This is a genomic window from Bradyrhizobium sp. UFLA03-84 (genome assembly GCF_002289535.1).
GTDB classification, from domain to species: domain Bacteria; phylum Pseudomonadota; class Alphaproteobacteria; order Rhizobiales; family Xanthobacteraceae; genus Bradyrhizobium; species Bradyrhizobium viridifuturi.
The window spans coordinates 791,861-847,734 of the sequence record NZ_NSJY01000005.1; the positions used below are offsets into that span (position 1 = coordinate 791,861).

At 65.4% G+C, this 55,874-nt stretch carries 53 protein-coding genes (2 of these 53 running past the window's edge); 24 read left to right on the forward strand and 29 right to left on the reverse strand.

What is annotated here, in order from left to right; translation table 11 throughout:
- Both ptsP and prfA read left to right on the forward strand, forming a co-directional pair.
- A protein-coding gene (gene ptsP / locus CK489_RS06480) for a phosphoenolpyruvate--protein phosphotransferase (RefSeq protein ID WP_095731682.1) crosses the window boundary here: on the forward strand, positions 1–1,077 show its final stretch. The gene continues 1,191 nt to the left of window position 1, outside the view; only the last 1,077 of its 2,268 coding nucleotides appear in the window; its start codon lies beyond the left edge, outside the window; the stop codon is at positions 1,075–1,077.
- Positions 1,078–1,144: 67 nt separating this feature from the next.
- The gene (gene prfA, locus CK489_RS06485) at positions 1,145–2,224 is read left to right on the forward strand and encodes a peptide chain release factor 1 (RefSeq protein ID WP_050630712.1); all 1,080 of its coding nucleotides are present in this window, start codon (positions 1,145–1,147) and stop codon (positions 2,222–2,224) included.
- Between the two features lie 115 nt (positions 2,225–2,339).
- Here prfA and CK489_RS06495 read toward each other — a convergent pair whose 3' ends face one another.
- Both CK489_RS06495 and CK489_RS06500 read right to left on the reverse strand, forming a co-directional pair.
- Positions 2,340–2,810: a MarR family winged helix-turn-helix transcriptional regulator gene (locus tag CK489_RS06495; protein ID WP_050630713.1), complete on the reverse strand. Its 471-nt coding sequence runs from the start codon at positions 2,808–2,810 to the stop codon at positions 2,340–2,342.
- Positions 2,811–2,956: 146 nt separating this feature from the next.
- The gene (locus tag CK489_RS06500; protein ID WP_095731683.1) at positions 2,957–3,445 is read right to left on the reverse strand and encodes a hypothetical protein; all 489 of its coding nucleotides are present in this window, start codon (positions 3,443–3,445) and stop codon (positions 2,957–2,959) included.
- A 244-nt stretch (positions 3,446–3,689) separates the two neighbouring features.
- Between CK489_RS06500 and CK489_RS06505 the strand changes: the two genes are divergently transcribed.
- From CK489_RS06505 to CK489_RS06520, 4 genes are all read left to right on the forward strand, one after another.
- The gene (locus tag CK489_RS06505) at positions 3,690–5,045 is read left to right on the forward strand and encodes a substrate-binding protein (protein ID WP_095731684.1); all 1,356 of its coding nucleotides are present in this window, start codon (positions 3,690–3,692) and stop codon (positions 5,043–5,045) included.
- A gap of 103 nt (positions 5,046–5,148) precedes the next feature.
- Positions 5,149–6,024: a branched-chain amino acid ABC transporter permease gene (locus CK489_RS06510; protein WP_050630714.1), complete on the forward strand. Its 876-nt coding sequence runs from the start codon at positions 5,149–5,151 to the stop codon at positions 6,022–6,024.
- Between the two features lie 13 nt (positions 6,025–6,037).
- Positions 6,038–7,897 (forward strand): branched-chain amino acid ABC transporter ATP-binding protein/permease, encoded by a 1,860-nt coding sequence (locus tag CK489_RS06515; protein WP_050630735.1) that lies wholly within the window; start codon positions 6,038–6,040, stop codon positions 7,895–7,897.
- Positions 7,894–8,592: an ABC transporter ATP-binding protein gene (locus CK489_RS06520; protein WP_095731685.1), complete on the forward strand. Its 699-nt coding sequence runs from the start codon at positions 7,894–7,896 to the stop codon at positions 8,590–8,592. Before CK489_RS06515 ends, CK489_RS06520 begins: the two co-directional genes overlap by 4 nt.
- On the opposite strand, the gene CK489_RS06525 is transcribed toward CK489_RS06520, so the two are convergent.
- A complete protein-coding gene (locus CK489_RS06525; protein WP_095731937.1) occupies positions 8,589–9,014 on the reverse strand; it encodes an HIT family protein in 426 nt (141 codons plus the stop codon). The two genes, CK489_RS06520 and CK489_RS06525, sit on opposite strands and share 4 nt — an antisense overlap.
- 104 nt (positions 9,015–9,118) lie before the next feature.
- On the opposite strand from CK489_RS06525, the gene prmC reads away from it, so the two are divergent.
- Both prmC and CK489_RS06535 read left to right on the forward strand, forming a co-directional pair.
- Entirely contained in the window at positions 9,119–10,009 is an 891-nt protein-coding gene (prmC, locus tag CK489_RS06530) for a peptide chain release factor N(5)-glutamine methyltransferase (protein ID WP_095731686.1), read from the forward strand.
- Between the two features lie 482 nt (positions 10,010–10,491).
- Complete coding sequence (locus CK489_RS06535; protein ID WP_095731687.1) at positions 10,492–11,274, forward strand: DUF4167 domain-containing protein; 783 nt, start codon at positions 10,492–10,494, stop codon at positions 11,272–11,274.
- 59 nt (positions 11,275–11,333) lie between these two features.
- Here CK489_RS06535 and CK489_RS06540 read toward each other — a convergent pair whose 3' ends face one another.
- Positions 11,334–12,086 (reverse strand): class I SAM-dependent methyltransferase, encoded by a 753-nt coding sequence (locus CK489_RS06540; RefSeq protein WP_095731688.1) that lies wholly within the window; start codon positions 12,084–12,086, stop codon positions 11,334–11,336.
- A gap of 183 nt (positions 12,087–12,269) precedes the next feature.
- On the opposite strand from CK489_RS06540, the gene gloB reads away from it, so the two are divergent.
- Complete coding sequence (gloB, locus tag CK489_RS06545; protein WP_095731689.1) at positions 12,270–13,037, forward strand: hydroxyacylglutathione hydrolase; 768 nt, start codon at positions 12,270–12,272, stop codon at positions 13,035–13,037.
- Positions 13,037–13,471: a cupin domain-containing protein gene (locus tag CK489_RS06550; RefSeq protein WP_095731690.1), complete on the forward strand. Its 435-nt coding sequence runs from the start codon at positions 13,037–13,039 to the stop codon at positions 13,469–13,471. Before gloB ends, CK489_RS06550 begins: the two co-directional genes overlap by 1 nt.
- A gap of 168 nt (positions 13,472–13,639) precedes the next feature.
- Here the strand turns inward: CK489_RS06550 and yddG are convergent, their stop codons facing one another.
- The 3 genes from yddG to CK489_RS06565 form a co-directional block, all read right to left on the reverse strand.
- Entirely contained in the window at positions 13,640–14,512 is an 873-nt protein-coding gene (gene yddG / locus CK489_RS06555; RefSeq protein WP_095731691.1) for an aromatic amino acid exporter YddG, read from the reverse strand.
- Positions 14,513–14,659: 147 nt separating this feature from the next.
- The gene (phbB, locus tag CK489_RS06560; protein WP_050630719.1) at positions 14,660–15,385 is read right to left on the reverse strand and encodes an acetoacetyl-CoA reductase; all 726 of its coding nucleotides are present in this window, start codon (positions 15,383–15,385) and stop codon (positions 14,660–14,662) included.
- Between the two features lie 250 nt (positions 15,386–15,635).
- The gene (locus CK489_RS06565; RefSeq protein ID WP_050630720.1) at positions 15,636–16,814 is read right to left on the reverse strand and encodes an acetyl-CoA C-acetyltransferase; all 1,179 of its coding nucleotides are present in this window, start codon (positions 16,812–16,814) and stop codon (positions 15,636–15,638) included.
- A gap of 313 nt (positions 16,815–17,127) precedes the next feature.
- On the opposite strand from CK489_RS06565, the gene phaR reads away from it, so the two are divergent.
- Positions 17,128–17,718, forward strand: a complete 591-nt coding sequence (gene phaR, locus CK489_RS06570) for a polyhydroxyalkanoate synthesis repressor PhaR (protein WP_050630721.1) — start codon at positions 17,128–17,130, stop codon at positions 17,716–17,718.
- Between the two features lie 72 nt (positions 17,719–17,790).
- On the opposite strand, the gene CK489_RS06575 is transcribed toward phaR, so the two are convergent.
- Complete coding sequence (locus CK489_RS06575; protein ID WP_095731692.1) at positions 17,791–20,157, reverse strand: acetamidase/formamidase family protein; 2,367 nt, start codon at positions 20,155–20,157, stop codon at positions 17,791–17,793.
- Positions 20,158–20,543: 386 nt separating this feature from the next.
- Between CK489_RS06575 and CK489_RS06580 the strand changes: the two genes are divergently transcribed.
- Entirely contained in the window at positions 20,544–21,998 is a 1,455-nt protein-coding gene (locus CK489_RS06580; RefSeq protein WP_095731693.1) for an acetamidase/formamidase family protein, read from the forward strand.
- Between the two features lie 43 nt (positions 21,999–22,041).
- On the opposite strand, the gene CK489_RS06585 is transcribed toward CK489_RS06580, so the two are convergent.
- On the reverse strand, positions 22,042–23,733 hold the full coding sequence (locus tag CK489_RS06585) for a putative bifunctional diguanylate cyclase/phosphodiesterase (protein ID WP_095731694.1): 1,692 nt from the start codon (positions 23,731–23,733) through the stop codon (positions 22,042–22,044).
- A gap of 219 nt (positions 23,734–23,952) precedes the next feature.
- Here CK489_RS06585 and CK489_RS06590 point away from each other — a divergent pair, with 219 nt between their 5' ends.
- Positions 23,953–24,237: a hypothetical protein gene (locus tag CK489_RS06590; RefSeq protein ID WP_050630724.1), complete on the forward strand. Its 285-nt coding sequence runs from the start codon at positions 23,953–23,955 to the stop codon at positions 24,235–24,237.
- 15 nt (positions 24,238–24,252) lie between these two features.
- Here the strand turns inward: CK489_RS06590 and CK489_RS42120 are convergent, their stop codons facing one another.
- From CK489_RS42120 to mtgA, 5 genes are all read right to left on the reverse strand, one after another.
- The gene (locus CK489_RS42120) at positions 24,253–24,534 is read right to left on the reverse strand and encodes a YybH family protein (protein ID WP_245350270.1); all 282 of its coding nucleotides are present in this window, start codon (positions 24,532–24,534) and stop codon (positions 24,253–24,255) included.
- A gap of 5 nt (positions 24,535–24,539) precedes the next feature.
- Positions 24,540–24,722 carry a hypothetical protein gene (locus CK489_RS42125; RefSeq protein WP_245350271.1) on the reverse strand — a complete coding sequence of 61 codons (183 nt, stop codon included), beginning with the start codon at positions 24,720–24,722 and terminating at the stop codon, positions 24,540–24,542.
- Positions 24,723–24,741: 19 nt separating this feature from the next.
- Entirely contained in the window at positions 24,742–25,380 is a 639-nt protein-coding gene (locus CK489_RS06600; RefSeq protein ID WP_095731695.1) for a hypothetical protein, read from the reverse strand.
- Between the two features lie 193 nt (positions 25,381–25,573).
- Positions 25,574–25,759 (reverse strand): 50S ribosomal protein L32, encoded by a 186-nt coding sequence (gene rpmF / locus CK489_RS06605; protein WP_021077536.1) that lies wholly within the window; start codon positions 25,757–25,759, stop codon positions 25,574–25,576.
- Between the two features lie 158 nt (positions 25,760–25,917).
- Positions 25,918–26,589: a monofunctional biosynthetic peptidoglycan transglycosylase gene (gene mtgA, locus CK489_RS06610; RefSeq protein WP_095731696.1), complete on the reverse strand. Its 672-nt coding sequence runs from the start codon at positions 26,587–26,589 to the stop codon at positions 25,918–25,920.
- Positions 26,590–26,789: 200 nt separating this feature from the next.
- Between mtgA and CK489_RS06615 the strand changes: the two genes are divergently transcribed.
- Together CK489_RS06615 and CK489_RS06620 are read left to right on the forward strand one after the other, a co-directional pair.
- A complete protein-coding gene (locus CK489_RS06615) occupies positions 26,790–27,710 on the forward strand; it encodes a polyprenyl synthetase family protein (RefSeq protein ID WP_050630738.1) in 921 nt (306 codons plus the stop codon).
- A gap of 16 nt (positions 27,711–27,726) precedes the next feature.
- Positions 27,727–28,407, forward strand: a complete 681-nt coding sequence (locus tag CK489_RS06620; protein ID WP_095731697.1) for a DUF1345 domain-containing protein — start codon at positions 27,727–27,729, stop codon at positions 28,405–28,407.
- 185 nt (positions 28,408–28,592) lie between these two features.
- Here the strand turns inward: CK489_RS06620 and CK489_RS06625 are convergent, their stop codons facing one another.
- Positions 28,593–30,488, reverse strand: coding sequence for a caspase family protein (locus CK489_RS06625; RefSeq protein WP_095731938.1), 1,896 nt, complete (start codon positions 30,486–30,488; stop codon positions 28,593–28,595).
- Positions 30,489–30,692: 204 nt separating this feature from the next.
- Here CK489_RS06625 and CK489_RS06630 point away from each other — a divergent pair, with 204 nt between their 5' ends.
- Entirely contained in the window at positions 30,693–31,121 is a 429-nt protein-coding gene (locus CK489_RS06630) for a hypothetical protein (RefSeq protein ID WP_244486343.1), read from the forward strand.
- 20 nt (positions 31,122–31,141) lie between these two features.
- Here CK489_RS06630 and CK489_RS06635 read toward each other — a convergent pair whose 3' ends face one another.
- Complete coding sequence (locus CK489_RS06635) at positions 31,142–31,624, reverse strand: GFA family protein (protein ID WP_095731698.1); 483 nt, start codon at positions 31,622–31,624, stop codon at positions 31,142–31,144.
- 167 nt (positions 31,625–31,791) lie between these two features.
- Between CK489_RS06635 and CK489_RS06640 the strand changes: the two genes are divergently transcribed.
- Complete coding sequence (locus CK489_RS06640; RefSeq protein WP_095731699.1) at positions 31,792–32,166, forward strand: nuclear transport factor 2 family protein; 375 nt, start codon at positions 31,792–31,794, stop codon at positions 32,164–32,166.
- Between the two features lie 233 nt (positions 32,167–32,399).
- Positions 32,400–34,007 carry a Na+/H+ antiporter gene (locus CK489_RS06645; protein WP_198960846.1) on the forward strand — a complete coding sequence of 536 codons (1,608 nt, stop codon included), beginning with the start codon at positions 32,400–32,402 and terminating at the stop codon, positions 34,005–34,007.
- A gap of 145 nt (positions 34,008–34,152) precedes the next feature.
- Here CK489_RS06645 and CK489_RS06650 read toward each other — a convergent pair whose 3' ends face one another.
- The 7 genes from CK489_RS06650 to ispG all read right to left on the reverse strand — a co-directional run bounded on the left by CK489_RS06650 (position 34,153) and on the right by ispG (position 43,822).
- A complete protein-coding gene (locus CK489_RS06650) occupies positions 34,153–35,493 on the reverse strand; it encodes a Rieske 2Fe-2S domain-containing protein (RefSeq protein ID WP_050630729.1) in 1,341 nt (446 codons plus the stop codon).
- Between the two features lie 178 nt (positions 35,494–35,671).
- Complete coding sequence (locus CK489_RS06655; RefSeq protein ID WP_050630730.1) at positions 35,672–36,271, reverse strand: DsrE family protein; 600 nt, start codon at positions 36,269–36,271, stop codon at positions 35,672–35,674.
- 39 nt (positions 36,272–36,310) lie between these two features.
- Positions 36,311–36,946: a hypothetical protein gene (locus CK489_RS06660; protein WP_095731701.1), complete on the reverse strand. Its 636-nt coding sequence runs from the start codon at positions 36,944–36,946 to the stop codon at positions 36,311–36,313.
- Positions 36,943–37,986, reverse strand: coding sequence for a TAXI family TRAP transporter solute-binding subunit (locus tag CK489_RS06665; protein ID WP_095731702.1), 1,044 nt, complete (start codon positions 37,984–37,986; stop codon positions 36,943–36,945). Before CK489_RS06665 ends, CK489_RS06660 begins: the two co-directional genes overlap by 4 nt.
- 58 nt (positions 37,987–38,044) lie before the next feature.
- Positions 38,045–41,251 carry a coiled-coil domain-containing protein gene (locus CK489_RS06670; RefSeq protein WP_095731703.1) on the reverse strand — a complete coding sequence of 1,069 codons (3,207 nt, stop codon included), beginning with the start codon at positions 41,249–41,251 and terminating at the stop codon, positions 38,045–38,047.
- 134 nt (positions 41,252–41,385) lie between these two features.
- Positions 41,386–42,279, reverse strand: coding sequence for a TauD/TfdA dioxygenase family protein (locus tag CK489_RS06675; protein WP_095731704.1), 894 nt, complete (start codon positions 42,277–42,279; stop codon positions 41,386–41,388).
- 253 nt (positions 42,280–42,532) lie between these two features.
- Positions 42,533–43,822, reverse strand: coding sequence for a flavodoxin-dependent (E)-4-hydroxy-3-methylbut-2-enyl-diphosphate synthase (gene ispG, locus CK489_RS06680; protein ID WP_095731705.1), 1,290 nt, complete (start codon positions 43,820–43,822; stop codon positions 42,533–42,535).
- A 261-nt stretch (positions 43,823–44,083) separates the two neighbouring features.
- Here ispG and CK489_RS06685 point away from each other — a divergent pair, with 261 nt between their 5' ends.
- A complete protein-coding gene (locus tag CK489_RS06685) occupies positions 44,084–44,959 on the forward strand; it encodes a sulfurtransferase (RefSeq protein ID WP_050631942.1) in 876 nt (291 codons plus the stop codon).
- Between the two features lie 276 nt (positions 44,960–45,235).
- Here the strand turns inward: CK489_RS06685 and CK489_RS06690 are convergent, their stop codons facing one another.
- Both CK489_RS06690 and CK489_RS06695 read right to left on the reverse strand, forming a co-directional pair.
- Positions 45,236–46,192 carry a DMT family transporter gene (locus tag CK489_RS06690; protein ID WP_050631941.1) on the reverse strand — a complete coding sequence of 319 codons (957 nt, stop codon included), beginning with the start codon at positions 46,190–46,192 and terminating at the stop codon, positions 45,236–45,238.
- A 199-nt stretch (positions 46,193–46,391) separates the two neighbouring features.
- Entirely contained in the window at positions 46,392–46,877 is a 486-nt protein-coding gene (locus CK489_RS06695; protein WP_050631940.1) for a Fur family transcriptional regulator, read from the reverse strand.
- A 157-nt stretch (positions 46,878–47,034) separates the two neighbouring features.
- Between CK489_RS06695 and CK489_RS06700 the strand changes: the two genes are divergently transcribed.
- The 4 genes from CK489_RS06700 to CK489_RS06715 all read left to right on the forward strand — a co-directional run bounded on the left by CK489_RS06700 (position 47,035) and on the right by CK489_RS06715 (position 51,865).
- The gene (locus CK489_RS06700) at positions 47,035–47,514 is read left to right on the forward strand and encodes a MarR family winged helix-turn-helix transcriptional regulator (RefSeq protein ID WP_050631939.1); all 480 of its coding nucleotides are present in this window, start codon (positions 47,035–47,037) and stop codon (positions 47,512–47,514) included.
- Positions 47,507–48,682 carry an HlyD family secretion protein gene (locus tag CK489_RS06705; protein ID WP_095731706.1) on the forward strand — a complete coding sequence of 392 codons (1,176 nt, stop codon included), beginning with the start codon at positions 47,507–47,509 and terminating at the stop codon, positions 48,680–48,682. Before CK489_RS06700 ends, CK489_RS06705 begins: the two co-directional genes overlap by 8 nt.
- A 66-nt stretch (positions 48,683–48,748) precedes the next feature.
- Positions 48,749–50,305: an MDR family MFS transporter gene (locus CK489_RS06710; protein ID WP_095731707.1), complete on the forward strand. Its 1,557-nt coding sequence runs from the start codon at positions 48,749–48,751 to the stop codon at positions 50,303–50,305.
- Positions 50,306–50,554: 249 nt separating this feature from the next.
- Positions 50,555–51,865 carry an ABC transporter substrate-binding protein gene (locus tag CK489_RS06715; protein ID WP_050631936.1) on the forward strand — a complete coding sequence of 437 codons (1,311 nt, stop codon included), beginning with the start codon at positions 50,555–50,557 and terminating at the stop codon, positions 51,863–51,865.
- Between the two features lie 287 nt (positions 51,866–52,152).
- Here the strand turns inward: CK489_RS06715 and CK489_RS06720 are convergent, their stop codons facing one another.
- From CK489_RS06720 to CK489_RS06735, 4 genes are all read right to left on the reverse strand, one after another.
- Complete coding sequence (locus tag CK489_RS06720) at positions 52,153–53,322, reverse strand: Gfo/Idh/MocA family protein (RefSeq protein ID WP_095731708.1); 1,170 nt, start codon at positions 53,320–53,322, stop codon at positions 52,153–52,155.
- A gap of 102 nt (positions 53,323–53,424) precedes the next feature.
- Complete coding sequence (locus CK489_RS06725; RefSeq protein WP_050631935.1) at positions 53,425–53,958, reverse strand: ester cyclase; 534 nt, start codon at positions 53,956–53,958, stop codon at positions 53,425–53,427.
- Complete coding sequence (locus CK489_RS06730) at positions 53,951–54,340, reverse strand: VOC family protein (protein ID WP_050631934.1); 390 nt, start codon at positions 54,338–54,340, stop codon at positions 53,951–53,953. The genes CK489_RS06725 and CK489_RS06730 overlap by 8 nt, the downstream gene beginning before the upstream one ends.
- A 15-nt stretch (positions 54,341–54,355) precedes the next feature.
- Complete coding sequence (locus CK489_RS06735; protein WP_095731709.1) at positions 54,356–55,384, reverse strand: polysaccharide deacetylase family protein; 1,029 nt, start codon at positions 55,382–55,384, stop codon at positions 54,356–54,358.
- Positions 55,385–55,484: 100 nt separating this feature from the next.
- Here CK489_RS06735 and CK489_RS06740 point away from each other — a divergent pair, with 100 nt between their 5' ends.
- Positions 55,485–55,874, forward strand: partial view of a LysR family transcriptional regulator gene (locus tag CK489_RS06740; RefSeq protein ID WP_095731710.1) — the 5' portion only. 519 nt of this gene lie beyond the right edge of the window; 390 of the gene's 909 nt are visible here — the first part of the coding sequence; it begins with the start codon at positions 55,485–55,487; its stop codon lies beyond the right edge, outside the window.

The window sequence follows — 55,874 nt, forward strand, 5'->3', positions numbered from 1 at the left end:
GTCGACGGCATCTCCGGCGAGATCTATGTCCGCCCCTCCACCGAGATCGAATCCGCCTATGCCGAGCGGGTCCGGTTCCGGGCGCGGCGGCAGGCGCAATATTCGGCGCTGCGCGACAAGGCCTGCGTGACCAGGGACGGCCAGCCGATCGAGCTTTTGATCAATGCCGGCCTGACCATCGACCTGCCGCATATCGACGACACCGGCAGCGCCGGCATCGGCCTGTTCCGCACCGAATTGCAGTTCATGGTGAGCCCGAACCTGCCGCGCTCGAGCGACCAGCTCGCGCTGTACCGCACCGTGCTCGATGCCGCGGGCTCAAAGCCCGTTACCTTCCGCACGCTCGACATCGGCGGCGACAAGGCGCTGCCGTATATGGAGACCGTGGTCGAGGAAAATCCCGCGCTCGGCTGGCGTGCGATCCGGCTCGGCCTCGACCGTCCCGGCCTGTTGCGCGGCCAGATCCGCGCGTTGCTGCGCGCCGGCGGCGGGCGCGCGCTGAAGATCATGTTCCCGATGATCTCCGACATCGCCGAGTTCGACCAGGCCAAGTCGATCGTCGAGCGCGAGCTGACCTATCTGCGCCAGCACGGCCATTCGCTGCCCGAGCGGATCGACATCGGCACCATGGTCGAGGTGCCGGCGCTGCTCTACCAGCTCGACGAGCTGCTGAAGAAGGTCGACTTCGTCTCGGTCGGCTCCAACGATTTGTTCCAGTTCCTGTTCGCGGTCGACCGCGGCAATGCCAAGGTCTCCGAGCGCTTCGACATCCTGTCGGCGCCGATCCTGCGCGCGCTGCGCGACATCGTGCGCAAGGCCAAGAGCGCGAAGAAGGCCGCCTCGCTGTGCGGCGAGATGGCCTCGAAGCCGATCGGCGCGCTGGCGCTGATCGCGCTCGGCTATCGCTCGCTGTCGCTGTCGGCGACCGCGCATGGCCCGGTCAAGGCGATGATCCTCGACCTCGACGCTGGGAAGGCCGAGGCGATGATCAATCCGCTGCTGGACGCGCCGGTCGGCAGCGTCTCGATCCGCGAGGCGCTGACGAAGTTTGCGGAAACCGAGGGGTTGGCCTTGTAGCGACGCTGCCGTCGCCGCTATCGCCCCTTTGCGCCCTTCGCGCCTTCAGCAAATTCGAGATACCGCCATGCTACCCGAAGCCAAACTCGACGTCCTGCTCGCCCATCACGCCTCGCTCGAGGCCGAGCTGCTCGGCGAGGTGAAGTCCGATCGCTATGTTGCGATCACCCGCGAGCTCGCCGAGCTCAATCCGCTGATCGACGCGGTGAAGCTCTATCGCTCTGCCCGCACTGAGCTCGCCGACACCGAGGCGATGCTGGCAGACGCGGGCACCGACGCCGAGATGCGCAGCATGGCGGAAGCCGAGCTCGAGACGCTGCAGGCGCGGATCGGCGAGCTCGAGCAGCAGATCCGGATCGCGCTGCTGCCGAAGGATGCGATGGACGATCGCAACGTGATGCTGGAAATCCGCGCCGGCACCGGCGGCGACGAGGCCTCGCTGTTCGCCGGCGACCTGTTCCGGATGTACGAGCGCTTCGCCGCCCTGCAGGGCTGGAAGGTCGAGGTGATCTCGGCGAGCGAGGGCACCGTCGGCGGCTACAAGGAAATCATCGCCGAGGTGCAGGGCCGCGGCGCCTTCGCCAAGCTGAAATTCGAATCCGGCGTCCACCGGGTGCAGCGCGTGCCCGACACCGAGACGCAGGGCCGCATTCACACCTCGGCTGCGACGGTCGCGGTGCTGCCAGAAGTCGAGGACGTCGACGTCGACATCAAGGACACCGATCTGAGGATCGAGACCATGCGCGCCGGCGGCGCCGGTGGTCAGCACGTCAACAAGACCGAGTCGGCGATCCGCATCACCCATCTGCCGACCGGCATCGTGGTGATGATGCAGGACAGCCGCTCGCAGCACAAAAACCGCGCATCGGCGATGAACATCCTGCGCTCGCGCATCTATGACGCCGAACGCCAGCGCGTCGAAGCCGCGCGCTCCGCCGACCGCAAGGAGAAGGTCGGCTCCGGCGACCGCTCCGAGCGCATCCGCACCTATAATTTCCCGCAAGGTCGCGTGACCGACCACCGCATCAATTTGACGCTCTACAAGCTGCCGCAGGTGATCGCAGGCGAGGCGCTCGGCGAACTGATCGATGCGCTGACCACCGAGCACCAGGCCGCGCAGCTCGCGGCACAGGGCGCGGCGGCCTAGAGCCTTTCCCGTTCCGATGAAATCGGAACGGGGCTCTAGGTTTTTGTCTTGACGCGTTTTCTTCACGCGAACCGGTATCCACTTCGCTCGAAAACGCTCTAACGCGCGACACCGCTTAGGGTTCGTCAGGCTGCGGTGAGGATCTCAGCAGGCGGCGCAAGGCCGGGCTCGCGGCGCGGCGCAGCTCCTCGATGTTCTTCTTCGAGATGGCCTGCAGCTTCTGCTCGCCCTTTGCCGTCAACTTGAGCTGAACCCGCCTGCCGTCCACGGGATCGGTGACCCGGCTGATCAGCCCGAGCTTGGCCATGCGATTCATCAGTTCGACGGCGGAGTGGTGCCGGATCAACAGGAAGCGGGCGATATCGCCGACGCTCGGAGGGCCGGGCTCGACGAAGCCCTTGATCCCGAGCAGCGCCTGATGCTGCTGCGGCGTCAGCCCGGCCTTGCGGGCCCCCTCCTCGCTGAACGCGAGAAACGTCCGCAGCTCGAAGCGAAACTGCGCTAGCGCCCGGTAGTCCACCGTCGCGGCCGCCGCCTTGCGTTTGGGGGCTGCGGCTGGCGTTCGTCGCTGCTTGGCCTGAGGCATTCCGTCGTCCCGTCGCTTGTTCGCTCCGCCGGACGGCAGAAGCCCATGCGACGCTAGCAAGCCCGCGCCGGCCGGACCATCCTACCGCCAGCCTTTGCACGCATGTTTTCAACGGTTTGACTGTCGCACCGCGCGGAGCGGCAGGATCACGGCTGCGGCCAGTGATCGTAGCTCGAGCTCAATATCTTCAAGAGCACGATCTGGAAGGCGACCGGAATCCGCGGGCTGCGGCGGCGGATCGACTTCTCCAGCGCCTCGGTGATCTCGCTCTTGGTGAGATGCCCGGCCGAGGCCCGTTCGACCAGGCCACCCCAGACTTCGGACAGTGACTTGCCGGTATGATGCGGCGCCGGGATCGAGATCCCGCGCGAGACGGCCCAATCGATGATCTCGCGCATGGTCTGCCGTCCGCAATTCCGCGCCGTCGCAAGGTGGCGAGCGGTGAGCAGGCGCAGCAGATCGTCCGGCGGCGTCCAGCCGACCTTCGGCGGCACGTCGTCGGTCAGCTCGACCGACAACTCCTTCAGGACGTTCATCGCGCGGATGCTCAGGCCGCCCGATGGCTCGGCGCCGCCTTCCGCGGTGACGGTGTGCTCCGCGTTATCGGCGCTGCGGCTTGAAGGCTCCTGGATCATCGCTCCCTCACTTACAGGACCCGCACCCGGGCGGTAAACCCTCGATACATCGCGGAACGACATTAATTCTATCGTAGGCCGATATGATTCGACGAAAGGTGACATTGACTAAATATCCCGGTGGGGAATTGTAGCCGTGACGGGCTGCTCCAACGCAGCCGGCGCATTCAGCCGCCGATCGATCCGATCGGGCGACCAATGAACATGCGCGCCAACAATCAATATAATCGGAGGATATCGAGCGATGAGCACCAAGGATTTTCGGCCGGGCAGCGCATTCAACGTCTCGCGTCGCAGCCTGCTGCAGGCCGGCGCCGGCCTGATCGGCGGCACCGTGTTGCCGGCCTCGATCGCATCGCGGGCATTCGCCGAGGACAAGCCGGCGATCGGGACCTTTCCCGCCGGCACGTCCGGCTCCTCCGCCTTCATCGGCATCTCGGTGCCGCGCACCGGCACCTACGCGGTGCAGGGCGAGGATGAACTGAAGGGCTACCAGCTCGCGATCGAGCACATCAACAGCGGCCACGAGCTGATCAAGAAGATCTCGCCGAAGACCAGCAAGGGCGTGCTCGGCAAGGAATTGAAGTTCGGCGTCGCCGATTCCGCGGCGAAGCCGAACGAGGCGGTGCAGGCGCAGCAGCGCTTCATCTCGGAGAACAAGGCGGTGATGATCACCGGCGGCACGTCGAGCGCGGTCGCGGTCGCGCTGAACAAGCTGGCGCAGCGCGAGAAGGTGATCTTCGTCTGCGGCATCTCCGGCTCCAACGACACCACCGGCAAGGATTGCGTGCGCTACGGCTTCCGCCAGAACTTCTTCGGCCAGACCGCGGCGGCGGCGATCGCGCCGGTGCTGATCAAGCAGTTCGGCAAGAACAAGAAGGCCGCCTACCTGACGCCCGACTACACCTACGGCCACACCGTGACCAAGTCGATGCAGGACTTCCTCGCCCAGGCGGGCTGGACCAGCGTCACCAACCAGGTCTCGCCGCTCGGCGCGCCGGATTACTCGTCATACCTGCTCAATGTCGCGAATTCCGGCGCCGACGTGCTGATCAACGTCAACTGGGGTCACGACGCCGTGCTGTCGACGCAGCAGGCCAAGCAGTTCGGCGTGCTCGACAAGATGAAGCTCGTGGTGCCCTACCAGGTGCCGTTCATCGCCCGCGAGACCGGCGGCCTGATGCAGGGCGTCTACGCCGCGACCGACTACTGGTGGACCATCGAGGACAAGTATCCGCTGGCCAAGATGTTCAACGAGAGCTTCGAGAAGAAGTTCGGCTACAAGCCCGAATGGGGCGCCGAGAACGCCTATGTGAGCTTCGCGCACTGGGCCCGCATGGTCGAGGAAGCAGGCAGCTTCTATCCGCCCGACGTCATCAAGGCCTATGAGAAGGGCGAGACCATCCCCTCGCTGGTCGGCGACGTGCATTACCGTCCCGAGGATCATCAGTGCGTCCGTCCCGTCATCATCGTCCGCGGCAAGATGGAAAAGGAGATGAAGAACAAGGAGGACTATTACGAGGTGGTCGAGATCGTCCCCGGCGACGGCCTCATGCAGAAGCCGGATGCGTTCGGCTGCCATCTCGGCGACTACACCTGATCGACGTGGGACGACTCGGCGCCGTGGGCGGGGCGACCCGATCCGCGGCGCCGCTTTGTGTCGGAACCTATCCTCCATTGACGGGGCCAACTGAACGCACGCCATGATCAACTGGCCAAATTTCGTCTCGCAACTTTTCAACGGGCTGGCGCTCGGCGCGCTGCTCGCGCTGATCAGCTCCGGACTGACGATCATCTACGGCACGCTCGGGGTGCTCAACCTCGCCCACGGCGCCATGTTCATGATCGGCGGCTACGCCGGATACGTGACCTATTCCTACACCGGCTCGTTCATTCTCGCGGTCATCGCGGGCTCGCTGTTCGTGATGGCGCTCGGGGTGGCGATGGAGCGAATCATCATCCGCCATTTCTATCATCGCCCGCATGAGGACCAGCTGCTGGTCACTTTCGGCCTCGGCATCTGCTTCGTCGAGATCGTGCGCCTGATCTTTACCAGCCAATCGCAGGTGGTGCCGCCGCCGGCGCTGCTGCAGGGCATCACCTCGCTCGGCTTCCTGTTCTACCCGACTTACCGGCTCGCCGTCGTCGGCATCGTCGCGGTCGCGCTCGGCGGATTGTTCCTGATACTCTATCGCACCCGGCTCGGCATGATCGTGCGCGCCGGCATCGAGGATTCGGTGATGGTCGATTCACTCGGCATCAACGTCTACCGCGTCTTCATGATCGTGTTCGGCATCGGCGCGATGGCCGCGGGCTTCGCCGGCATCATCAACGCGCCGGTGGTGTCGCTGACGCCCGGCGTCGGCGACGACATCCTGGTCGAGACCTTCGTGGTGGTGGTGATCGGCGGCGTCGGCTCGTTTCCCGGCGCGATCCTCGGCGGGCTGATCGCCGGCGAGATCATCAGCATCACCTCGATGTTCAACCCCGGCTACGCCTACGTCATGCTGTTCGCGGCGATGACGCTCGTGCTCGTGCTCCGACCGCATGGCCTGCTCGGCACGCAGGGCCGCGAATGACGACGGATCCCAAATGCTGAAGCAGCGCCCATACCTGATCGAATTCCTGACCGCCGCGGGCCTGATCCTCGCACCCTTCGTGCTGCCGTGGCTGGGCTTCGCGCCCAATACGGTGAACCGGATCCTGGTCTGGGGCCTGTTCGGCCTCGGCTTCGACATCCTGTTCGGTTTCACCGGCCTGCTGTCGTTCGGCCAGTCGGCGTTCTACGGCACCGGCGGCTTCGTCGCCGCCTATCTCTTGACCCGCGCCGGCTTCCCCAACGTCGTGCTCGCGCTCGTGATCGGCATGATCGCGGCGGCTGCCGCCGGCTATCTGATCGGCCTGATCGCGCTGCGCCGCACCGGCATCTACTTCGCGATGATCACGGTCGCGATCGCGGAGGTGTTCTTCTTCGTCGAGTTCAATCCGCTGTCGGACTTCACCGGCGGCGAGAACGGACTGCCGGGCGTGCCGACCCCGAGCTTCAATCTCGGCTTCACCACGCTGCACTTCACCACCGGCTGGTCGCTCTACCAGTTCCTGGCGCTGTGCTACTTCATCGGCGTCGTGATCGCGCTGCGCATCGTGCGCTCGCCGGTCGGAGCGGTGTTCAGCGCGATCCGCGACAACCCGCTGCGCGCGACCGCGGTCGGCCACAACATCCACGGCTACAAGCTGACCGCCTTCGTGATCGCCGCCGCCTATGCCGGCTTTGCTGGCGGCTTGCTCGGCGTGCTGCAGGCCTTCATGCCGCCCGACGCCTTCACCTTCGACACCTCGGGCCAGCTCGTGATGCAGACCGCGATCGGCGGCCGCGGCACGTTGTTCGGGCCGCTGGTCGGCGCTGCGGTGTGGCTGTCGTTGCAGGATTTCCTGCAGGCGGCGCTCGGGCTCGGCGCGGCCTGGAAGCTCGTGCTCGGCATCGTGTTCGTGCTGCTGGTGTGCTTCCTGCGCCGCGGCATCATCGGCGGGCTCGCCGACCTCTATGGTCTGCTGACCGGCCGGCGCAGCGCCCGGGAGCCGGACGAGAGCGCGCCGGAGGTGGTCGCCGTCGCAAGCACGCCGCACGCCGCGGCCGCTGCCGCTGCGCCGACGCCGGTGCGGCCGCGGCCCGAGGGCAGTCCTTCGGGTCCGATCCTCCAGGCCAAGGGCCTGACCAAGCGCTATGGCGGCCTGCTCGCCAACAGCGACATTGATTTCACGGTCAATCACGGCGAGCTGCGCGGCATCATCGGCCCCAACGGCGCCGGCAAGTCGACCTTCTTCAAGATGCTGACCTGCGAGGTGCACCCGACCTCGGGCACCATCGTGTTCGAGGGCCGCGACATCACCGGCATGAATGTCACCGACGTCTGCCAGCTCGGCCTGACTAAAAGCTACCAGGTCAACCAGCTGTTCACCGGCCTGACCGTGCGCGAGAACCTCGTGATCGCGGCGCTGTCCGGGCTGCGCGGCAAGTTCAAGCTCGACCTGTTCCGCAGCATCGACAGCATCCCCGGCCTGCCCGAGCGCGTGCAGCACACGCTCGAGTTGGTCAACCTCACCTCGCGGCCCGACACGCCGGTCTCCGAGCTCGCCTATGGCGAGAAGCGGCGGCTGGAGATCGGGCTGGCGCTCGCGACGTCGCCGAGCCTGTTGCTGCTCGACGAGCCGCTGGCCGGCATGAGCCCGCGCGAGCGCGTCGAGACCGTGAAGCTGCTGAAATCGATCAGCCAGGGCCGCACCATGATCATCATCGATCACGACATGGATGCTCTGTTCGAGCTCGCCGAGCGCGTCACCGTGCTGCAGGAAGGCCGCGTGCTGGTCGAGGGAACGCCGGAAGAGATCAAGAACAACTCGACCGTCCAGGAAGCCTATCTCGGCGGCGTGCATGGAGTGCTCGCCGCATGAGCCTGCTCGAAGTCAACGGACTGAACAGCTATTACGGGGATTCCCACATCCTGTTCGACGTCTCCTTGCGCGTCGAGCGCAACGAGGTGGTCGCACTGCTCGGCCGCAATGGCGCCGGCAAGAGCACGACGCTGAAGAGCCTGATGGGCGTCGTCACCCCGCGTCGCGGCTCGGTGAGGTTCGACGGCGTCGACATCGCCGGCAGGAAGAGCCACAAGATCGCGCAGGCCGGCATGCAGCTGGTCCACGAGGAGCGCCGCATCTTCGGCAGCCTGAGCGTCGAGGAGAACCTCGTGATCGCCGGCCTGACCGCCTCGCAGCGCTGGCCGCTGGGGCGCATCTACGAGATGTTTCCGCGGCTCCGCGAGCGGCGGAGCAATCGTGGCACCGACCTCTCGGGCGGCGAGCAGCAGATGCTGGCGATCGCACGCGCGCTGGTGCGCGATCCCAAGATCATCCTGCTCGACGAGCCGTTCGAGGGACTGGCACCGGTGATCGTGCGCGACCTGATGAAGGCGTGCCGCGATCTGGCCGAGGCCGGACAGACCATCGTGCTGGTGGAGCAGAACCTCGCCGCGACGCTCGCGCTGGCGCAGCGCATCTACATCATCAACAACGGACACATCGTCCATGAAGGGCCCGCCCAGGAGATCAAGGCGCAGCCCGAGGTGCTGCAGCGCTACCTCGGCGTCTAGTCCGCCAGCGCCGCGATCATGCGCCTGGCGTGATCGGCAAGCACATCCATCTCCGCCTTGACGGTCTGCGCCGGCAGCAGCGCGACACCGGCCTTCACCGGCATCACATGCATGTGCAGGTGAAACACCACCTGCCCGCTGGCAGGCTCGCTGAACTGCTGGATAATGATGCCATCAGCGGAGAACGCCTTCATCGCGGCGATGGCGACGCGCTTGGCCGACCGGGCCACCGCGGCAAGGTCGTCCTCCGCGATGTCGAGGATGCCGCGCGCGGGCGCCTTCGGAATCACCAGCGTATGCCCCGGCGACCGCGGCATGATGTCGAGAAAGGCATAGGTCCGGTCGGTTTCATGGACCTTGAAGCTCGGCACCTCGCCGCGGAGGATCTTGGCGAAGATGTTCTGGTCGTCATAGCCCGGCATGGTCGCGCATTCCGCATCGATATTCGAGGCTTCGACCGTGCGCGGCGGCGGCGACAGGCGCAAGCGATATCGACGCCGCTTCGACCATCGGCTAACAACGCGCGATGAGCATACCCGCCGAACATGGCAGCCAGACCGTCGAGAGCGTCCGGCGCGCGCTCGCCGCGCGTCTTGGGGACGTCAGCGGCGACGATGCCGAGCTCGACGCGCGGCTGCTGGTCGGCGCCGCGCTGGGGCTCGATCTGACCGGCATGGTGACCGGCGCCAGGCGCGCGCTGACGATGGACGAAGCGGACCGCGTTGAAGCCCTCGCGCAGCGCCGCCTTGCCGGCGAACCGGTCGCTCGCATTCTCGGCATCAAGGAGTTTTGGGGACTGCCGCTGCACCTCTCCGCCGCGACGCTGGTGCCGCGTCCCGACACCGAGACCGTGGTCGAGCGCGCGCTCGAACTGCTGCGGGCCGACAATGCGGCCGAGCGCGCACTGCGGATCGCCGATCTCGGCACCGGCTCCGGCGCGATCCTGCTGGCGCTGCTCTCGGAACTGCCCAACGCGCATGGCTTCGCCACCGACATTTCGGCGGAGGCGCTCGAGACCGCGCGCCGGAACGCCGCCGAGCTCGGGCTCGCGGGTCGCACCACGTGGGTCCAGTGCGACTATGCCAGCGGACTAACCGGCACGTTCGACCTGATCGTGTCCAATCCGCCCTACATCCCCTCGGCCGACATCGCCGGTCTCGACATTGAGGTGCGCGCACACGATCCGCGCACGGCGCTCGACGGCGGCGCCAACGGGCTCGACGCCTACCGCGCGCTGATTTCGCAATCTGCGGGTCTTTTGGCCTCGGGTGGATTTCTGGTTGTGGAAGTCGGGCAGGGCCAGAGCGGCGACGTTGAAGCGTTGATGACGGCGTCCGGGTTATCCCCAACGGGGCCGCCCAAGGCCGATCTGGGGGGCATTCCGAGGGCCGTTTCCGCCCGCCGGCCGCCCCGATAAAGTCCTATTGGAACGCAAAAAAACCTCTTGGAATATCCCCGGGGAACGACTACGTTCCGGGCACAACATCGGTGCTGGCCCCGTAAACCGTTACGGGTGATGACCAGGGTTCAGCAGAGCCCGCCGATCGAAAGGTTCCAGGAACGCAGGTCTCACAGAGCGCAATAGCCGAAGCTGTGCTGCTCTCGACCGCCAAGCGAACGAAAGCCTGTTATTGCGCTTGAAGACTTACGCACGAGAACTGGGCCTGTCTCGACGGGCGGAATGATTTGGTCGCTGGCGGGTTTTGCCGGCGGTTGGGGAACGCGTATTTGCTGAACGCGACTTTGCTGAACGAGATGGTCAGCGACATCGAAGCCACTTCGAACGGTATTGCGATTCCGTGCGCCTAGGCGCGCGCCGAATCGGACTTTGCAAATCGGACTTCTGAGAAATCGGACTGTGGACTGCAATAACTTCAGGGCTGGAATAAAAGGCGACAGATGAGAAACGGTCAGAACAACAAGCGGATGCGCAACCGGAATAACAACAATAATAACAACAACAATAACCGGCGCGGCCAGAATCCCCTGACACGGGTGTACGAATCGAACGGACCCGACATCAAGATCCGCGGCACGGCCTCCCACGTTGCCGAGAAATACGTCCAGCTCGCGCGCGATGCACGCTCCTCCGGCGATCCGGTAGCAGCCGAAAACTACTACCAGCACGCCGAGCACTATTACCGGATCATCGCGGCCGCACAGGAGCAGTTCCGGCAGAATCAGCAGCAGCCGCGCCCCGACGCCGAACCGGTCTCAACCGAAGACGGTGACGACGACAGCGACGGCTATTCGAGCTTCGGCCAGGAGCCGGGCTTCGTGCCGCAGCAGCCGCAACCCTTCATGCGGGACAACAGCCAGCAGCCGTACCAGCGCGAGCAGCAGCAGCAGCCGCGCGAGCACCGCGAGCGTGACCAGCAGCCGCGTGAGCACCGCGAGCGAGAGCACCGTCCGCAGCCGCAATATCAGCCGCAACCGCAGAACCAGCCGCAGCCCGCGATGGCCGATGCCGGCGGTGTCGATCGCCTGCCCTCGTTCATCACCGGCGGCGCACAGCCGCAGGTCAACGGTGGCACCTATGAAGGCAACAATGGCGGTGGTGCCGAACGCGGTGAGCGCAGCGAGCGTTTCCCGCGCCGCCGCCGTCGTCCGCACGGTCCGCGTCCCGACATGGCAGCGCAGCCCGCGCCGACCGGCGACGACTTCAATCCGGGCAACGAGTAACGCCTACGCGCAGCCACCCTCCGCTGGAGGGTGGCTGATCCGCGTCACGGCGCGTCGTTCTACGATTCCGAGTGAGTCGACTTCCGCGTCGCCGTCGAGGACGGCACCAGCACCGGCCGCAGCGACGGGATCAGCTGCGTCCGCTCGCGGCGCGCCGGGATCGCGCGATACACCTGCTTGCTGGCTTCCACGATATGCACGCCGGCGAACGGCATCGACAGCGCCGCGCCGACGCGCTCCCACGCCATTGCCGAGCGCAGGAACCAGCTGCCCTGCACCGGCGGCATGAACAGCGCCTCGCCCCATGACGCCGGCGTGAACCAGGTCTGCCGCAACAGCTGGGTGATCTGCGCCCGCGAATAGGGCCGGCCATGGCCGAACGGAGTCGCGTCGGTGCGCGTCCACACGCCGCGGCGGTTCGGGATGATCGCGATCAGCCGCCCCGACGGCGACAGCACCCTCCACACCTCGCGCAATAGCCGCTCGGGATCGTCGGACATCTCCAGCGCATGCACCAGCAGCACGCGGTCGACCGCGGCATCCGGCAACGGCATCGAGAACTCGTCGATCAGGGCCGCCAGCGCCGGCCGGCCGGTCGGCCATTTCAGCACGCCCTGGGCCGCCGGCATGAAGGCAATGCAGCGCTCGCAGGTATCACGGAACAGGCCGAGGTAAGGCGTCGGATAGCCGAGGCCGAGCACGCGCTGGCCCTCCGCGTTCGGCCACCGCGCGTGGATGCCGCGGTTGATCAGCTGCCGCGCCACGATGCCGAGGCGCTGCGAATAGAAATCGCGGAGGTCGATGACGTCCATGGTGCCAGCCTAACATGCCCCTTGCGGCCCGGGAGCGCGGAAATTTGCGTTGCCGCCGGAGCGTTAACGCCATATTTCACACCTATATTGGGCGCGTTAAGAGCCTGATCCGAAAAAGCGGGCACCGGTTTTTCGAAAAGATCATGCTCTGAAATGCCCGTCCCGTTTGTTCGTGGAGATATCATGACCGCCGAAATTCGCACCTTCAGCTGCCTCACCGACAATTTCGGGTACCTGATCCACGATCCCGTAACCAAGGCGACGGCGTCGATCGACGCGCCGGAGGCCGGCCCGATCATCAAGGCGCTGGAGCGCGAAGGCTGGACGCTGACCGACATCCTGATCACCCATCATCATGGCGACCATGTCGGCGGCGTCGCCGAGTTGAAGCAGAAATACGGCTGCCGCGTCGTCGCCCCGCACGACAAGTCGGCGAAGATCGCCAATGTCGACCTGCGCGCCGCCAATGCCGACGTCATCAAGGTCGGCAGTCTGTTGGCCCGCGTGGTCGAGACCCCCGGTCATACGCTCGACCACATCTCCTACGTGTTCGACGGCGAGAAGGCGGTGTTCGCTGCCGACACGCTGTTCTCGATCGGCTGCGGCCGGGTGTTCGAAGGCACCTATCCGATGATGTGGGATTCGCTTTTGAAGCTGCGTTCGCTGCCGGACGATTTCCGGCTGTATTGCGGCCATGAATACACCGCCTCCAACGTGAAGTTCGCGCTCACCATCGAGGCCGACAATCCGCATCTGCAGGCCCGCGCCGCGGAAGTGACGAAGCTGCGCGCCGAGAACAAGCCGACGATTCCCGTGCTGCTCGGCGACGAGAAGAAGGCCAATGTGTTCCTGCGCGCCGACGAGCCCGCGGTCGCGGCCAAGCTGCACATGAAGGGCGCCGATCCGGCGCTGGTGTTCGGCGAGCTCCGCGAGCGCAAGAACAAGTCCTGATGTCACAGCTCTCCGCTGCCGACATCATCGCGCGGCTCGCGCTGAAGCCGCATCCGGAAGGCGGACATTATCGCGAGACGTTTCGCGACGAGCGCGTTGACGCCAGTGGACGCGCGCATTCGACGGCGATCTATTTCCTGCTCGCGCGCGGCGAACGCTCGCACTGGCACCGCATCGACGCCGTCGAGATGTGGCACTATTACGCCGGCGCGCCGCTGACGCTGCGGATCGCGCGGGACGGCGGCTCGCAGCACGCGATCACGCTCGGCCCGGACATCGCGCACGGCGAGCAACCGCAGGCGATCGTGCCGGCGGGCGCCTGGCAGGCCGCGGAAAGCAGCGGCGACTGGACGCTGGTCGGCTGCACCGTCGCGCCGGGATTCGAGTTCGCGAAGTTCGAGCTGGCGCCGAAGGGCTGGGAGCCGGCCTCGTAAGATCGTTCTCCCGTCATCCCCGCGCAAAGGCTAAGCCTTTGTCGCTAGAGGTGCGAGCGAAGCGAGCCTCGAAGGATGAATCGGCCACACGCGGGCCGTCGACCCTTCGAGACGGCCGCGTTGCGGCCTCCTCAGGGTGACGGTCAAGCAGGCTGCGCTCTACCCATCCTACATTCTTTTCCGCAACACCATCTCCTTCGCCGCGATCAGCCCGCCGCCGGCGATCAGGATCGCGGCGATGGCGATGTTGGCGCTGGGCTTGGCAAAGCCTGCTGCAATCAGAAACGCGGTCGAGAGCAGCGGCGTGGCGTAGGACGCGGCGCCGAGCACGCGGATGTCACCGCGCTTCATGCCGATGTCCCAGGCGAAGAATGCCGCACCAACCGGCCCGATGCCGAGCGTGATAACCGCAAGCCATTGCAGCGATGTCACGGGCCACACCGTGGTCTCCACCATCATGTGCACGGCGGCTGCGAGCACCGCCGTCGCCAGGCAGAAGCCCGCGACCGCATCGGTCGGCACCGCCTTGAGCCGGCGCGACATCACCGAATAGGCCGCCCACACGAACGCTGCGACGAAGGCCGCCGCGAAGCCTGGAATCTGCTCTTTCGTAAACGCGCCGGTGTTGCCGGCGAACAGCAGCACGGTGCCGGCGAGCCCGAGCAGCGCGCCGATGATGTGATGGACCGCAAGCCGCTCACCCGGCAGCAGCGAGGAGAACAGCACGATCAGCAACGGCCAGAGATAATTGAGCAGGCCTGCCTCGGCCGGCGGCGCGAACCGCAGCGCCAGGAAATACAGCGCGTGATAGCCGAACAGCCCGCCGACGCCGACGACCCAGGCGACCAGCGGCTGCTTCAAGGCGCCGAACGCCGCCGGCCGCAGCAGGAAGCTTGCGAACGCGACCATCGCGCCTATCGCAAAGGTCATGGCGGCGAGTTGGAACGCCGGGATCGCCCCGGTCGCGACCGTCATGACCGACAGCAGCGACCACATCAGGATGGCGGTCAGTCCGACAAGGGTGGCAGTTCGGGTCGTCATCTGAATTCAATCCGTCGTGGCCGAGCAGATCGTGTGCAGCCACGTCCTTGCTTCGCGCCCCGCGGTTGTAGCGACGAAAATGCCCGGCACAAGGCCGGGCATCACGACTTGATCGAGGGCGCCTGCGACGCGACGACGCTTGCCGCGTCAGGCGTGATACTGGCCGCCGTTCACGGTCAGCGTCGAGCCGGTGATGAAGCCGGCATCGTCGGCGGCGAGGAACACCACGGCGCGCGCGATTTCCTCGGGCTCGCCGAGCCGGTTGACCGGAATCTGCGGGATCACGTTCTTCTCCAGCACGTCCTTCGGCACCGCCTGCACCATTTCGGTGTTGATGTAGCCGGGGCAGATCACGTTGACGGTGATACCGCCCTTGGCGTTCTCCAGCGCCAGCGCCTTGGTGAAGCCGATGTCGCCGGCCTTTGCCGCGGAGTAGTTGACCTGGCCGAACTGGCCCTTCTGGCCGTTGATCGAGGAGATCGAGATGACGCGGCCGAACTTGCGGGCCCGCATGCCCTCGATCACCTGGCGCGTCATGTTGAACAGCGAGCCGAGGTTGGTGTTGATCACGGCATTCCACTGCTCGACCGTCATCTTGTGGAAGGCGGTGTCCTTGGTGATGCCGGCATTGTTGACGAGCACGTCAACCGGGCCGAGATCGGCCTCGACCTGCTTCACGCCGGCCGCACAGGCGTCGAACGAGGCGACGTCCCACTTGTAGACGGGAATGCCGCTCTCCGCCTTGAACTTCTCCGCCGCGGCGTCATTGCCGGCGTAGCTCGCCGCCACCTTGTAGCCAGCCGCTTTCAGCGCCTTGCTGATCGCAGCTCCAATGCCCCGCGTTCCGCCCGTCACCAATGCAACACGTGCCATGTCCGTCTCCTCCTTGGCCGTCTTTTATAACCGGATAACTCCGGCCTACGCACTCACAACGAAGCGCGATGGGATCGTCGCGCTTCAGCTCCCTTTTGAGCATGATCTTTTCGGAGAACCGCTTCACACTTTCCGGATCATGCTCTCGAAACAAAAATGCCCGGCGCAAAGCCGGGCATCTTTTCTATCAGTTCGCGCCGTGGTTGACAGATGATCTTTTCATCACCTAGCCGGCCTCGCTGCCTTTTGTTCAGTCGCGTGCAACGCACATAGCGATGCCCATGCCGCCGCCGATGCACAGCGTCGCGAGGCCCTTCTTGGCGTCGCGCTTCTGCATCTCGTGCAGCAGCGTAACCAGCACGCGCGCACCCGACGCGCCGACCGGATGGCCGATCGCGATCGCGCCGCCATTGACGTTGACCTTGGCCGGATCCCAGCCGAGGTCCTTGTTGACGGCACAGGCCTGCGCCGCGAACGCCTCGTTGGCCTCGATCAGGTCGAGGTCGGCGATGTTCCAGCCGGCCTTCTTCAGCGCCGCGCGCGAAGCGGGGATCGGACCGGTACCCATGATCTTGGGGTCGACGCCGGCCTGGCCCCACGAGACGATGCGGGCGAGCACCTTCTTGCCCTGCTTGGCGGCTTCCTTGGCGGTCATCAGCACGACGGCGGCTGCGCCGTCATTGATGCCGGAGGCGTTGCCGGCGGTCACGGTGCCGTCCTTCTCGAAGGCGGCGCGGAGCTTGGCCATCGCATCGATCGTGGCGCCATGGCGCGGATACTCGTCGGCGTCGACCACGATGTCGCCCTTGCGGGACTTGATGGTGACCGGGACGATCTCGTCCTTGAACCTGCCGGCCTTCTGCGCCGCCTCGGCCTTGTTCTGCGAACCGACCGCGAACTCGTCCTGTTGCGAGCGGGTGATCTGGTACTGCTTGGCGACGTTCTCGGCGGTGTTGCCCATGTGGTAGCCGTTGAAGGCGTCCCACAGGCCGTCCTTGATCATGGTGTCGATCAGCTCGAGGCCGCCCATCTTGACGCCGCCACGCAGATATTGCGCGTGCGGGGCCATGCTCATGGATTCCTGGCCGCCCGCGACGACGATCGACGAATCGCCGTTGAGCAGGGCCTGGTAGCCGAGCGCCACGGTGCGCAGGCCGGAGCCGCAGAGCTGGTTGACGCCCCAGGCCGGGCTTTCCACCGGGATGCCGGCCGCGATTGAGGCCTGGCGGGCGGGGTTCTGGCCCTGTGCCGCGGTCAGGATCTGGCCCATGATGACTTCGGAGACCTGGCCGCCCTCGACGCCGGCACGCTCCAGCGCGGCCTTGATGGCGATCGCGCCGAGATCGTGAGCCGGGGTGGTCGCGAATGCGCCGTTGAAGCTGCCGACCGGGGTGCGGGCGGCGCTGACGATGACGACATCGTCTGACATGGACATCTCCTATGGGTTGTAGCTGGGTTTCTCGACGGCGGGCGGCCGGTTTGGCGGACCTGTCTCTTAATGACTATCCTGTAAATCTCATTGAGGCATGTCAATCGCGCTGACGCGCAAAACGCGCCGCGGCGCACTCAAAATGACGCCCTTGGCACATTCCTGAGCAAATCCTATGCTTTGGAATTAACCGCAAAGCACAAAACGGTAGCCGAACCGCTTTGAAAATGCTTACCTTTGCTGCGATGCGTTGCATTTTGCCCTGCGGCGATGCCGTGGGGTTCCAGGTTCTTCGGTGTTGAAGTGAGAGCCCATGGCAAAATCTGAACAACCGACCACGATCAAGAAATACGCGAACCGGCGGCTCTATAATACCGGTACGAGCACCTACGTGACGCTCGAGGATCTCGCGGCGATGGTGAAGGAAGGCGAGGATTTCCTCGTCTATGACGCCAAGACCGGCGACGACATTACCCGCTCCGTGCTGGCGCAAATCATCTTCGAACAGGAGAACAAGGCCGGGCAGAACCTGCTGCCGACGACCTTCCTGCGGCAGCTGATCCGCTTCTATGGCGACAGCATGCAGATGGTGGTGCCGAAATATCTCGAACAGTCGATCGAGACGCTGACCAAGGAGCAGGAGAAGTTCCGCAAGCAGATCGCGGGTGCCCTGAGCGGTACGCCGTTTGCTCCGCTGGAGGAGCAGGTCCGCCGCAACATGGAGCTGTTCCAGCAGACCTTCTCGATGTTCAAGCCGTTCGTGCCGCAGCGCGGCGGCGCTGAAGCCGAGAAGGTGCCGGAGCCCGCACCTGACGACGGCAACATCGACGATCTCCGCCGCCAGATGAAGGACATGCAGGAACGCCTCGAGCGCATGTCGCAACCGGCGAAGAAGGACGAGTAGGTCCTCCGCGATCGGCCGGGCCCGCCCGGCCGCCATCGGTTCGCAATTCCAACGCTGCCCTTCGAGCCGGCGTCAGGCGCTCGCGGCCTGATCGAACATGTCTTTGCGCACGATGGCGTGCACGCCCCAATTGCCGTCGGCAACCTGCGTGACGCCGAAATCGACGCCGAGCGAGATCAGCGCCAGCGCCTCATCCTCGCTGAGGCGATAGCACTCCATCAGGAATTTGCGCGTCGCCCGGAACGCGTTGCGCAATGCGAGATCGACCGACGATCGCTGGTAGATTTCCGACTGCGCGTTGCGCCCGAGCTCGCGCAGATAATTGCCGTAGCTGAAGCCGTGCAGGATCCACGCCTCCGGCGTTTCCAGCAGCGGGTGCACCAGTCCCTCGACATGCGGCTTGGTCGCCTTGCCGCTCTTGTGCACGATGAAGCGGAACTGGCCGGTGAGCGATAGCTCCAGCGCGGTGCCGTTGACCTCGCCGTCGCCCTGCGCGAAATGCGGATCGCCGATCGAGAACAGCGCGCCGGGCACGGCGACCGGCAGATAGAGTGTGGTGCCCTTGGTGGCGCGCCAATTGTCGACATTGCCGCCGAAATAGCCGGGCGGAATCGAATCGATGATGTCGGATTCGCGCGGCGCCACCGCCATGAAGCCGAAATGCAGCCGCGCCGGAATCCGTACACCGGCGAGCACGCTGGGCCGCTTCTCGACCGTGGTGTGATCGACCGGGACGCCGGGATAGTCCATCGTCTCGTGACGCACGCCGAATGGATCGGTTTGCGGCGTCCAGCGATAGGAATAGACCGCCTGCGCCCATTCGGCCTCGGCATCGGTCTCGAAGATCGTGATGGTCTCGCGCTTGGCCGGCGGATCGATCAGGTCATTGTACTGAAAGCCCCACCAGGCGGCGGCATTGCTGCCGAACGACTTGCCGGCGAAGGCCGGATTGGCCGAGGGCCGCGGCCAGATATCGAGGATCTGGACCTCGAGCACGTCGCCCGGCTCGGCACCGCAGACATGGATCGGACCGGTGCAGATGTGCACGCCGAAGCCTTCGCCGGCGCCGCGGCCGAAGATCGAGCCGTCCATCGGGCCCGCGCCGCGCCGTTCGACCGACTTGCCCTCGGCCGTCCAGTGAAACACGCTCTCGGCGCCGGGATCGCCCTTGATCATCCGCTCGTAGTCATCGAAGGCGTGCTGGGTCAGCGTCTCGATCGTCACCAGCGCACCCGATTGCACGCTCATGACCGGCGGGATGGCGCGGCTGAGATAGCCCCAATGCGCGGTCTCCCTCGACACCTTGAGATGGTGATTTGACGCGCCCCGCCCTTCCGGCGCCTCCGCGGGCAGTGCGATCGGCAGCGCCGGCTCCGGCTGCGCAAGTGTCTCGCGCGTTGCCGGACCTGGCGCGAGCCGCAGCACCGTCGCGGTGCCGCGCGCCAGCCGCGGCCGGCCGCGCGTACGCTCGGCCTCGGCTTCACGCGGCACGGCCTTGCGGAAGTCGCGCGGCGAAGTGCCGTAGGTCGCGCTGAACATGCGGCTGAAATGCGCCTGATCGGTGAAGCCCCAGCGATAGCTGATTTCGGCGATGCGCTGGTCGGCGTAGTTCGGATCGATCAGGTCGTTGCAGCAACGTTCCAGTCGCCGCTCGCGCACATAGGCCGAGAATGTGGTGCTCTGTCGCTCGAACAGCCGTTGCAAATAACGCTGCGACAATCCCTCCTGCCGCGCGATGTCGGCGATGGTCAGGTTGGCATTGCCAAGCTGGGCCTCGATCGCGGCATCGACCCGCCTCAAATGACCAGCCTGCACCTGCGTCATCGCCTCGGCATCGAGCCGCGTCTCGCCGAGCAGCGCGCCGGCGATGAGCTCGGTGACTGCAGCCTCGGCCGTGGCGAGATCGGCCTTGTCCAGGATCGCGAAATTGCCGCCCAGCGTCCGCATCACCGGGCGGACAGCCGCGGCGGCGATCGTCGCACCGAGCACCGCGGGCAGGCGCAGGCGATTGTGCCCGAGCCGGCCGAGCAGCCGCTCGCGTGGCAGTTCGAGCAGCAGGATCTCGAAATCCTCGCGCAGCGTCATGCGCCAGGGCAACTGCAGGTCGCACACCGAGACGTCGTTGTCGGCGAACTCGCAACTGCGTTGGCCGAACGCGATGCTGCCGCGACCATAGGCATGGAAGATGATGGCGACCCGTGCCGGCGTTCCCGGCGACGCCGCATGACCGTTGCAGACGATCTGCTGCTCGGTGGACCGCAGCAGCGCAAGCTGCGCGCCGCTGGTCGAGCGCTTTGTGGTCAACTCGCCGAACTGGAACTGGCCGGCCTCCGGCAATTCGCAATCGAGCTGCAATCCGGCCAGCGCCTCGCGCCAGACCTCCCGCCGGTTTTGCCGCGGGATCGCATCGACCGAAATCCGATAGGTCGTCGCGACCATCACCCCTCCAGGCCGGAGCTCCGCAACGTTCAAGTCTCACAGAGCCGTGAAGGCAGCGTGCACCGATTGCAGGAAGGCGGCAAGCGTGTTGCGGCGGCACGGATTGCCCAGCCTGCGTGCAATCGATGGAGACGCCGCTTTCGTGTGGCAGCGCAATCGGCCGCGAACGCAGCGCAACTTGATCGATTGCGCCCAAATTCTTGACCGTGGCGGCCATGTCGCGGTGCGATGGCAGCGGCCGCAGATGCCTTGCACGCCTTTGCGCCGGCTTTCGCGCCCCGACGACCACAAGCGCACCTGCAAATTATTGGGCGCGCCCGGTCATGTCGGAGCGGCGCGGCACAATGCAGTCTCACGCGCACTTTCGACCCAAGGAGGAGCTCAGGATGTGCGCAGGTGACGACAAGAACTGCCCGGACTTCGAAATGCACCATCGACAGTTCAAGGACACGCTCGACCGGGAACGCCGCTCGTTCCTGCGCTCGAGCTTCGCGGCAGCAGGCGGCGCCGCGGCGATGACCGCCGGCGGCATCTCGCTGGTGACGCCGAAGATGGCGGCGGCCGCCGAGAAGCACCAGCCGGCGCAACGCGCCTATCACCATTTGCCGGCCAACGCCGACACCGTGCATTGGGGCTATTTCAGCAAGTCGCTGAAGCCGCGCGTCGAGATCAATTCCGGCGACTTCATCACGATCGAGGCGCTGACGCACCACGCCAATGACGATGCCGAGCGCATGGTGAAGGGCGATCCCGGGGTCGAGAGCGTTTATCTCTGGACCAAGGAGAAGAAGGGCGTGAACCGGCGCGGCGCCGGCCCGATGGATGCCTCGCTGTTCGGACGCGGTGCCGGCGAAGGCCTCGGCGTGCACATCTGCACCGGGCCGGTGTTCGTGCGCGGCGCGGAGGAAGGCGACGTGCTCGAGTTGCGCATCATCGACGTAGCGCCGCGGCCCTCCGCCAACCCGAAATATTCCGGCAAGGCCTTCGGCAGCAACGCTGCGGCATCGTGGGGCTTCCACTACAAGGACCTGCTCACCGAGCCGAAGCCGCGCGAGGTCGTCACCATCTACGAGGTCGACGCCACCGGCGAGCGCAACTGGGCGCGCGCGGTCTACAACTTCACCTGGACGCCGCAGACCGATCCGTTCGGCGTGGTGCACAAGACCATCGATTATCCCGGCGTGCCGGTCGATCACTCGACGGTCAAGGAGAACCACGGCATCCTGAAGAACGTGCGCATCCCGGTGCGTCCGCATTTCGGCGTGATCGGGCTCGCGCCCAAGGAGGCCGAGTTCGTCGATTCGATCCCGCCGAGCTACACCGGCGGCAACATCGACAACTGGCGCATCGGCAAGGGCGCCACGATGTATTACCCGGTGGCGGTCGAGGGCGGGCTGCTCTCGGTCGGCGATTCCCACGCCTCGCAGGGCGATTCCGAACTGTGCGGCACGGCGATCGAATGCTCGCTCAACGGCACCTTCCAGATCATCCTGCACAAGAAGGCGGACCTCGCCGGCACCGCGCTGGAAGCGCTCGACTATCCGATGCTGGAGACCCAGGACGAATGGCTGGTGCACGGCTTCAGCTATGCCAACTATCTCAGCGAGCTCGGCTCCAGCGCGCAGACCGAGATCTACAAGAAGTCGTCGGTCGACCTCGCTCTGCGCGACGCATTCCGCAAGATGCGCAAATTCCTGATGACGACGAAGAAGCTGACCGAGGACGAGGCGATCTCGCTGATCTCGCTCGGCGTCGATTTCGGCGTCACCCAGGTGGTCGACGGCAATTGGGGCGTCCACGCGGTGATCCGCAAGGACATCTTCGCCGGCGGCGACAGCTGATGACGTGAGATCTGGAGCGCGGTGATCAGCCGATCATCGCGCTTCAGCCGGCGACGGGCACCGTCTTCTCCGCCGGCACGTTCCACGGCCGGTCCGGCGAGGCGAGGCCGATCAGGCGGCCCTGGATGAAGTCGCAGCCCCATTCGCGCAGCATCACGGCGGCTTCCTCGTCCTGCACCCATTCGGCGACCGTCTTGATCTCAAGCCGGCGCGCGAGATCGATCAGCGTCTGCACGAAGGCGCGGTCGTCGGCCGAACGCACGATGTTCTGCACGAAGGCGCCGTCGATCTTGACGATGTCGACGCCGAGCTTGCGCAGGTTGCGGAACGAGGTGTAGCCGGCGCCGAAATCGTCGATCGCGATCCGGCTGCCGAAATTCTTCAGGCGGGTGACGAAGCCGCGGACGTCGTCGATGTCCTGGATCGCGACGGTCTCGGTGATCTCGACGATCAGCCGCTCGCCGACGCCGGGATGCGCCCGCATCAAGGATTCGATGGTGGCCCACCAGTCCGGATCCATCGTGGTGTCCGGCGAGATGTTGAGGCTGAGCTGTACGCCGGGCGCGGAAGCGAGCTCGGCGATCGCGAGCTCCAGCACGCGATGATCGACCAGCCGGATCAGGCCGAGCCGCTCGGCAACCGGCACGATGTCGGGCGCGAGCAGCGCTCGGCCGTCGTCCTGCTCCATGCGGACCAGGCACTCGTAAAATGACGGCTGCCGCGAGCGCGCATCGACCACCGGCTCGAAGCCGATTACGATGCGGCGCTCGTTCAGCGCGGTGACGATCTCGTCGGTGACGCGGATGTTGACGCGGCGCTGCGCATCGCGCTCGACATTCGGCTTCCACAGCGCGAACGAACCGGCGCGGCGGCTCTTGGCTGCATCCAGCGTCTCCTGGGCGCGATTGACCGCCTCTTCCGCCGACTTGGCATGACGCGGGATGGTGACGGCGCCGATCGATGCCGTCACCGACACCGGGCCGGACTTGGTCGGCACGACCTCGTCGCGCACCGCGGCGAGGAAGCGCTCGGCCGCGACATTGGTGTCGTCGACGGTGCAGTTGCGCAGGATCAGGCCGAACTTGTTGCCGGAGAAGCGGCCGAGCATGTCGCCGCTGCGCAACCGGGCGCGAATCCGCTTCGCCACCTCGGCGATGACGGCGTCGGCGACGTCGAAGCCGAAGGCATCGTTGACGCGCGCCAGATGATCGATGCCGATCAACATGAAGGCACAGGCGGTGCGGAAGCGCGCGCACTCCTCGATGCTCTCGGCGAGCGAGGCGATCAGATGGGTGCGGTTGAGCTCGCCCGTCAGCGGATCGTGCCGCGACAGTTTCAGCAGCTGCTCGTCGCGGGCGTGGCGTTCATTGTTGACGCGGACGATGCCCTCTACGCGCGCCGGCCTGCCGTCGGGGCCGGCAAACCAGCAGCCGGTCTCCTCGATCCAGATCACCGGCGCCGAGGTGACGGCCCGTACGCCATATTCGATCCGGTAAGGCACCGGCTCCTCGCTCCGCGCCGGTCCGGCCTGGCCGAGCGCGTCCACGCGAATGCTGCGCGACGGCTCGATCAGCCTGGCGAGCTCGGCGCCGCTGGCAATCGCCGCGACCGGGATGTCCGGGAACACCGTTGCCACATTGTCGCTCCAGGCCATCGCGTCGCTCGCCAGGTCCCAAGCGAAGGTCGCTTGGCCGAGCGAGGCGAGGATGCTGGCAGCTGGCGGGACAGGGGGCATCGAACGTGTCTCGATTTGGGACGGCACCCGGTGATTCTGTACGCTCTCAAGATAGTGGTTCCGGCGAATCCAACGCTAGGAGAAGTTGATAAATAATCTGGAAACCACGTTTTCGACTGCCGCGGAACGAACTGGGGATGGCGGGCATGACCCTTGCCATGAGGGTGTTGCTGAGGGACGCAACGTCCCAAACTATGACGCTCCAACGGGTCGCAGGCGATGTTCAATATCGATCAGTCAGAGGTCCTCGACGGCGAGTTCACCGACACTGCCGCCGTGACCAGTACGGCGCTGGTGCCGCTGGCCGTGGCCACCCATTGGGCGCCCAAGATCCCGCTGCCGCACGGGGACCCTTCATTTCTGGCTCACCTGATCGCAACCGCCGCGCACGAACCGCAGACGCGCGGGCTGCGGCGTGGGTCACTGGCCGATGCGCAGACCGCCTACGGCCCGCATATCGACGAACGCCGCAGCGTGACGCGGCGCACCCGGCAGATCATCTAGCAATTCATCGCGCGATCAGTGGGCCTTAACCGGCCGGCTGCCGTGGCTGTCCTGCGGCACGCCGCGGCGCAGCGACATGTGGGAATGGACGCCGAGCCAGCGCCCGTCGGCCTGACGCGCCAGAATAATCGTCGCCCGCCCCGGCCGGTCGAAGCGGCTGCCGTCCGCGTTGAAGCCGGTGCTGGTCCACGGCGTGATCACCGTGGCCATGCCGCCATCGCCGCTGATCAGCACCTCCGTGTGCGCGAGATCGAAGGCGAAATCCGCGGTGCGGGGCCAGACGTTATCCCACTGCATCTCGGTCAGCGCGTGCGGCCGTGGATCAGTTCCTGATAGGTGCCGAACGAGATGATGTCGGAATGCCAGAACGGACGGGCGGCAGCATAGTCGACCGCCCTGACGCAGGCGGCGAACCGTTCGAGCCAATCGAAGATCGATTGCGTCGTCGTCTGATCGGCGATCGGAAGGGGCGCTTGTTCGCTCATGAGCTGCCCCGAAAACGCTCTAGCGCTGCGGCGCGTCCGACGGCGGCTGGCCACCCGGCTGCAAATCCGGCGAGGTGACGGTGGGCTTTGGCGCGGACTGATCGAGCAGCACGGATTCGGCAACCGACGTTGCCGAAGGAACGGGCGCGGCAGGCGGCGGCGCAGCGGGCGCCGGTGCTGCGACAGGCGCGGGCTCGACACGCGGCGCGGGCTGCGCGACAGGCGCAGGCTGCGGGGCCTCGGGTTGCGATTTGCTGACACTCGGTGCCGGCGCCGCAGCTGCGACCACCGCACGGCGGCGGGTACGCAGCGCAATGCCGGAAATGAAATCGACCAGCGCCAGCAGCGTCAGCAGGCAATAGGTCGAGTTGCCGAATTTCGGCCAGAGCACGAATTCGGCGGCCGCCGCGCCGAACACGATCAGCGACAGCAGATGGTCGGTGAGATATTTCGCGCCGGGGCGCGCGCCCTTGATGACCTCCAGCAGCAACAGCAGCACGCCGGCGGCAAGCAGCATGTCACTGAGGGTGATCTGCCACTGCTCGCCCGACAGCAATGTCAGCCTGATCAGCGGGTCCGTGAAGGATACGCCGGGCATCAGGAAGGCGATGATGTTGTAGACCGCGAGCGGAACGAGCAGCAGCGGAAAACCGACCATCGGGGCTTGCGCCTTATTCAGGGAGAACCAGCAATGCGGCGATGCTCATCTGCTTCGCCGCGGACGCGCCCGTCTTGACCGCACTCGTTGGCCGAATTCGGGCGCAGCGCCGCTTTGGTAAGAACATGAACCGATCGGAAAACGCTAGACGCATTTCCGGATCATGATCCGCGGCGCGGCAGCCGAAGTCCGATCAGGACTCTTTCTTGGCCTTCAGGACCTGGCGGCCCTTGTACATGCCGGTCTTCAGGTCGAGGTGGTGCGGACGGCGCAGTTCGCCGGAGTCCTTGTCCTCGACATAGGTCGGGGTCTTGATCGCATCGGCCGAACGGCGCATGCCACGGCGCGACGGCGAGGTTTTTCTTCTGGGAACGGCCATGACGGTGTCCTCTAGGGTGTTGCGGAGGCATCGTCCGAAATACGGACGTGGCTCAGCGCTTCGAAGCGCAAGCTGCGATGCCGGTAAGGCCGCGCTTATAGAGGAAGGCACTCGGTAAAGCTAGGGCTCGAGACAGCAAAATGCGCCCGAAATCGCGCTCAATCGCCGCGATTGTCGCGCCAGCACCGCGTCACGGTATTGGCCCGGGCCATGTAGGTTCCGGACAGCCTGCGCACCCCCGGACCCGGGTTCCGGGCGCTCCTTTTCACCGGATTCGGCAGAATCGCCGCCAAAAGCGCGGCTTCCCGGGGCGATAGCGCCGCGGCGGACCGGCCAAAGGCATATTGGGCGCCGGCTTCGGCGCCGAATTGCCCGGATGGGCCCATTTCCGCGATGTTGAGGTAGATTTCCAGGATTCGCTGCTTCGGCAGCACGAAGTCGATCCAGAGCGCCAGCGGCAGTTCCAGCCCCTTGCGGATCACGCTGCGGCCGGACCACAGGAACAGGTTCTTGGCCACCTGCTGGGTGATGGTCGAGCCGCCGCGGGCCGGCTCGCCGTCCTCGGCATCGTCGAGCGCCTCGCGCAGCGCCCCCCAATCGACGCCCCGGTGCTTGCAGAAATGGGCGTCCTCCGAACCGACCACGGAGCGGGGCAGATAGGACGACATCGCGGAGAAATCGATCCAATGCCGCATGACCGGGGCCCCACGCAGGGTCCGCCACGCCATCAAGGCCGAAACTGGCTGACCGGTGCGGTAGAACGGCGTCACCAGATAGGGCAGCAACAGCACCGCCAGCAAAACCAGCAATAAAATTCGGACAATGCGCAAAACGAGGGTTCCCGGGGAGGACCTCTTCAGCAAGGATTTGGCACCCGTCCGCCAGGACACGGCCGGCACCGTCAGACGTCTGTCGGATAATTCACGGTTTTTCCAGCACTTTTAAGGCGCGAATCCGTCGCAGGGTGGAATTGACGAAGCCGATCTCATCAACGATTGTCCGGCCGAAAATCGATCTGGAGCAATTCTTAATGACGACCGGTACTGCAGAGTTTTCCAAGCGGCTGGACCAGACCGCGGAGGATACCGAAGCCCTGCTCGCCAAGCTGCTGTCCGATGCGACCGAGAGCGACGAAATCGTGCGCCCGAAGCGGCTGATCGAGGCGATGCGCTATTCGAGCCTCGGCGGCGGCAAGCGGCTGCGGCCGTTCCTCGCGGTCGAGAGCGCCGCGGTGTTCGGCATTCCGCGCGAATCCGCGCTGCTGGTCGGCGCCGCGCTGGAATGCATCCACTGCTACTCGCTGATCCATGACGATCTGCCGGCGATGGACAATTCCGATCTGCGCCGCGGCCGCCCCACCCTGCACAAGGCCTATGACGACGCCACCGCGATCCTCGCCGGCGACGCGCTGCTGACGATCGCCTTCGACATCATCACCCGCGATGCGATCCACAGGGATGCCCAGGTCCGCCTGCTCCTGACCCGCGCGCTGGCGCGCGCCTCCGGCGTCGGCGGCATGGCAGGCGGCCAGATCCTCGACCTTGCCGGCGAAGGCCGCTTCGGCGACCGCGAGCCGGTCGACGTCGCGCGGTTGCAGCAGATGAAGACCGGCGCGCTGCTCCGCTTCGGCTGCATCGCCGGCGCGATCCTCGGCCAGGCTTCGCAGAAGGAATACCAGGCGCTCGACGATTACGGCAAAGCGCTCGGCGAGGCCTTCCAGATCGCCGACGATCTGCTCGACGTCGAGGGCGACGCTGCCGCACTCGGCAAGCCGGCCGGCGCGGACGCCGCGCTCGGCAAGACCACCTTCGTCACCCAGCTCGGCATCGACGGCGCCAAGCAGCGCGTGCGCGACCTGCTGGCGCGGGCCGATGCCGCATTGTCGGTGTTCGGCGACCGCGGCGACGTGCTGCGCGCAGCCGCCCGCTTCGTCGCCGAGCGCAAGAACTAGCTGGAAATCGCCCGAAATGAACAAGGAGTTCGACGACCGCCTTGTTCGTTTCCGCAAGCTGCCGATGCCGGTCCGCGTCGTGGTGGGCCGGCCGCGCACCTTCACTTCGATCGTGGTCGGCATCATCGTCGCGCTGTTGATGCCCGGCTCGTTACGCCTCGTCACGCGCCTGCTTGCCGGCTGGGACGCTTTTGCCGCGCTCTATCTCGTGCTCGCCTATGTGATGATGCTGCGCTGTGGCGTCGCCCACATCAAGCGCAGCGCCATATTGCAGGACGACGGCCGTTTCCTGATCCTGCTGGTGACCGCATTCGGCGCGCTGGCGAGCCTACTGGCCATCGTGTTCGAGCTCGGCGCATCCAAGGGCAGCCCGACCGGACTGGCGGTGGCAATCGTCACCATCACGCTGTCATGGACGATGGTCCACACCGCATTCGCGCTGCACTACGCCCACGAGTTCTATCGCGGCAAGGCACCGGGCGGATTGCAGTTTCCGAGCGGTGATGAGCATACCGACGCCGACTACTGGGACTTCGTCTATTTCTCATTCGTGATCGGCATGACCGCGCAGGTCTCCGATGTCGGCATCACCGACAAGATCATCCGCCGCACCGCGACCGTGCACGGCATCATCTCGTTCGTGTTCAACACCGCGCTGCTGGCGCTGATGGTGAACATCGCGGCGAGCCTGATCTAGTCCAGCGGCAAACTCGCTGGACCTCTCCCGCTTGCGGGGGAGGTCGGATCGCATCGAAGATGCGATCCGGGTGGGGGCTCTCTCCAGGATGCGATTCGTGGAGAGAGCCCCCACCCCAGCCCTCCCCCGCAAGCGGGAGAGGGAGTAAACCTCCTTCGCGGCAAGTGTGATCTCGCTACCGGGCGCTAGTTGCAGACCTCGACGTTGCCGACGTTGCCGCCAGGGCCGCCGCCGCCGCGGTACTCCAGATGGCAGCCGCGCCTGACCGGGCGGCACAGATAGGCATCGCACATGATCTGACCGCTGCCGCCGCCTTCCGCCCTGGCACGGCCCTGCGGGCGCGGAATCTCCGCGGACGGCACCTGCGGCTCGCGCTGCGGATGGAAGGCACGTTCGCGCTCGCGTCGCGACGGACGCTCGTCGCTGTCGCGCTTGGCAACCGGCTTCCGCTCGCGCCGCTTCTCGCACTCATTGTCGTCGTTGAGGAACGAGCCCTCGGCGCAGACGATCCTGGTGCAGCGATCGCCGTCGGCCTTGTAGCCGTGCTCGCAGGCCAGCGGACAGACGCGGGACTGCTTCAGCTTGACGGCATCAAGCGTGTCGACGCTGGCGGCCTTGATGTCGAGCTTGGTGCCGGCATAGCGGTTGAACAGCGTCAGCGAGCGCTGCGACGCCGCGTTCCAGTCGCCATCGACGGCGCCGGTCAGGCAGCCGACGCGGCGCAATTCGGTCTGCACCGATTTGACCACGTCGGCCTCGGGCGAACCGGTCGCCAGAGCCGCCACAGTCGTGCTCTTCTCGGGGGGAGCCGGCGGGGCTGGCGGAGTGGCCGCAGCCTGCGTTGCCGGCTGATCGGGAACCGCCTTGTTCGCCGCGGTGCGATCGGCGAGCGCGGCATCCGCCTGACGCTTCTGCTCGGCAGCGGTGGCCTGATCCTGCGCGACCTGCTTGGCCCGTTCGGCGGCAAGACGCGCCGCTTCGGCGGCCTTCGCGTCGGCCTCGGCCTTCGCCTGCTGCGCCTTCTGCGCGCCCTCAGCGGCGAGCCGTGCACGCTCCTGCTCGGCCAGACGCGCCTTCTCGGTGGCGGCGACGCGCGCGTCCTCGGCCGCGAACTTCTCCAGCTGCAACCTGGCGAGGTTGGCGTAGTAGCCATTCGGATATTGGGCGAGGAAAGCGTTCATCGCGCTTCTGTTGCCGATCTGCAGCGCCAGCTCGTAGTCGCGGCGGGCCTCCGACTGCGGCGTCGGTCCCGGCGCGGCGGGCGGGGCAGCGGCAGCAGCGGCGGGCGCCTGCTTGGCCGGTGCCGGCACCAGCGGCACGTCCTCGCCGCCGAGTGAGCCATAGACGAACGGCTCCTGGCGGTTGTTGGTGGTCTTCAGCACCTCGTCGCGGACATAGCCGAAGGCGCGGCGGACATCGAGACCGGGGGTCGGCAGGAACTTCGACAGCGCGATCGTGAATGGGCTGTTCTTGCCATCGCCGTCGGCCGCCGTAGACCCGGCCTTCGCCGAATAGGCGATCAGCACGTTCGGACTGGTCGGCTCGACCTTGGCGAGGCCCTGCCCGATCGCCCGGGTCGCCAGCGTCCGCTTCATGGTCTTGGCAAACGGGTTGTCGCGGCAGGCATCGAGGATCACCAGCCGCAGCTTCCGCGCCGGCTCGATCGCGACCAGGATGCGGTCGAGCGAAAGCGCCTCGTCATAGACGTCGGTGTCGCGCTCCAGCCGGGCATCGACCGGGATCAGGTAGTTGGCGCCGTCCACCTCGATGCCGTGCCCCGCGTAGTAGACCAGCGCGATATCGGCATCGCGGGCGAGGTCGGCGAATTCGCGCAGCGCGCGGCGGGTCTCGACCGCCGGCAGGTCCTTGCGGAAGTCGACCACGTCGAAGCCGGCATTCTTCAGCGTCGCGGCTATCACCGAGGCATCGTTGACCGGGTTGGCCAGCGGCACGGTGTTCCGATACGCCGAGTTGCCAAGCACCAGGGCCACGCGCTTCTCGGCGAAGGCCGGCTGGCAGATGATCAGCAGAAAAAACGCGACGGCGAGCAGCAATCGATTCAAGTTCAAAGACCCGTTCATGGCGACACTCTGGCCGTTTTCCAGCATGCAGGTCCATCTACCAGAATCAAGCGCGGCACTTTGTGAGGCGCCTCACGATCCGCGCCGGCGTGGACCATGCCATCCTGACGGTTAGTCGACGAAACGGACCGCCGGTTCGGATTTGGCCGGGCACGGGATTTCGTGCACGATCCGGGCAACGAGAACAAGGATACGGAGGACCTGATGCAGGGCACAAGCGCGGCGGTTCCATCCGCCAGGGCCGGCATGGTCGGCGCCAGGTTCGGCGTCATGGCCCGAAACCTCCTCGCCGTCGCGCTGCTGGCCGGCTGCGCCGCGGGCTGCGGCCTGGTCGATGCCGTGTTCGACGGCTTCAAGCACGCCAAGGCCGTCGAGAACGATCTTGTTGCGATGGTCGGGGTCAAGCCGACGGTCGGGTTCAACTGGCACAATGGCCGGCTCACGTCGGTCACCGTCACCTTCCCCAGCCTGCTGCACGACAAGCCGTTGCAGGAACTTGCCGACGCCGCGCGCACCGCGGTCGGCAAGGAGTTCAAGCAGCGCGCCGACGACGTCGTGCTGGCCTTCTCGCTGGGGCCGTCCGAGACGTCCGCGGCACAAGCGGACCAGACACAGGGCAAGAACTTGCCTTGAGCGGATTTATTCCCTGCCTTTTATTCCCCGCCTTGCGTCACGTGCTCCTGATATTGCGGCAGGTCGTCCAGTATCGCGTACCACGGCGCCTTGGAGCCGACGAAGATATGCGCGGTCGGCCGGATCGAGGGCGCATCGCGCAGCGTACCCATCGTGACATGGACATAGGCGCCGTTACGGACCTGCGAATAGAGCAGCGACCCGCAGCGGCCGCAATGCGCGTCGTGGGTGATCTCATCGCCGTAGATCAGCAGACCGTCGGCGCCGCTTGTGACGGCAAACTTTTCGCGCGCAATCCCCGCGAACGGCTTGAACGCCGAGCCCGTGGTGCGCCGGCAGTTCGAGCAGTGACAATTCAGCGCATAGGCAAACGCGTCGGCCACCTCATAGCGCACGTCGCGGCAGAAGCATTCGCCGGTCAGGATAGTTTCATTCGAATTTGCGTTCGAACTTGCAGATGTGGTCACAACTTGCTCCTCACGCAGAATTTTGCCGCCGGCCATGGCGCGATGCGGCGGTTCGCGGCTAAATTCTAGAGCCCTTTCCAATCCGATTGAATCGGAACGGGGCTCGCGATTCTCGTTCGACGCGCTTTCCTCACGCGAACCGGTCCCCGCTTCGCCCGAAAATGCGCCCTAGTAGACCAAAACCCTGCCGGGAGGACTAACCCATGAGCCAAGATCGATCCACCGTCGAGAGCGTCGTCCAAACCTATTTCGACGGCCTCTATGAGAGCAATGCCGACAAGCTCGCCGAAGCCTTTCATCCGAGCGCCGACCTGCGCTGGGTAGAGAAGGGCGAGCTGAAGGTCCTGACCGTGCCGGACTGGCTCGCCTTGGTGCGCAAGCGCACGTCGGCGAAGGCCGAAGGCAAGCCGCGCGAGGACTTCATCGTCACCATCGACCGCTCCGACGACAACACGGCCTTCATCAAGGTGCGTTGCCAGCTGCCGCCGCGCTATTTCACCGACTACCTTGTCGCCATGAAGCTCGCCGACGGCTGGCAGATCGTCTCGAAGTCCTACCGCTACGACCTCAAGGACTGACCGCCGGTCCACTGCGTCTCCACGACGGCTTTGCGACACGGCCAACATCATGATGCGTTTCCACGGAATCGCGTCATGATCCCATCTCCTTGTTTGAGGATGATCTCGGCGCAAACGCGTTCCGCGTTTGTCGCGGGAAAACCGGTTTCCACTTTTCCGGATCATGACCCTGCGGCCCGGCTCCGGCCGGACCGCATTGACTGGCGCCGGTTTCCGGGCGAATTGAGCCCGTGATGGAAGCCAAGTTTCAGATTTTTCTCACTTTGCTCGGGGTGCTGGCGGGAACCGCGCTGGTGGCGCGGCGGACCGATATCGCGCCGGCGATCCTGCTGCTGCTGGTCGGCATCGTGCTGGCCTTCGTGCCGGGCATGCCGTCGCTGGAACTGCCGCCAGAGCTCGTGCTTTTGGTGGTGCTGCCGCCGCTGATCTATTCGGCCAGCGTCGCGATGAGCTGGCGCGAGTTCAAGGCCAACCTGCGGCCGATCATCCTGCTGTCGGTCGGCTGCGTGATCTTCACCGCCTTCATGGTCGCGGCCGCGACCCATTACCTGATCGGCCTGCCCTGGAGCACCGGCTTCCTGCTCGGCGCCATCGTCGCGCCACCGGACGTGGTCGCGCCGCTGGCGATCGCGCGCAAGCTTGGAATGCCGCGCCGCATCCTGGTGATCCTCGAGGGCGAAGGGCTGGCCAATGACGCCACCGCGCTGATCCTCTATCGCTTTGCGCTGGCCGCCATCACCACCGGGCTGTTCTCGCTGCCGAAGGCGACCGGCACGTTCTTCGTCATCGTCGCCGCCGAGATCGCGTTCGGCACCGCGGTCGGCTGGCTCAGCCTGCGCGCCCGCCGCAGAGCCCGGGATCCGCAGGTCGAGATCACGCTGTCCTTGATCACGCCCTATCTCGCCTACTGGATTCCGGAGCATTTCGGCGGCAGCGGCGTGATCGCAACCGTCGCCTGCGGGCTCTATATGAGCTGGAACGGGCCGCTGCTGATTTCCGCCGCGACGCGCCTGCAGGGCATCTTCTTCTGGGATTTGATCATCTACCTGATCGAGGGGCTGCTGTTCCTCCTGACCGGCTTCCAGATGCGCTCGCTGTACGAGAAGTCGAAGTCGTTTCCGCTGCACGACATCCTGACCGCCACCGTGCTGGTCGCCATCATCGTGATCGTTGCGCGGTTCCTGTGGGTGTTTCCCGGCACCTATCTGCCGCGCTGGATCAGCCGGCGGGTGCGCGAACGCGATCCGCTGCCGTCGTGGCGAGCGGTGTTCGTGGTCGCCTTCACCGGCGTGCGCGGCGCGGTCTCGCTGGCCGCGGCGCTGGCGCTGCCGCTGACGCTGCCGAGCGGCGAGGCCTTCCCGTATCGCGACTTGATCCTGTTCGTCGCCTTCGGCGTGATCTTCGTGACGCTGGTCGGGCTCGGCCTCGGACTGCCGCCGGTGGTGCGCTGGCTCGGCCTCGCCAGGGACGGACGCAGCGAGCACATCGCCGAGCACGAGCAGGAAATCGCGGCGCGGCGCGAGGCGCTGAACGCCGCGCTGAAGTCGCTCGACGCCATCACCGACGACCGCGAACTGTCCGACGAGGTGATCAAGCTGTTGCGGTCGCGCCACGAGATCCGGATCAACCAGCTGCCCGACTCGCTCGACCCCGACAAGCACGACGTCTCCGCCACCGGCACCGCGCTGACGCGGGAGCTGATCTCCTCCGAGCGCAAGTTCATCCACATGCTGCTGCGCGACGGCAAGATCACCGACGAGACCAGGCGCCGCATCGAGCGCGACCTGGATCTGGAGGAGGCGAGCCTTTCGAACCGCGAGTATCGAAGGATGCCGCTGTAGCCTCGCCGTCGTCCCGGGCAAGCGCAGCGCGACCCGGGACCCATAACCGCCGTTGCCGATTTGGCGAAGGTTGGGGCCACAGCGGTCGCAACAACGTTGCAGCTGTGGTTATGGGTCCCGGCTTTCGCCGGGACGACAGTGGATATTACTCCGCAGCGGCGTTCTGCCCGGGACCGCCGACGAAGCCCGCGGGATCGCCGAACCGTTCGATCATCACAGCGGTGAGATCCTTGGTCTTGCTGGTGACGCAGGCGCCGGAGCGCACGGTGTAGCGATCCTGGTGCGCGGCATGCGGCGGCGCCTCGCCCTTTTGCAGCGCGCGGGCCGCCTCCATCACCAGCTTGCGGAAATGCATGATGCCGAGATCGGTCGGGCCGAGATGCTCGCGGGTGCGGTCGGCGATCGGGCCCTGGCTGTCCTGCACCGCGGCGTCCTGCTCGGAGACGCCCTTGATGCCGGTGTAGCTCTTGGTCCGCTGCAGCTTGCGATCGATCAGATAGTCATTCGACTTGTTGCGCAGCGGCACGTAATTCTCGTCGACCACGGCCATCACGCCGTTGCCGTTGGCGTAACCGGCCCGCTCCGCCTCGGTCAGCGGCCGGTCGGGATTCCACGCATAGGTGTAGATCCAGCAATTGGTGTCGGTGACCGGCACGAAGGTCTGGCCGAACATGTTCTCGCCCGGCATCGAGCTCGGCGCATAGGAGTGGAACGGCATCAGGAATTGGGCGATGCGCCAGTAGATATTGTCACTGCCGGTGAGCCGGCCGCCGGCCACCGTGAGCCCCGCCTCATGCGGATTGATCTTGATCACCGGCCGCGGATCCTCGGCGATCCAGCGCATGTGGTCGGTCGCGACCCGCGTCAGCGGGTTCACGAAGTGCTTCTTGATGTCGAGGATCTCGTTCTCCTCCTTCTCGAAGGAGAGATGCGCGAAGGTGAAATGCGCGGTGTCGATCGAGCCTTCCACCGCCTGCACCCAATTGCAGTCCTGCCATTTCTTGGTGACGAAGCGGTGCGAGGCCGGCAGCAGCGCCATCTCCAGCGCCGGCAATTCCGGCATCTGATCGGCCGGGCCCATATAGGCCCAGATCATCTCGCCCCATTCGCGCACCGGATAGGACTTGATGCGGATCAGGTCCTTGGCATTGAGGTCCGGATAGGAGGTCGGCATGTCGACGCAGCGGCCGTCGGTATCGAACTTCCAGCCGTGGTAGACGCAGCGGATGCCGCATTCCTCGTTGCGGCCGAGCCAGAGATTGGCGCCGCGGTGCGGGCAGTATTGATCGATGACGCCGACCACGCCTCTCGAGTCGCGGAAGGCAAGCAGTTCCTCGCCCATCACCACGATCTTCTTCGGGTCGCTGTCCGGCTCCGGCAGTTCTTCCGACAGCAGCACCGGAATCCAGAACCGGCGCAGCAATTCGCCCATTCCCGTTCCTGATCCGGCTTCGGTGAGGAACCTGTTGTCTTCGGCGCGGAGCATGGCGTTTCCCCGGGTTGTTTTTGATTTTCCCGGAGCTTGGCGTAGCGGATGCGGAACGTCAATGCGATTGGCTGCGCGGCCGGCAACCCTGCCCCGCCCGCCCATGGATTTACGCCCGCGTTCTGCGCAGCAAGCCGCGTCCGCTGAAAGGGAGTTCAGGGCTGGCCGGCCCTCCCGCTCACGGCTTCACGTAGGCCCACCCCTTTTCCTGCAATTCCATCACGCGCACGACGCCGGACTTCACGACTTCCGCCTGCTTGATGATCGGGATCGACTTGTTCTCGGCCTTCTGCATCTTCTCCTGGGTGTTGCCGCAGGCCTTGAACGACACTTCAGGTGAACTGAGCGCCATTTCCTCGATGCGCGCCTTCACCGGTGAGGTATCCTCGCGCAGCATGTGCAGGCCCGGGCCGAAGGTGACGACTTCGATCTTCACCTTCTCGCCGATGCCCTTGTAATACTCGGCCACGTTCGTTGCGTTGTTGAGCGTGAGATTCATGGCGGCAGGATCATTGCTGTTCACCTGCAGGATCAGGTGATGCTCCTTCCCGTTCGGCACCGCCGGATCGTGCATGCGAGCCAATGCGGAGCGCTTGCGAGCATCGGCAGTGGCCCGCGGCGTTTCAGGTTTCCGGGCGCCAGTCGCCGCGTGAGGCGCAGTCTGCGCGGTCGGGCCCCAGCTTTTTCCGTCTTGCTGGGCCACCGCAAATGGCGTGGAAGCCAGCACAGCGAGGCTGGCCACCGCAACGAATTTCGCAACAGATTTAAAATTGCACATCAAGCATCTCCATCTCGAAAAATTGGCAGGCACACACTTTCAATGGCTGGGTCTTGCGACGGCGAGCGGCCATTTGCAGACCCCGGCCATCCTCGTGCGCATCGCGTCCAACCCCGCGAGCGAGAAGGTCGCATCCTGGGCAGCCCCGGCGCCGCGTGAGAGGTGGACGGCAAGCACCGCGTTATCGGGAAGCGATTGCAACAGGCGAACGACATCGCCAGCGACGGCGACACCGGAACCAACCGCCGGCATGGTTGCGGCGACCTGCACCGGTGAACCGCCGTTGATGCGGTAGGAAATCGCATAGCCGTCGCCCCGGCCCGAGATGGCTGGTCCCGAGAAGGACAATTCGGTCCGCCCGCCGCGACACCGGATCGACAGCTTGACGGATGAATCGACCGAGTCGGACGTTGTCGCAGTTGCGATCGGTGAATAGTCCACCGGCGACGTCGTCTCGCTGATCGTCCAACGGTCCGCCTTCGACGCTTCGCGGCGAGCCGGTGCGGCCGCATGCGACAGCTTGTCGAGGCACTCCAGCCGCGCTTCACGTTCGAGCTGAGAACAGGCGCGCAGCTGTGCCATGGGATCTCTCATGGGATCCTCCACCCCCTGCGCGAGGGCAACGCCGTTGACGACGGCGACTGCCACAACAAGCGGGGCGGAAAACCTGGTCATTGCGATGCCCGTGCGGTCGACGACTGCCGATCGAGCCACGCCTGCGCGGCAGGAAAGCGCGCGAGACCGGGCACGGTCGCTCCGAGGTTGATCGATTTCCACTTCGGGTCGAAGCCGGGTCCCTGCAGCTTGTCGATCCGCGAAAACAGATGATCGACGAAGCGTGCAACGCGCTCGAAACGGTTGCTGTTGGCCGGCCAATTGAAGGCGACGAGGGCCGTCGGTACGGCGATCGTCGCCACGTGATCGCCCTGCTTGATCAGATTTGGGTAATCGGCCGCGTCGAGCGCTGCCGGCAGATAATAGTCCTCGAACTTGCTGTCATACGGGACCGGCAGGAACTTGAAGCCCGCTTCAAATCGGCCTTTCACAAATGCATCGACCGGCTTCGAGGTGATGAAGACGACGGCCGCCATTTCGCCCTTGCGCATTTGCTCGAGCGCGATCTGGTGCGGAATGAACGTCTTCTCGATATCGATACCGAGGCGACTGAAGATCAGCGGACCTGAATAGGCTGCGGCCGTACCCTGGCTGTTGAAATTCACCTTCTTGCCGGCGAGGTCGCTCAGACTCTTGATCTCCGGACGAACGAAGATATGCAGTTCGGACGGAAACAGGTTCAGGACGTAGGTGATCCGCCGCTGGATATCCGGCACCTGACTCTTGTATTCCTCGAGCGCGTCGGAATTGATGATCGCAGCGTCGATGCCGCGCAAATACAGCAGCGAGTTGAGGTTCTCCACGGGTCCCCGCGTCACCACAGGCAGGACGTGCAGATTGTTGCCGTCGTCGACCACGCGGGCCATCTCCGCGGCGAGGCGGATCGGCGCTCCCTCGAGCAGGCCGCCGGCAAGACCCACGGTCCAGGCATTGATCGCCAAGGATTCAGGCCTGGGCTGCGGCGGTTCAGCCTGGATCAGCCGCGCCCTGTGAGGCCGGTCATGTTGCGGCCGCGCATCCGCCGGGGGCGGCTGCAGCGCCGGAAGCAGCGACATCAGGCCCGCAAGCAGCAACGGGCGAATTCCGATCAGATTCTTCATCGAGCAGCTCCTTTGCACGACATCGCATCAGCGCGTTCGTTCTTGCTGGATCGTTTGATCAACGCAGCGCCTCGAACCGCGCCTTTGCCTCCTTGATTCCACCAGCCGCGGCCTTGGCGTAGAGATCGCGCGCCTTGGCCGCATCGCCACGCGTTGCATAGGTTCCCCAGTTCGAGAGGGTCAGCGGATCGTAGGTTTCCGCGAGCGCGAAGCTTGCCTGGGCGCTGCCCGTCTCGGCGACGCGTTCCAGCACGATCCGCGCACCACCGATGTCACCCCGTTCCAGCAGCAAGCGGGCCCGCGCCATCAGCCTCGCCTCTTGCGCCCCGTCGTCGGAAGCGGCCTCGACATTGCCGGCTGGTCGCGGCGCGGCGGCGCGGCCCTCGATTGACCCCACCGCTGCGCCCGCCGGCTCGTCCTGCATGGACTTGCCGGCGTTGCCGGTGGTGGCCACCTGAGACGCGACGGGCGGCACTTTCTCGGCGAGCGCACCGACGTCGCGGCGCGCCGATGCAAGGTCCCGCTCCAATTGCTCGGCCCTGCCGTGTTCCTTCTCCAGCAGACTGCGCTGCTCAGCCACAGCCTGCTCCGCGGCCTGCTGCGCTCCGGCGGCTTGCGCGTTCGCTGCAGCTGCCCGCTCGGCCTGGGCATCGAGTTCGCTGCTCTTTGTTGCAAGATCACGAGCCAGTTGTTCGGCCCGCTGCTGCTCGCGCTGGAGCGATTGTCGCAACTCGGCGATATCGCTCGACTCCGGCTGCTGATGCGGCGCTGCCTCGTCGTTGGCTTTGGCCGCCTGAGCCTCGTAGGCGTAGACTTTGCTGCGCGCTGTCGCGAGATCCTGCGCCATAGCGTCCGCCCGCTCGTGCTCCTTCTGTATCGACTGGCGCTGTTCCGCGGCGTCAGCTTCCGTTGCCAGCCTCAGCTTGGCCAATTCGTCGCTCGCTTTGGCCGTCGCCGCCGATTGCACTTCCGTGTCACGGCGAGCCGCCGCGAGGTCCAGCTCCAACCGCGCCGCACGCTCGTGCTCCTCCGCCAGCGACTTCTGCAGGTCCGCCGCGCCGCTTTGCGAGGCCTTCAGCTGAGCCGCTTCATCGCCGGCCTTAGCCGCGAGCGCGGTTTGCGTTTCCACGTCACGGCGAGCCGCCGCGAGGTCCTTCTCCAACCCCGCGGCTCGTTCGTGCTCCTGCGCCAGCGACTTCTGCAGGTCCGCCGCGCCGCTTTGCGAGGCCGCCTTCAGCCGCGCCGCTTCATCACCGGCCTTGGCGGCGAGCGCGGTTTGCGTTTCCACGTCACGGCGAGCCGCCGCGAGGTCCTTCTCCAACCCCGCGGCTCGCTCGTGCTCCTGCGCCAGCGACTTCTGCAGGTCCGTCGCGCCGCTTTGCGAGGCCGCCTTCAGCCGCGCCGCTTCATCGCCGGCCTTGGCAGCGAGCGCGGTTTGCGTTTCCACGTCACGGCGAGCCGCTGCGAGGTCCTGCTCCAACCCCGCGGCCCGCTCATGCTCCTGCGCCAGCAACTTCTGCAGGTCCGTCGCACCGCTCTGCGAGGCCGCCTTCAGCCGTGCCGCTTCATCGCCGGCCTTGGCCGCCAGCGCGGTTTGCGTTTCCACATCACGACGGGCCGCCGCGAGATCCTTCTCCAGCCGTGCGGCCCGCTCATGTTCTTGTCCCAACGATTTCTGCAAGTCTGCTGCGCCGCTTTCGGAGGCCTTCTTCAGCCGTGCCGCTTCATCGCTGGCCTTGGCCGTAAGCTTGGCTTGCGTTTCCACGTCACTCCGAGCTGCCGCAAGGTCCTTCTCGAGTCGCGTGGCGCGCTCACGCTCCTGCCCCAGCGACTTCTGCAGGCCTGCGCCGCTTTCGGAGACCTTCTTCAGCCGCGCCGCTTCATCGTTGGCCTTGGCCGCCAGCGCGGTTTGCGTTTCCACGTCACGGCGAGCCGCTGCGAGATTCTGCTCCAGCCGCGCGGCCCGCTCATGCTCCTGTGCCAGCGACTTCTGCAGGTCTGCGCCGTTTTCGGAGGCCTTCTTCAGCCGCGCCGCTTCATCGCTGGCCTTGGCCGCCAGCGCGGTTTGCGTTTCCACGTTACCACGAGCCGCTGCGAGGTCCTGCTCCAGTCGCGCGGCCCGCTCATGCTCCTGTGCCAGCGACTTCTGCAGGTCTGCGCCGTTTTCGGAGACCTTCTTCAGCCGCGCTGCTTCATCGCTGGCCTTGGCCGCCAGCGCGGTTTGCGTTTCCACGTTACGACGAGCCGCTGCAAGGTCCTGCTCCAGTTGCGCGGCCCGCTCATGCTCCTGCCCCAGCGACTTCTGCAAGTCCGATGCGCTGCTTTGCGAGGCCTCCCTCAGCCGCGCCGCCTCATCGCTGGCCTTGGTCGCCAGCGCGGCTTGCGCTTCAACGTTACGACGAGCTGCCGCAAGGTCCTGCTCCAGCCGTGCGGCCCGCTCGCGCTCCTGCCCGAGCGACTTCTGCAAGTCCACCGCGCCGGTTCGCGAGGCCGCCTTCAGACGCGCCGCTTCAATGCCGGCCTTGGCTGCCTGAGATTCGTATACGTAGACCTTGCTGCGCGCCGCCGAGAGATCCTGCGCCAGTGCATCGCCGCGTTCGCGCTCCTTCTGCATCGATCGGCGCAGTTCCGCAGCGGCAGCTTCCGATGCGAGCCGCAGCCTGGTCGATTCGTCGCTCGCCTTGGCGGCCGCCGCTGATTGCGCCTCGATGTCACGACGAGCCGCCGCGAGGTCCTGCTCAAGCCGTGCGGCGCGCTCACGCTCCTGCCCCAGCGACTTCTGCAAGTCCGCCGCGCCGTCCTGCGGCACGTCTTTCAGCGATTTTCTCAGTTTTTCGGCTTCGGCCTGCAGGGCATTCACGACCTGAGCCGAATTTTCGCGTTCCTTGGCCAGCAAGCCCTGTAGCGCTTCGATATCTTTCCGCGCTGTCGCGAGTTCGCGGGCGAGCGCGTCCGCGCTTTGCGGCTGGTCCCTGGCGGGACCGGCGTGACCTGCCGGGCTCGTCTTGGCTTGTGCAAGTTGCAGGGAACTTCCGGCGACGCCGTTGGACTGCGCCCGTGCGCCGCCGCCCGATGAATCGGCGAGCCACAGCCCCGCAAGGGTTGCAGCGAACCATAACGGAACCGCCCGGCGCATCCTCCTCGGAGACGACCTGACGCGCGAACCGATCCTTTCACAGATTGAGTTCCCGCCATCGTCGCGAGTGACGATGCTCTCATGCCCGCGCGCGTCCACTATCACCTGCCGCATGGTGATATTGCCCATTCTGATGCGGCATCATAGGGCTCAGCGGCTCACGGATACTATGACCCGCAAGGGTTACCCCTGTTAACCGCTCAGGCTTGTGGACGAGGCCGCAACATCGCGGCCGTCGGAGCAGCGCCAGGCGAGCGCTGTCCTCACACCGGCCGTTCACCCTTGACCGTCACGCGAGTGCCGGAGCGGGTGTGCGGCCAGTAATCCCACATCGCGCGGTGCTGGGCGCAGCGGTTGTCCCAGAACGCGATCGCATTCTCGGTCCAGCGGAAGCGACATTGAAACAGCGGATTCTCGGCGTGCTGGTAGAGATAGGCCAGCATCGCGTCGCTTTCGTCGCGCGGGATGCCGACGATGAAGCGGGTGAAGCCGCGATTGACGTAGAGCGATTTCCTCCCCGTCACCGGATGGGTGCGGACCACCGGATGCTCGGCGCGCGGATATTCCCGTTTGTCGGTGACGCCGTAATTTGCGTACAGGCCACGATAAGTCTGCTCGCCGTCATGCAGCGCGGTCAACCCGTCGAGATAGGCCTTCATGCGATCCGACAGCGCCTCATAGGCGGCATACATGTTGGCGAACAGCGTGTCGCCGCCGCGCGGCGGGCATTGCTTGATGTAGAGGATCGAGCCCATCGGCGGCTCGAGATCGCAGGACACGTCGGTGTGCCAGCCCTCGCCATTGGCGCGCGGCGAATCCTTGTCGGCGTAGATCTTCATCAGCGCCGGATCGCCCTCGTTGGGGGCGGCGGGGTGGACGTGCAACTCGCCGAACTTGCGGCCGAAGGCGAGGTGCTGGTCGGGGCTGATGTGCTGGTCGCGGAAGAAGACGACGAGGTTTTCGGCGAGCGCGCGATGGATCTCGTCCATCTGGCGGTTGGAGCGCGCATCGTCGCCGACCAGCTTGCCGATATCGACGCCGGAGATTTCCGCGCCGATGATCGGCGTCAGCTTCTCGACGCCGATGGTCTCATAGGGCTCGGCCTCGCCGGCGAGGTGGCGGTAGCGCGGACCCTGCTTGCCGGACAGCGAGCTCATGGGCGTTCTCCCAATGGTTCTTGATTGGGAGGCATCGTAACGCTCATCGACGGAAGCGCAATCGGCGCCACAGACATATCTGTCGTCCCGGACAAGCGCAGCGAAGCGGAGCGCAGATCCGGGACCCACAACCACAGGATTGGGTTTGGCGAAGACTCGTACCCCCCGTCTCGCGCCACAACCGCCGCCTGGGGTTATGGGTCCCTGCTTTCGCAGGGACGACGGATCGAGTGTGGGGCGCGAGCGGAGTGAACTACTCCGCGGCGCCGGCCGTCTCCGGCACCTTGGCGCCGTTGCCGTAACGCTGGTCGATATAGTCGATCACCAGCGCCTTGAAGTCGGCGGCGATACCGGGACCGCGCAGGGTGCGGAACTTCTTGCCGTCGACGAACACGGGCGCGGCCGGTGCCTCACCGGTGCCGGGCAGCGAGATGCCGATATTGGCGTGCTTGGATTCGCCGGGGCCGTTGACGATGCAGCCCATGACCGCGACGTTGAGCTGCTCGACGCCCGGATACTTGGTCTTCCAGGCCGGCATCTCGTCGCGAATGAAATCCTGGATCGAGCGCGCCAGCTCCTGGAACGTGGTCGAGGTGGTGCGGCCGCAACCCGGGCAGGCCGCGACCAGCGGCACGAACGTGCGGAAGCCCATGGTCTGCAGCAATTCCTGCGCGACCTGCACTTCCAGCGTGCGGTCGCCGCCGGGCTCCGGCGTCAGCGAGATCCGGATGGTGTCGCCGATGCCCTGCTGCAGCAGGATGCCGAGCGCGGCCGAGGAGGCCACGATGCCCTTCGAGCCCATGCCGGCCTCGGTGAGGCCGAGATGGATCGCGTAATCGGAGCGGCGCACGACTTCCTGATAGACCGCGATCAGGTCCTGCACGGCGGAGACCTTCGCCGACAGGATGATCTTGTTCTTGGGCATGCCCAGTTCCTGGGCGCGGGCCGCCGACAGCAGCGCCGACTGCACCATCGCCTCGCGCGTCACCGCGCGGGCATCGCGCGGATTCGGCGATGCGGTGTTCTCGTCCATCAGCTTGGTGAGCAGCTCCTGGTCGAGCGAGCCCCAATTGGCGCCGATGCGCACCGGCTTGTCGTTCTTGTTGGCGATCTCGATGATGTCGGCGAACTGGGTGTCGCGCTTGTTCTTGAAGCCGACATTGCCCGGATTGATGCGGTACTTGTCGAGCGCCTCGGCGCAGGCCGGATACTCGGCAAGCAGCTTGTGGCCGATATAGTGGAAGTCACCGATCAGGGGCGTGGTGATGCCGCGCTTGCGCAGGCCGTCGCGGATGTGCGGCACGGCAGCAGCGGCTTCCTCGCGGTCGACGGTGATGCGCACCATCTCGGAGCCGGCGCGGGAGAGCGCGGCAACCTGGGCGATGGTGCCATCGATGTCGGCGGTGTCGGTGTTGGTCATCGACTGCACGACGATCGGCGCACCGCCGCCGACGGCAACGTTGCCGACCATGACCTGCGTGGTTTGGTGCCGCGGCTGAGGACCTGCGACGTCGTCTTGCGGCAAAATCTCGGGCTTGTTCATGGCGTCTCGAATATCAGGTTTTGGTGACATTCACCAAGGGGGCGATGAGCCCAGCGCAAGGCGGGCTAAACGGTCATGTTTCGGAGTGAATTCAACAGCTTATGGCGCCGATTGAGGCCGAAGGCAAGCCATGCAGCGGCGTCCTGCATGCCTAGGCTATATTGGACCGAATTGGGGTGAATCAAAGGGCAAAGTGACCGCTTTTCATGTGACTTGGCGCATCTTAGCATCCTGTTAAGGGCATATCGGGAGGACGTGAAAATGGCCGACTATGGCGAGCTGATCACCACGGCGGAACTCGCCGAGATCCTGACCCGGCCCGAGTTGCGGCTGTTCGACTGCACGACCTATCTGGAGCCGGCGCCTGCCGGCAGCAACATTCCCTATGTCGTCGTCTCCGGCCGCCAGACGTTCGAGGCCGGCCACATCCCGGGAGCGAATTTCCTGGATTTGCAGGCCGAATTCTCCGACGCCCATACCGAACTGCGCTTCATGATGCCGCCGACGGCCCAGCTCGAGGCGGCGTTCGGCCGCCACGGCATCTCTGCCAGCAGCCGCGTGGTGCTCTATTCGATCGGCACCGCGATGTGGGCGACCCGGTTCTGGTGGATGCTGCGTTCGCTCGGCTTCGAGGGTGCCGCCGTGCTCGACGGCGGCATCGACAAATGGACCGCCGAGGGACGCGACATCGAGACCGGGCTTGCCGGCGGCTATCCGCCCGCGACGTTCCCGGCGCGGCCAAAGGACGGCATGTTCGTCGACAAGCATGACGTGCTCGCCGCGACCACCGAGGGTGACACCGTGATCGTCAACGCGCTCGGCCCGCAGTTCTACAAGGGCTTGGAGCCGAGCCGCTACGGCCGGCCCGGTCGCATCCCCGGCAGCGTCAGCGTACCGGCAGCTAGCCTGATCGATCCCAAGAGCAAGACATTCGTGCCGCTCGAGGAAGCCGAGGCGACCTTCGCCGCGCAAGGCATCACGAAGGACAAGCGCGTCATCGCCTATTGCGGCGGCGGCATCTCCGCGACCATCGACCTGTTTCAATTGCATCGGCTCGGCTTCGACAATCTCACGCTCTATGACGGCTCGATGGGCGAATGGGCGAAGGATAAGGAGCTGCCGATCGAAGTGGGGTAGCGGAGAGCAAAGGCTCTCTCCTTGTCGTCCCTGCGAAAGCAGGGACCCATAACCACCGAATTTGCTTGTGAACGAGAACGCCGCCCCAGCGTCGCGAGATAACCGACATTTGGGGTAATGGGTCCTGGCTTTCGCCAGGACGACACTGAATGTTGGGCGCCTCTGAGACTCACACATCCGCGTTTTTGGGTGCCGGGGAATCTATCGTAAGGACGACACTCTTCCTCCTCGTCATTCCGGGGCGTGCGAAGCGCGAGCCCGGAATGACAAAGGAGATCACGCCGGCACGTTCGGGTCCGGCGTCACCTTCGGGTCGGGCTTGTTGACCAGATAGAGGCCCGCGATCACCAGCAGCGCGGCGACGCCGAATACCGGGGTCAGGGTGTCGTGCATGACGAAATAGGCCGCGACGACGCCGAACAGCGGCGTGACGAAGGTGAAGGCCGACAGCTTGCTTGCCGAATAGGTCTTCACCATCGCAAACCAGATGACAAAGGTACAGCCGACCACCCAGACCGCCTGATAGGCGAGCAGCGAGATCGACAATGCGCTCGGCACATGCTCGATGCGCTCGCCGCCGATCCAAGCGGCGAGGCCGAGGATCGGGATCGAGATCGCGACCTGGTAGCCGAGCGCCTTTTCCGGCGCCGCCTTGCGCAACTGAGTGCCCTTGGCGACCAGCGTGGTCGCCGCCCACAGCGCGCCGCCGCCGACCACCATGAGGTCGCCGAGCAGCACCCTGGCATCGACATTGGGCTGCGGCACACCGATCGCGAGCGCGACACCGGCGAAGCTCAGCGCCAGCCCGCTCCATTGCACGGTCGAGAGACGCTCGCCGAGGAACTGGTGCGAGCCGAGCGCGACGAAGAACGGCGCGGTGTAGAGGAACACCGAGGCGCGCGACGCCGAGGTGAAGACCAGACCGGTGAAGATCAGCACGAACTCGCAGCCGAACATCAGGCCGGCGACGATGCCGGGGACGAGCGTACCGTCGCGCTCGAAGAATTTGACGCCGCGCAAATGGCCGACGATCAGCATCACCGGCAGCGCGCCCGAGGAGCGGATCAGCGCCTGCAGCATCGGCGGCACGTCGGGCAGCGCGAGCTTGACCGCGAGCTGGTTGAAACCCCAGCTCACGCACAGCATCAGCATCAATGCGATGGCGCCGGGCGGCAGCCCGTGGCCGACGCTGACGGGCCTCGTGACACTGGCAGAGATCGCTTGGGTCGACATGTTTCCTCGCGGGCCGGCTTGCTGCCGTGTTGTTGTTAGTCGGACTGCGTCGTCCCTGCGAAAGCAGGGACCCATACGCCGCCGCCGGTGTTTTGAACGAGACTTGTCGTTCCCTTGTCGTACAACAATTGAGGGCGGAGGTTGTGGGTCCCTGCTTTCGCAGGGACGACACCGCGGTGAGGACTTTGGCCGCGCTCAATCATTTCTGGCAATGCGCGCAGGTGCCGGCGATCTCGACCACGGAGAGCTTCGGGATGAAGCCCGAGGCGCGCGCCGCCGCGGTCAGGCTTTGCGCGACGGGGGCGGCGGGGATCTCGCCGACCGAGCCGCAATGGTCGCAGATCAGGAACGCCACCATGGAGGTCTCGTCATGGTCGTGCGCGCAGGCCAGGAAAGCGTTGCGGCTTTCGATGCGGTGGACGAGACCGTTCTCCATCAGGAAGTCGAGCGCGCGGTAGACGGTAATCGGTGCCGGGCGCGGCATCGTCTTGGCCAGCTCGTCGATCACCTCATAGGCGCCGAGCGGGCGGTGGCTCGACAGCAGCGCCTGCAGCACCTGACGCCGGATCGGGGTGAATTTCTGCCCGCGGCGCGAACAGACCTGCTCGGCATGGGCCATCGCGTCCGCGGCGCAGCGGCCGTGATCGTGGTCGGGGGCAGGAAAGGTCGGCTTGGCGAGGCTCATTGCCCAGATATGTAGCATTTTTGCGCCCGTTCCCATAGCCCGGCCGCCCGGCGCTGCCGCGAGCCATGTGCGCAAAGCGGAGCAGCCTCCCGTTAACCCGGCATGCAGAATTAATGAGCAAGCTTATTATATCCCAAGCTTATGGAGGCAGGACCTTATGCGCGGTTCCGTGGATTCGGACTTCTTGTTTACGCTCGGTGAGTTGTTCCGGTTGATCCGCGTCTATGCCGACAAGGAGGCCGCGCGCTACGGCATCACCCGTGCGCAATGGGCCGTCCTGTCCAAGGTGGAACGCCAGGAAGGACTGAAGCAGACCGAGCTTGCAGAACTGCTCGAGGTGCAGCCGATCACGCTGACACGGTTGATCGACAAGCTCTGCGACAATGGCTGGATCGAGCGCCGCAGCGACGAGAACGACCGCCGCGTCAACCGCCTCTATCTGAAGAAGGCCGCGCGCCCGCTGCTCGGGAAGCTCGCAGGCCTGCGCTCCGAACTCACCGCGACCGCGCTCGAGGGCATCAGCCCCGCAGACGCGCATCGCCTGCTCACTCAATTGGAATCGATCAAGGAAAACGTTCGCAATGCCATCCAAAGCCCAGCCGGCGAGCCCTCCCGAAAGGAACAGCGCTATGGCTGAACCCATCCTCAAGCTGGCCCCCGAGCAGAAGAGCAATCCGGGCGAGCCTGTGCCGGCCGGCAAGGCCAGCCGCGCGCCGCGCCGTCGCCTGATGGCGGGCCTGCGGCGCTATCGCCGCGTGCTGCTGCTCGTCGTGCTGCCGATCGTGGCTGTGATCGCCGGCGGCGTGTTCTATCTCAATGGCGGGCGCTATGTCGGCACCGATGACGCCTATGTCGGCGCGCAGAAGGTGCTGATCACGCCCGAGATCTCCGGCAAGATCGACAAGATCGTCGTCAAGGAAGGCCAGCACGTCAAGAAGGGCGACGAGCTGTTCGAGATCGACCCGGTGCCGTTCCGCCTCGCGGTGGACCAGGCCAAGGCGGCGCTCGACCAGACCCGGACCACCTATGACAATCTGGTCGACAACATCAAGATCAACACCAAGATGCTGGAATTCGCCCAGCAGAGCATCGAATTGAAGAAGCGCGACGTCGATCGGAAATCGACTCTCGCCAAGCAGAACTTCGGCTCGCAGCTCGACCTCGACAACGCGGCCAACGCGCAAGTCACGGCCGAGAGCCTAGCGCAATACATCAAGCAGCAGATCTCCAAGGACAGGACGCAACTGCTCGGCGATGTCGAGCTGCCGATCGAGAAGTTCCCGCCCTACGCCCAGGCCAAGGCCAAGCTCGACGACGCGCAGCGCAATCTCGACCACACCGTGCTGCGGGCGCCGATGGACGGCGTCGCGACCCAGGTCGACCAGATCCAGCTCGGCCGCTTCGTCACCGCGGGCGCGCCGGTGTTCTCGGTGATCGACGTCGACCATCCCTGGGTCGACGCCAATCCGAAGGAAAGCGACTTCACCTATGTCGCGGTCGGCCAGCCGGTGACGCTCGACGTCGACGCGTTCCCGAACCATGCGTTCAAGGGCAAGATCGGCTCGCTGTCACCCGGCACCGGCGCTCAGTTCGCGATCCTGCCGCCGCAGAACGCCACCGGCAACTTCGTCAAGGTGGTGCAGCGCGTGCCGGTGCGGATCTATTTCGACGAGAACGATCCGTTCGTGAAGAAGCTGAAGGCCGGCATGAGCGTCTACGCGACGATCGACACCAACCACCGCCGCTCGCTGGCCGGCCTGCTCGGGCTCGGCTCAGCCACCGCGCACCCGGATCACCAGGACTAGGGCTCGCACTCCCTCTCCCGCAAGCGGGAGAGGTGACGTCTTGCTGGAAGAACAGGACTGAACTGAATGAATGCACCGTCACCGTCCGCCGTACCCGGCATGCGCCGGAACATGGTGACGATCTGCGCGATGACCGCGACGATCATGCAGGCGCTCGACACCACGATCGCCAACGTCGCGCTGCCTTATATGCAGGGTTCGCTGTCGGCCTCGCAGGACCAGATCAACTGGGTGCTGACCTCCTACATCGTCGCGGCCGCGATCATGACCGCGCCGGTCGGCTGGATCGCCAACCGCTACGGACGCAAGCGCATCTTCATCATCTGCTCGGCCGGCTTCACCATCGCCTCGGTGCTGTGCGGCCTCGCGCAGGACATCAACCAGATGGTGCTGTTCCGGCTGTTGCAGGGCGTGTTCGGCGCGGCGCTGGTGCCGCTGTCGCAGGCGGTGATGTTGGATTCCTACGCGCTGCATGAGCGCGCCAAGGCGATGTCGATCTGGGGCATGGGCGTGATGATGGGCCCGATCATGGGACCGTCGCTCGGCGCCTGGCTGACCGAGACCTATTCCTGGCACTGGGTGTTCTTCGTCAACCTGCCGTTCGGCGCGATCACCGTGCTCGGCCTCGCCGTATTCATGGACGAGACCAAGCAGGACCTCAATCTGCGCTTCGACTGGTTCGGCTTCGGCGCGCTCGCGGTCGCGATCGGTTCGCTGCAGCTCGCGCTCGACCGCGGCGAGCAGCTCGGCTGGCTCGAATCCAATGAGATCATGATCGAATTCATCGTCTCGGCGGTCGGCTTCTACTATTTCTTCGCCCATTCGCTGACCACCAGCCGGCCGTTCATCCAGTTCGCACTGTTCAAGGACAAGAACTTCCTCGGCGGCTGCGTGTTCATGACCGTGATGGGCCTCGTGCTGTATTCGACCATGGCGCTGTCCTCGCCTTACCTGCAGAACGTGGTCGGTTATCCGATCATCACCGCGGGCCTGCTGCTGGCGAGCCGCGGCTTCGGCACCTTCGTCGCGATGATGCTGGTCGGCCGCCTAATGCGCTACATCGAGGCGCGCACGCTGATCATCTCGGGCCTCGCCCTGACCGCGGCCTCGCTGTTCCAGATGACCGGCTGGACCGACATGACCCAGGCGAACGAGATCATCGTCGTCAGCGTGATCCAGGGCTTCGGCTTCGGCCTCGTGTTCGTGCCGCTGTCGACGGTGGCGTTCCTGACGCTGCCGGGCCAGTTGCGGACCGACGGCACCTCGATGCTGACGCTGCTGCGCAACGTCGCGAGCTCGGTCGGCATCTCGATCGTGATCGCGCAGCTCACCGAAGGCGGGCGGCGGATCTACGCAAAACTGTCGGAGCAGATCAATCCGTTCAATCACGCGCTGCAGATGCCCGACGTGTCGGGCATGATCAACCTCAACACCGACGCCGGTCGCGCGATGGCCGACAGGATGGTAGCGGCGCAGTCGCAGATCATCGCGTTCTCGCACGACTATCAGCTGGTGATGCTGTTCATCCTGGTCTCGATCCCGCTCGCGCTGATGATCGGTTCGACCAAGGCCGCACTGCGCGCGCAGTCGGCGCCGTCGGACCACGCCGCGGTGATGGAGTAGGCTCCTCGTCATTCCAGGGCATGCGAAGCAAGAGCCCGGAATCCATTCATCAGCAAGGTTCGCGGCCCGATGGATTCTGGGCTCGTGCTTCGCACGCCCCGGAATGACGAGGGGAGAAAACCACGCTCACCCCCTCCCAAAGCGCAACACGCCGCACCCGCAAGCCGCGTTGACTTTCCGACATCGCCTCCCAATACTCCCCGAAAAATAACACCCGTCACACAACTGACGGTTTCAGGGGAGGACGCGATGCCGACTTCACGCAGGACGCTGCTGAAGACTTCAGCGGCTGCCGCCGCTGCTTTCAGCTTCGATTGGACACGCGCGCAGGCGCAGGCCGAAACGGTCCGCATCGGCGTGATCTACGACCTGACCGGCCCGTTCGCCGCCGGCGGCTCGGTCGCCTCCTCGATCGGCACCCAGATCGCGATCGATCTGGTCAACGAGAAGGGCGGCGTCGGTGGCAAGTACAAGATCGCGCCCGTCAACGTCGATTCCCAGAGCAAGCCTGATGTGGCGATCAACGAAGCCAATCGCCTGATCGACCAGGAGAAGGTCGACATCCTCAACGGCGTGTTCGCAAGCTCGCACGCGGTGCCGCTCGCCGCCAAGGTCGAGCAGCAAAAGCGCATCCTGTGGATCACGACCGCGGTCTCGACCGCCGTGTTCAAGGACAAGAACCTGCAATACGTGTTCCGCGCGCAGATCCATTCCGATCAATACGGCCAGGCCTTCGGCGGCTTCCTCGGCGAGCACGCCAAGGCCAGGCTCGGCATGGAGCCGAAGGACGTCAAGGTGGCGCTGATCCATGAGGACGGGCCCTACGGCGTCGGCGTCGCCGCCGCCGACGAAACCTTCGCCAAGGAGGCCGGGCTGCAGGTCGTGCTCAAGGAAGGCTATTCGGCCTCCGCGCCCGACCTCTCGGTGCTGGTGACCAAGCTGAAACGCGCCAAGGCCGACATCATCTCGCATGCCGGTTACAACCCCGACATCACGCTTTTCCTGCGCCAGGCGCGCGAGAGCGGGCTGAAGTTCAAGATGCTGTTCGGCGCCGGCGCCGGCTACAGCCAGCTCGACAAGCTGCGCGCGACCTTCGGCGCCGATATCGACAATTTCTGCAACATCGATCCGGTTCCGGCGCAGCTGCTCGATCCTGCCAAGCTCGCGCCCGGCGTCGGCGATCTCACCAAGACGATGGTCGCGCGCTACCGCGAGAAGACCAGCGCCACCGAGGTGCCGCCGCACTGCTCGATGGGCTTCAACCAGACCTGGATCCTGCTCAACAATGTGCTGCCGGTCGCCAAGGAGAAATATGGCGGCTTCGATCCCGAGGCGATCCGCAAGGCGGCGCTGGACGTCGACATCCCCGCGGGCGGCACCATCCAGGGCTATGGCGTGAAGTTCTATCCGCCGGGCACGCCGATGTCCGGCCAGAACGAGCGCTCGACCCCGGTCGTGATGCAGAACGCCGGTGAGCGCATCACCGTGGTGTGGCCGACGAATATCCGCACCCAGGATCCGGTGTTCCCGTTGCCGAAGGGATCGGTGTACGGGGCGTAAGCGGTCTGACCCGGTAAAACTGGAGCCGCAGCGGCGCTACAACCTCTCCCACGCAACCGGGGTTTACCCCGGTTGCGCATCGTGAAGCTGCGCAAGTCGGGCAGGCCCGACTTGCGTGTGGGAGAGGTCGGATCGCATCGCAAGATGTGATCCGGGTGAGAGGTCTCTCTCCTCGAATTCTTCAGCAGTCGAGTTCGCGGAAGCAACCCCTCATCCGGCGCGCCTTGCGCGCCACCTTCTCCGACAGAGGGAGAAGCGAAGAGGGCGCTGCCGTCGACTTCACATCCTCACAACGTCACCCGCCTGCCCTCGTCGGCGGCCCAATAGCCGGCGTAGTTCACCTTGGTCGTCTCATACGCCAGCGCGAGGTCCGCGAGCGGCTGCCGGCCGGTCGCCACGCACTCCATGAAATCCTGGATCTCCTGCAGATAGCCGCGGGTCCACTCCTCCTCCAGGCAGACATATTGCCAGCCGGTTTTGCGATCGACCTTCTCGGTGATGTAGACGCTCGCGAGCTTCTCCTCGGAGGTCTGATAGCTCGTTAAGTGCGTGTTCGGCGTGATGTTGGCGAACAGCGCGCCGCCGCTTGTGTAGGTCTCGATCAGATTGCGCACGCCGCCCATGATCATGTCGCCGGAGAACACCGTCGCCTTGGTGTCGTCGGAGAAGGTCGCGGTCAGCGTGCCCCAATCCTCGACGTCGACCGGATTGGCCTTGATATAGGCGCGCTCCTCCGGCTTGAGCGAAGCTGTGACATTGCCGACGTCGCAGGTGACGCTCGCGACATTGATGGTCTCGTCGCGGGCCTTGGCCTCGACCTGCTTGAGATAGAGCACCGCCGACAGTGGATGGCAGCCCATCCGGATCAGCGAGCCGCCGCCGGTCATCGCCCATTGCGCGGCATGCGCCGCATGCGAGCCGGAGTGGCTTTCCTCGCCCTTCATGAACAGGATCTTGTCGCCGGTGGCGCGGATGATCTCCGCGGTCTTGGTCACCGCCGGCGCGTAGATCCAGTCCTCGGCATACATGAACAGCTTTCCGGTCCGCTCGATCGCAACGCGGGTTTGCTCCATCTCCTCCATCACGCGCTGGTACATCAGCGCCTTCGGCACGTGCCTGCCGATCGGCTCCTTGTCGCCGTCGCGGCCGAAATAGCCGCTGAACGGCTTCTCGCAGATCACGTGCTTGCCGGCCTGCATGGCGTCAACGATCATCGTGGCATGCAGGTTCGGCGGCGTGCAGATGTCGATGACGTCGAGCTCGCGGTCGGCGACCAGCTCGGCGAAGCTGCGATAGGCGTTCGGGATTGCGTGCTTGCGGGCGAACGCATTGACGTGATCGCCGCGCGCCGCCACCGCCCTCACCTCGACATCGACGCCATAGACGCGCCGGTACGCGTACATGTGCAGCTCCGAGACGAAGCCGCAGCCGGCCAGACCGATCCTGATTTTTGTCATTGGAGGATGCCCCTGATGTCGCGGGATGGGCACCCATCATAGCGAAGCGGCGGCGCCGGTCGATGCGTCCGGCGGCAGAAAGGCATCGGGCACCCGGACGGGTCATTGTGTGAGCTTGGCGACGCCCATCTTGGAGAGCAGGGTCAAATTGTCCTCGATGTGCCAGTTGTCGGTGACACGGCCGCCGGTGACCTTGAGCAGATCGGTGGCGATGAAATCGATCGCTTGCCCGCTGCCGCTGGTCGCACCGAAGCTGCCGGTGAAATGCCCGCGGAACTGCATGTGCACGGTGACGTAGTCGCCGGCCACGATCATCTTGACCACCTCGACCGAGAGGTCCGGCACTGCGGTACGGAAATTCCTCGAGGCGAAGGCCGGCCCTTGCGGTCCCTGCGGACGGCCAGCCGGCAGGGTGTGATCGACGAAATTGTCTGAGATCGCGGCCTTGAGCGCGGCCTCGTCGCCGCTGTTCCAGAACTGGTAGAAAGCCTTCGCCGCGGCGACTGTGGCATCGCGCTCGGCTGACGGGACCGCGGCCGCGACGACGAGATCGTCGATCTTCACCTCGTCGGCGCGAGCCGGCGCCGCGAGCAGCACAGCCATTGCAAGCGCTGTGGCGGCCAGAACATTACGCATTGTTTTTGCTCCTCATTGCGGCATCGCGCTCACGAAACACCAGTTCGAGCAGGATGCCGGTCGGCGTGCGAACGAACAACCGGCGCTCGCCGAGCTCCGGCAGGTCCATGGTGGAATAGGGAATGGCGAGCGTCTCGATCTTGTGGCGGTAGGCCTCATAGCCCTCGAGGCGAAAGCCGACATGGTCGATGGTTTCGCCGCGCGGATCGTTGCGGGTGCCCTCGCCCGGGACCAGATGCACCACCGGCTCGCCATCGGCATAGAGCCAGTAGCCGGGAAAGGCGAAGCCGGGGCGATAGCCCGGCTTCACGTCGAGCAGATTCTCGAGGAAGGCACGGGTGCCTTCCAGGTCCTTGGTACGCAGGGTGACGTGGTCGAGCATCGATGCCTCCCGCGATCAGGCCGCAGGTCCGGGCAGGCCGGTCACGCTGGGCGCGCCGCGCTGGATCACCGGCGTGTTGGCGCGATTGGCGAGCGCATAGCGTGCGATCTCGTCCTTGCGCGCGAACCAGACATCGCCCTTGCTCCTGGCGTAGGACAGGAAGCGATCGAGCACCCGCGCACGGCCGGCATGGCCGGAGATGCGATCGTGCAGGCTGATCACCATCATCCGCCGGCGCTTTGCGCCCTCCTCATACAGCTGGTCGAACTCGTCCTTGAGCGCCTGCTCATAGGCGGCCGGATTCCAGCCCTGGAACGGGAACGAGACGATGTCGTTCATGTGCATCGTGTAGGGCACCGTGACGAAATCCTTGCCGCGCACCGGCACGATGAAGGGCTCGTCATGGCTCGGTTCGTCGATGTGATAGAGGAAGCCGAGGTCCTGCAGCGTCTCCAGGATGTGCACGGAGTTTCGCATCCAGTACGCATTCCATCCGATCGGAGTCTGCCCCGTGATCTTCTGGATCGTCTCGACGCTGTCAGCGATGAAGCGCTTTTCCTGATCCTTCGGCAGCTGATACGAGTTGCTCCAGATCCGGCCATGTGCAGCCGCCTCATGGCCACGGCGCACGATCTCCCGGGCGGTGTCGGGCGAGGTCTCGACCGCCTTGCCGATCATGAAGGACGACAGCTTGATGCCGTGCTTGTCCATCAGATCGAGCAGGCGCGGGATGCCCTCATAGTGGCCATAAGCGAAGAACGCGTTGGTCGGCAGATCTGGCACGCCCTTCTCGATCGGATCGGGGATAACGCCACCGGCGCCGGAAATCGGCTGGCCGCCGCCTTCGAACATCAGCGACAGGCTGACCGCAAGGCGCGCCCCGTTGGGCCAGAAGCCGCCGCCATTGGACATGGCCTGGGCGTCGGATGCAGCATTCGCTGGTTGGGTCGCGGCGCTGAGTCCGGCGGCAGCGAGGGCGCCGGCGGCACCGACGGCCTGGAGGGTTTCGCGGCGGCTGAGTTGGGTCGAGGACGAGTGAGTCATGAGCTGATCTCCGTGTTGATGGAAATCAGCCTAACTTCTTTCCAAATTTGGTATTATCATGCATCTAATGGAGATATTATCTACTTTTCGGAAACAATCCATGCTTGACGACATCACCGAGCTTCGAACCTTTGCGAAGATTGTCACGTCAGGCAGCCTGTCCGCGGCCGGGCGCGAGATGGGGGTCGCACTCAGCGTCGTCAGCAAGCGGCTCGCGACGCTGGAAAAGCGCACCGACACCAGCCTGATCGTGCGCAGCACGCGCCACCTCGCGCTGACCGAGGAGGGACAAAGGCTGTTCGACCGGGCGCAGCGCATCCTCGCCGAGGTCGATGAAGCGGAAGCAGCGCTGGCGCATAGTCGCGTCGAACCGCAGGGCGTGCTGCGGGTCAGCGCGACCGTCGCGCTGGGCCGCGCCCATGTCAGCCCGGTCTGCCGCGATCTCGCGCTGACCTATCCGAAGATGTCGGTCGAACTGATGCTCACAGAC

Coding starts and splice junctions, on each gene's coding strand:
- CK489_RS06620 (WP_095731697.1), top strand. CDS start 27,727: ATGAACAAGGAGTTCGACGACCGCCTTGTTCGTTTCCGCAAGCTGCCG.
- CK489_RS06730 (WP_050631934.1), bottom strand. CDS start 54,340: ATGCTCGACCACGTCACCCTGCGTACCAAGGACCTGGAAGGCACCCGT.
- CK489_RS06515 (WP_050630735.1), top strand. CDS start 6,038: ATGCTGAAGCAGCGCCCATACCTGATCGAATTCCTGACCGCCGCGGGC.
- CK489_RS06700 (WP_050631939.1), top strand. CDS start 47,035: ATGCGCGGTTCCGTGGATTCGGACTTCTTGTTTACGCTCGGTGAGTTG.
- CK489_RS06500 (WP_095731683.1), bottom strand. CDS start 3,445: ATGATCCAGGAGCCTTCAAGCCGCAGCGCCGATAACGCGGAGCACACC.
- prmC (WP_095731686.1), top strand. CDS start 9,119: ATGAGCATACCCGCCGAACATGGCAGCCAGACCGTCGAGAGCGTCCGG.
- CK489_RS06505 (WP_095731684.1), top strand. CDS start 3,690: ATGAGCACCAAGGATTTTCGGCCGGGCAGCGCATTCAACGTCTCGCGT.
- CK489_RS06625 (WP_095731938.1), bottom strand. CDS start 30,488: ATGAACGGGTCTTTGAACTTGAATCGATTGCTGCTCGCCGTCGCGTTT.
- phaR (WP_050630721.1), top strand. CDS start 17,128: ATGGCAAAATCTGAACAACCGACCACGATCAAGAAATACGCGAACCGG.
- CK489_RS06640 (WP_095731699.1), top strand. CDS start 31,792: ATGAGCCAAGATCGATCCACCGTCGAGAGCGTCGTCCAAACCTATTTC.
- CK489_RS06670 (WP_095731703.1), bottom strand. CDS start 41,251: ATGGGCAATATCACCATGCGGCAGGTGATAGTGGACGCGCGCGGGCAT.
- yddG (WP_095731691.1), bottom strand. CDS start 14,512: ATGACGACCCGAACTGCCACCCTTGTCGGACTGACCGCCATCCTGATG.
- CK489_RS06675 (WP_095731704.1), bottom strand. CDS start 42,279: ATGAGCTCGCTGTCCGGCAAGCAGGGTCCGCGCTACCGCCACCTCGCC.
- CK489_RS06520 (WP_095731685.1), top strand. CDS start 7,894: ATGAGCCTGCTCGAAGTCAACGGACTGAACAGCTATTACGGGGATTCC.
- CK489_RS42125 (WP_245350271.1), bottom strand. CDS start 24,722: ATGAGCGAACAAGCGCCCCTTCCGATCGCCGATCAGACGACGACGCAA.
- CK489_RS06585 (WP_095731694.1), bottom strand. CDS start 23,733: ATGCCCCCTGTCCCGCCAGCTGCCAGCATCCTCGCCTCGCTCGGCCAA.
- CK489_RS06720 (WP_095731708.1), bottom strand. CDS start 53,322: ATGACAAAAATCAGGATCGGTCTGGCCGGCTGCGGCTTCGTCTCGGAG.
- phbB (WP_050630719.1), bottom strand. CDS start 15,385: ATGGCACGTGTTGCATTGGTGACGGGCGGAACGCGGGGCATTGGAGCT.
- CK489_RS06550 (WP_095731690.1), top strand. CDS start 13,037: ATGTCACAGCTCTCCGCTGCCGACATCATCGCGCGGCTCGCGCTGAAG.
- CK489_RS06650 (WP_050630729.1), bottom strand. CDS start 35,493: ATGCTCCGCGCCGAAGACAACAGGTTCCTCACCGAAGCCGGATCAGGA.
- CK489_RS06525 (WP_095731937.1), bottom strand. CDS start 9,014: ATGCCGGGCTATGACGACCAGAACATCTTCGCCAAGATCCTCCGCGGC.
- CK489_RS06590 (WP_050630724.1), top strand. CDS start 23,953: ATGTTCAATATCGATCAGTCAGAGGTCCTCGACGGCGAGTTCACCGAC.
- CK489_RS06495 (WP_050630713.1), bottom strand. CDS start 2,810: ATGCCTCAGGCCAAGCAGCGACGAACGCCAGCCGCAGCCCCCAAACGC.
- CK489_RS06510 (WP_050630714.1), top strand. CDS start 5,149: ATGATCAACTGGCCAAATTTCGTCTCGCAACTTTTCAACGGGCTGGCG.
- CK489_RS06715 (WP_050631936.1), top strand. CDS start 50,555: ATGCCGACTTCACGCAGGACGCTGCTGAAGACTTCAGCGGCTGCCGCC.
- CK489_RS06665 (WP_095731702.1), bottom strand. CDS start 37,986: ATGAAGAATCTGATCGGAATTCGCCCGTTGCTGCTTGCGGGCCTGATG.
- CK489_RS06630 (WP_244486343.1), top strand. CDS start 30,693: ATGCAGGGCACAAGCGCGGCGGTTCCATCCGCCAGGGCCGGCATGGTC.
- ispG (WP_095731705.1), bottom strand. CDS start 43,822: ATGAACAAGCCCGAGATTTTGCCGCAAGACGACGTCGCAGGTCCTCAG.
- rpmF (WP_021077536.1), bottom strand. CDS start 25,759: ATGGCCGTTCCCAGAAGAAAAACCTCGCCGTCGCGCCGTGGCATGCGC.
- CK489_RS06690 (WP_050631941.1), bottom strand. CDS start 46,192: ATGTCGACCCAAGCGATCTCTGCCAGTGTCACGAGGCCCGTCAGCGTC.
- CK489_RS06660 (WP_095731701.1), bottom strand. CDS start 36,946: ATGACCAGGTTTTCCGCCCCGCTTGTTGTGGCAGTCGCCGTCGTCAAC.
- CK489_RS06695 (WP_050631940.1), bottom strand. CDS start 46,877: ATGAGCCTCGCCAAGCCGACCTTTCCTGCCCCCGACCACGATCACGGC.
- prfA (WP_050630712.1), top strand. CDS start 1,145: ATGCTACCCGAAGCCAAACTCGACGTCCTGCTCGCCCATCACGCCTCG.
- CK489_RS06535 (WP_095731687.1), top strand. CDS start 10,492: ATGAGAAACGGTCAGAACAACAAGCGGATGCGCAACCGGAATAACAAC.
- CK489_RS06645 (WP_198960846.1), top strand. CDS start 32,400: ATGGAAGCCAAGTTTCAGATTTTTCTCACTTTGCTCGGGGTGCTGGCG.
- CK489_RS06725 (WP_050631935.1), bottom strand. CDS start 53,958: ATGCGTAATGTTCTGGCCGCCACAGCGCTTGCAATGGCTGTGCTGCTC.
- CK489_RS06575 (WP_095731692.1), bottom strand. CDS start 20,157: ATGGTCGCGACGACCTATCGGATTTCGGTCGATGCGATCCCGCGGCAA.
- CK489_RS06540 (WP_095731688.1), bottom strand. CDS start 12,086: ATGGACGTCATCGACCTCCGCGATTTCTATTCGCAGCGCCTCGGCATC.
- CK489_RS06710 (WP_095731707.1), top strand. CDS start 48,749: ATGAATGCACCGTCACCGTCCGCCGTACCCGGCATGCGCCGGAACATG.
- CK489_RS42120 (WP_245350270.1), bottom strand. CDS start 24,534: ATGCAGTGGGATAACGTCTGGCCCCGCACCGCGGATTTCGCCTTCGAT.
- CK489_RS06580 (WP_095731693.1), top strand. CDS start 20,544: ATGTGCGCAGGTGACGACAAGAACTGCCCGGACTTCGAAATGCACCAT.
- CK489_RS06600 (WP_095731695.1), bottom strand. CDS start 25,380: ATGGTCGGTTTTCCGCTGCTGCTCGTTCCGCTCGCGGTCTACAACATC.
- CK489_RS06635 (WP_095731698.1), bottom strand. CDS start 31,624: ATGGCCGGCGGCAAAATTCTGCGTGAGGAGCAAGTTGTGACCACATCT.
- CK489_RS06705 (WP_095731706.1), top strand. CDS start 47,507: ATGGCTGAACCCATCCTCAAGCTGGCCCCCGAGCAGAAGAGCAATCCG.
- CK489_RS06615 (WP_050630738.1), top strand. CDS start 26,790: ATGACGACCGGTACTGCAGAGTTTTCCAAGCGGCTGGACCAGACCGCG.
- CK489_RS06655 (WP_050630730.1), bottom strand. CDS start 36,271: ATGTGCAATTTTAAATCTGTTGCGAAATTCGTTGCGGTGGCCAGCCTC.
- CK489_RS06685 (WP_050631942.1), top strand. CDS start 44,084: ATGGCCGACTATGGCGAGCTGATCACCACGGCGGAACTCGCCGAGATC.
- CK489_RS06565 (WP_050630720.1), bottom strand. CDS start 16,814: ATGTCAGACGATGTCGTCATCGTCAGCGCCGCCCGCACCCCGGTCGGC.
- CK489_RS06735 (WP_095731709.1), bottom strand. CDS start 55,384: ATGACTCACTCGTCCTCGACCCAACTCAGCCGCCGCGAAACCCTCCAG.
- gloB (WP_095731689.1), top strand. CDS start 12,270: ATGACCGCCGAAATTCGCACCTTCAGCTGCCTCACCGACAATTTCGGG.